Origin of the sequence: Methylobacterium sp. E-046 (genome assembly GCF_022829625.1) — a bacterium.
Taxonomy (GTDB): domain Bacteria; phylum Pseudomonadota; class Alphaproteobacteria; order Rhizobiales; family Beijerinckiaceae; genus Methylobacterium; species Methylobacterium longum.
This window is the reverse complement of the sequence record NZ_JAKSYP010000121.1, coordinates 1-51,560: the sequence shown is the minus strand read 5'-3', so window position 1 is coordinate 51,560 and position 51,560 is coordinate 1. Positions and strand designations below refer to the sequence as shown.

Genomic DNA, 51,560 nt, shown 5'->3' with positions numbered 1-51,560 from the left:
AGGTAGGCGGCCGAGGAGAAGTCGGGCCGCGGGTCCCGGCCCTCGCGCCAGCCGTGGACGAGGTAGTCGCGCACCGGATCGGCCGTGATCCCGTACCAGCTCGCGTAGAAATCCGCGTCGAAGTACGGCGCCAGCGCGGCGGTCTGCTCCTCCGCGCTCACGACGTCGCACGCGGGCGGAAGCCTGTCGCGAGCCATGATCCGGATGAGCGGGTTGAAGCTTGCGCGGGCCCGGGTCTCGCCCGCCCAGCCCCGATAAAGGTCGAATGGCGTCTTCAAAACACCGCTCTCACGTGGCCGTGCGATGATCCCGGACCGGCGCGCCGCTCACGCCGCCGGCTCTCGCGGGACCTGTGACTCGGATGACCATGCGTTCCAGTGGCTGGATCGAAACGGGACCGTCGCACCGGTGAACGGTCGCGCGCCGGACACCGGCCTATCGGAACTCCCGCGTCCGGTAAATATCGACCCTGACCGGTCGAGCCGGGCTTCTGCGCCTCGTCCCCGTGGCGGCGCGCAGAGACCGGGCGCGGGTCAGATCAGATCTGAGCGCCAAGTCACATCCTCGCGGACGATGCGCGCGGGGTTGCCGGCCGCCACGCAATGTGGCGGCACCGTGCCCGTTACGACCGCGTGCGCGCCGATGATGGCGTTGTCGCCGATGACCGAACCCTTGAGCAGCGTGGCATGGTTGGCGATCCAGACGTGATTTCCGACACGGACGGACTTGGCCGGATTCAACCGCGTGCCGCCCGTCCGGCTGATGATCGAATGGAAATCGCTCGTCGTCATCCAGACGCCCGAGGCGATGGAGCAATCGCTCCCGATTTCGATCGCCTTCGTCTCCACCGGGTTGAGATGGACCAATCCGGTGAAGCCGGTTCTGTCGCCGATGCGCAGCACCGATCCGGGTCCGACGTAGATGTTGGCCATCGATAGACGTACGTCGTCGCCAACATCGAACCGGCCGTTCGACTCGATGACGATATGCATGTCCTTATCGGATATGCAGCCTCTGCCGATGCGGATATAATTATTGTCGCCATTAATGTAGATTTTGCCCGCTTGATTGTCTTGATCGCGGGGATCGACGTCGATGACGTTGTTCTCCCCCTTGTCGAAAATGGTCAACGACATAAAGCGCTCTATGAAAAAGGTGTGCCGGACTGACGCGGCGCGGCCGGAATCGAGGACCGGACCGCCGCGTTCCCGGTCCACGAAGTCGAGGCCGCCCCGCCCGGCGGGTACGCGAGGCGTGGGTCGAATATGGAGTCCATCACCGATCGGACACGCCTCCACCGCGATCAAGTTGGGTTGGAGCACGCCGAATGTCCCTAAACGACCAACCCTGTACTCACAACACGGACTGCCCGTCGCTGCACCGGGCCGCGGGGTCCCGCAGAGCTTCGATCAACTGTTGACGTGGTCAAGGTGTCGTGACGTATGGCCTGCGGCACTCGCGATCACGGGCGCGTTCACGGGCGCGATCACAGGGATGGAACAAGCCGGTGGCTGAGGACGATACGCTGACGAAGGCTCTGGTCGACGTGCGGGCGCGTCGGACGGCCCTCCAGAACGACCATGACCGGATCGTCGCGGAACTTGCCAAACTCCGGGCCGCCGAGGCTGCCTTGACCTCGATCGTTGAGGACGTCCCGCTGGACGATGCGGTCGCGCTACACCCCTACGAAGGCGGACGGACCTCCGGTGGTGAGCGCGCTTCGCCCGTGACGGGTGCGCGGCGCGGCGCCCGCGGCCCGCGGGCCAATTCGGCCAAGGGCCGGTTGAAGGCGTTGCTGGGCGGCACGGGACCGCAAGGCTTGTCCCATGCCGAAATCGCCGAGCGGCTGCCCGATGTCGCGCCCAACACCCTGAACACCTATCTCAGCATGATGGTGACGGGCGGCGAGGCGGTCCGGAACGGTGACTTCTTCACCGCCCCTGAGCCGGTCTCGGCAGAGGCCGCCTCCGGCGCGGAGGACGACGCGGCCGAGGAGGCGGACGCGAGCCCCGACGCCTGAGGACGGCGCAACGGTGCGTTCACGGGCGGGCGGAGCACAGTTGCCCGCACACGAACGGTGCAGGAGCCTGAACCATCTCCGGGCTGCTCGGCCGAAACGATGGCACGCAGGGCCGTCCGCCCTGGGATCTGTCGCCTGACGCTGTGTCCTGCCTGGCGCGGTGTGCGAGGCCGGGGACGGATCCGGATTTAGGGCGCGCGACCCGCTGGCTGCGGTCTGGGATCCGGGCGGCCATGACGCGCGGTCGCGTCCGGCGTTCGCCGCGCCGTCGACGCGGCGCGCACAGCGAGTCGGTCAGGCCCGCGCCGACATCCGCCGGATGATCGGGAGCATCAGGGCGCCGGGGGCTGCGGCCGGCACGGGAAAGATCGTGGCGGTCTGATCCGTCCTCACCCGGGGTAACCGCTCAATCACGGTCCTCAGCCTCGGATTCGCCCGCGCCATGGCGGCGGCCAGAGTTTCGCCGGCGGCCTTCGCGGTGACGTATTCGAGCGTGTCGCGCAGAGTCTCGTCGATGGCGGTGCTCGAGGGATAGAAGGCGGCCAGGTGATCGCTCCGTGCCAGACAAAATTGGCTGAGATCATAGAACGCGCAATTGTAGATGCGCATCATCTCGTCGAGCACGGCCGGCTCGAACGGCGCGCGTTTCTGCCGGAAGATGCGCGGCGTCGCGAAATGGTAGAGCTGGTCTGGGCTCATCGCGAGGGCCTGGAGTTGTTCGTCGACCGGGCGCGCCGCGTCGTATCGCAGGACTTGGCAGCGGCCGCCGGAGACCCGGATCTCCCCCGCGATAGCCTCCGCCTCGCGCGCGTCCGAGGCGTAGGTGATGCAGACGTCGCCACCGCCCGCGGCGAGCAGCTTGGCCGTCGCCGCGCCGAGGCCGCGCGAGCCGCCGATGATGAGGGCGGAGACTCCGGAGAACTCGCCGGGGCGCACCGAGGTCGCGAGCGTCCGCAGGCTCTCCTGTTCGACAGGAGGCGGACGCACGAAGCCTTCGACCCGCGCGGTGAGGCCGGGTCCGCGCGCCTCGATCGTCACCGACTGGAGCATCGGCTGGAACCGCCGCACCGCGTAAGCGAGGCTCGAGCCCTCGGCCCCGTCCGCGAACGACACGTCTATCTTGGACAGGATCGAATGCAGTCCGGGCACGAACATCCCCACGAGCGTGGAGAGGCCGCCGAGCGCCGCCACGCGGGCAGGTCCGATGGCGCCGGCGAGCCGCGGCGCCAGCCCGGCGATCGCCGCCGGATCGGGCAGGCCGAACGCCCCTGAAAGTCCGGAGATCCCCGCCGGGTCGACGGCTAGCGGCGCGGCCGGGATCGCCGTCTGCGCGGCTTGGAGCGGCTGGGCTGCGGGCCGCTGCGTCGCGAACGTGGCCTGAATCGTCACCGCGCGCGTTCCATCCACCGTCAGGGACAGGCGCACCTGCTGCGCGCTCGCCTCCTGAACCGTGATCTCGGTGCGATCGCCGACCAGCACGAAGCGCTCGAACCGCATCTGCAAGGCGCTCACCTGCTCGAAGGGTCGCGCACCCGCCCACGCGTCGAGGGCCCACAACGCCGCGTGCACGCCGTGGACGGCCCTGCCGCCGGCGAGCGTACGCCGCGCCGCGCGCGCGTCCATGTGCATGGGGTTCACGTCGCCGGTGGCCGCGGCGAAGGCGGTCTGGTGTGTTTCGGTCCAGATCCGCGACTCCGCGAAGGCCGTGCCCGAGCCGGATCCGTCCATGGCGAAGCTCCTCATCGACTGTACCGCCCCGGGACGATACCGGTCGGAGGACCGGATGCGCACGAACCGGGCCGGGACCGGCCCCTTGCTTTATGGCACGCGATCTCGCAAGAGGGCGGCGCTCGCACGCATTGGAAGGGGCCGGTCAATCGCCGGAGGGCAGGCATCCGCCGGGGTGTCGCAGGGACCGGTATCGAGGATGACCACGACTCGCGCCCTGTCGATCGCCTTCGTCGGAAACATCGTCACTAACCCGTTCGGGAAGGTGGCGGACCGCCTCGCGGACCTCGCCACGGCCTCGTGCGAGCATCTCCCCATCGGACAGATCGAGCAGGTTTTGGCGGGCCCCGCCGCCGCCGACGTCCTGATCGTGCATCTCGACCACCGCTGGTTCTTCGACGTCGCCCCGGACGAGGCGGCCGTCGCCCGCGCGCGCGGGCTCGCCGAGCTAGTCTCGGCGCGGCTCGCCCGGGTGCCGGGCACCATCATCCTCAACACCGTGCCGTTCGTGCCGGTCTCGTCCGTCGAGAGCGACCTCCACGACCAGCTGGAGGCGCTGGCCCGGGTGAACGCGGTGCTGTTCGACCTTGCCCTGTCGCAGGAGCGGGTGAGCGTCGTCGACGCCGCCGGCGCCCTGGCGATGCTCGGCTTCGCCAACGCCTTCCGCGAGCGCAACCGGTACATGTACCAGATGCCCTACGCCCCGGCCGCCGTGGACGCGCTGGTCCAGCGCTACGCCGATGCCGTCGCCGCGCGGCTGCGGGCGCGCCGCAAGGTGGTGGTGGTCGACGCCGACAACACGCTCTGGGGCGGCGTCGTCGGCGAGGACGGGGTGGAGAACCTGGAGGTCGACACCGATTATCCGGGGATCGTCCACACGCAGCTCCAGCGCCAGCTCCTGCGCCTGAAGGGCCTCGGCATCCTGCTCTGCGCGGTGACGAAGAACAACGAGGAGGATTTCCGCGCGGTGTTCGCGCAGCGCGCGATGCCCCTGCGCCTGGATGATTTCGTGGCCTATCGCAGCAACTGGTCGGAGAAGAGCGAGAACATCCGCGATCTCGCGACGGCGCTGAACCTCGGCCTCGACAGCTTCATCTTCCTCGACGACAACCCCTTCGAGATCGAGGAGGTCCGCACCCGGCTCCCCGGCGTCGAGTGCCACCTGTTCGACCGTACGCGCCCCGAGCAGGCGCTCACCCTGCTCGACGGGATCGCTTCCTTGCGCGCCCGCAACGTCACCGCCGAGGATCTGGCCAAGACCGAGCAGTACCGCGGCGAGGCGCAGCGCCAGGAACTGCAGCGCTCCGCCGCCACGATGGACGCGTATCTCGCCTCCCTCGACATCCGCGTGCACGTCGCCCGCAACAATCCGGGCTCCCTGCGGCGGGTCACGCAGCTGATCAACAAGACCAACCAGTTCAACCTGACGACCCGGCGCTACACCGAGGACGAGGTCGCCACCGCCATGCGCGAGGGCGGCGTCTACGCGGCCCGGGTGGTCGACCGGTTCGGCGATATGGGCATCGTCGGGGTCGCCATCGTCCGGGGCGGCGAACTCGAGACCTTCCTCATGAGCTGCCGGGCGCTGGGACGCCGCATCGAGGCCCAAATTCTGCGCCACGTCTGCCGGCAGGAGGGCGATCGGGACCTGAGGGCCCAGTATCGCCCCAGTGCGAAGAACCGCATGGTCGAGAGCTTCCTCGACGAGAACGGCTTCGAACGCCTCAGCGCTGGCCCCGAGGGCAAGACGTACCGACTGACACGAGGACCGGATGACACCCCCTACATCCACATCGTCGCGGAGTGACCGCGGCGCCGTCGAGGCGGCTGCCCGCGCCACCTTCGCGCGGCTCGTCGAGACCTGGGGGCGCCCGGAGCTGAACGATCTCGGCCCCGAGGACGACGTGTACGAGCGGCTCGACTCCTTCGCGGTGGTCGAGCTCCTCCTCGAGACGGAATCCGAGATCGAGCGGACGGTCGGCCGCTACGTGCCCCTCGCCAACGAGAGCATCCTCGACAGCACGAAGTCGCCGCTCCGTCGACTCCAGGGCTGGATCGACTACGTCGCCGAGACGGTCGAGCATGGCTGACCTGCGGTTCTCCCGCGCGAGCCTCGCGGGGCTCGTGACCACGGTCGGCGCGCGCGTCCTCGCCTTCGACGACGAGGCGCCCGGCCTCGGGCTCGCCCCGGAGGAGGCGGAGCGCCTCAAGCGGGCCATGGGCTTCTCGACCCGCCACGTGGTGGCCGATCCCGGCACCACGACGGCGGATCTCTGCCTCCACTCGGCGCGCCAGCTCCTGCGCGGCCTCGACCTGCAGCCCGACGCCGTCGACGGCCTGATTCTGGTCACCCAGACGCCGGATTACAGCTCGCCGTCCACGTCGATCGGGATGCAGCACCGCCTCGGCATGCGGACCGATACGCTCTGCTTCGACATCCGCCTCGGCTGCAGCGGCTTCGTCTACGGCCTGTCGGTCGCCTACAGCCTCGTCGAATCGGGCTTGAACCGCGTCCTCCTGTGCGTCGGTGACGTCGCCAGCCGCATGGTGGCCACGGGGGACCGGTCGATCACCCCGATCATGGGCGATGCCGGCGCCGCCGTGCTGATCGAGCGGCGGGAGAGCGACAGCGTCTTCCAGCTCCACAGCGACGGCTCGGGCGAGAAGGCCCTGTTCATCCCGCACAGCGGCCTGCGGGCCGATGCGGACGACCGGGACAAGCCGGCAACCATGCAGATGGACGGGGCGCAGGTCTTCAACTTCACCCTCAAGCGCGTCCCGCCGCTGATCGAGGGCATCCTGGCCGTGTCGGACACGAGCGCCGCGGACGTCGACTTCCTGGTCCTGCACCAGCCGAACAAGTACATCCTGAAGAACCTCCAGCGCCGCCTGGGCCTCGACGACGGCAAGCTTCCGACCGGCACCCAGTCGGTCTACGGAAATCAGAATTCGGCCTCGATCCCCGGCACGATCTCGGGCTTCCTCGCGGAGGCCTATGCGGGCCGGCGGGTGCGCTCGCTGCTCGCCGGCTTCGGGGTCGGCCTGAGCTGGGGGGCCTGCACGATCACCACCGACCGGATCTTCGCGCCCCCGGTCATGACCTACGAGGAGACCACCCCATGACCGAGGGCGCATTCCTGGACGAGCTCGGCACGATCCTCGATCAGCCGGGACCCCTGGCCCGCGGGCAGAGCCTCGGGGCGATCGAGACCTTCGACTCGCTCGGCATCCTCAACATCATGGCGCTGTACGACACCCTCGGCCTCGAAGTGGATCCGCAGCGGATCGCCGGGGCCGCGACCACCGACGACCTGATCGCGCTGGCCGGCGCGAAGCTGCAGGCCTAGGCGATGTCGGAACCGGGGGGGCACGTTCTCGTCGTCGGGGCCAGCAGCGGCATCGGCCGCGCCGTCGCCGCGCGGCTCGCGAGCGGAGCGCGGATCACCGCGCTGGCCCGGCGGGCGGACCGGCTCGCGGAGCTGGAGGCCCTCGGCATCGCCACGGTCGCGGGCGACGTCACCGATCTTCCCGCGATCGCCGGCATCCTGCAGGCGGCGGTGGCCGAGCGGGGGCTGCTGACCGGGCTGGTCTATTGCGCCGGCGTCCAGGTCATCAAGCCGCTGCGCAGCCTCGGGGTCGAGGAGGTCGAGCGCCTCTACCGCACCAACCTCGTCGCGCCGACCCTGTTCGCGGCGGCCTTCGGGAGCGCCCGCGTCTCGACCCGGGACGCGGTGTTCTGCGCGGTCTCGTCCATCGCGGCGCAGCGGCCCGAGCCCGCGATTGTGCCCTACGCGGCCTCCAAAGCGGGACTCGACGCCCTGATCAAGGGGCTCGCCCGGGAGCTCGCCCCCCGACGCGCCGTCGCCGTCGCCCCCGGCTGGCTCGATACCGAGATGACCCAGGCCCATGCCCGTCTCTACGGAGCGGACTTCAAGGAGGGGCTGGAGAAGCGCAGCCCGGCGGGCGCCGCGACCGTCGACTCGGTGGTCGACGCCATCGCGTTCCTGATGTCCCCCCAGGCCCGGCACGTCACCGGCGAGATCCTGCGGGTCGACGGCGGGGCCATGCTGTGACCGGGCCGGCGCAGCGCCTGGCGCTGATCGGCGGCGGCGGCTTCTCCAAGGAGATCGCCGAGATCGCCCGGGCCCTCGGCCACACGGTCGAGGCGACCTACTCCACCGCTCCGGAGGTCCAGGTCGGCCGCCACCGCGGTTACCTCGATGCGCTGCTCGCTGATCGCTCGGAGTACGACGGCGTCGTCCTGGCGGTGGGCGGCGTGAGCCGCCGCGCGATCCGGGCCCGGGCCGAACTCATCGCCTGGCTCGACCGGCACGCCTTCCCCTGCCCCGCCCTCGTCTCGCCCCGCGCGATCGTGAGCCCGGACGTCGCGGTCGGCGCCGGCGCCTTCGTGGCGCACGGGGTGATCGTCAACGCCGATGCCCGGCTCGGCCGCTTCAGCGTCCTGAATTCGGCGGCGATCATCGGGCACGACACGGTCATCGGCGACAACACCACGATCTCGCCGGGCGCCTTCCTCGGTGGCCGCTGCACGATCGGCGCCGACAGCCTCGTCGGGCCGCTCGCCAAGGTTCTCCAGGGGCTCACGCTCGGACGAGGGGTCACCGTCGGCATGGGCTGCAACGTGCTGCGTGCCCTGCCCGACGACGCGACGCTCTGGCCTCGGCCCGATATCGTGGCCTCGCAACAACGACAGATCTGACCCGCCTCAGCTCTGCCCAACTGCTGGGCCAGATCGAGGAAGCCACCGCATTGGATTTACGATGATCGGCTCCTGGCCCGAGCATCGGCAGGAGTTCTCATGAGCGCGCAACCGCGACCGTTCGAAGAGCCCGTCTACGTCACCCGTCCCATCATTCCGGATCTCGCGGCCTTCACCCGGCATCTCGAGGCGATCTGGGACTGCGCCATCCTCTCGAACGGTGGTCCCCAGCACATCGAGCTGGAGCGGCGTCTCCACGACCATCTCGGCGATGGCCATATCGCCTTGTTCAACAACGGCACCAACGCGCTGATGACGGCCGTCAAAGCGCTCGACCTTACCGGCGAGGTCATCACCACGCCGTTCACGTTCGCCGCCACGCCGCATGTGCTCTCCTGGCACGGGATCGAGCCGGTCTTCGTCGATATCGAGGCGCATTCCATGACCCTCGACCCGACCCGGATCGAGGCCGCCATCACGGAGCGCACCTCGGCCATCCTCGGGGTGCACGTTTACGGCAACCCCTGCGACGTGGATGCGATCGAGCAGATCGCGCGCCGGCACAATCTCCGCGTCCTCTACGACGGGGCACACGCGTTCGGCACCAAGGTCCGCGGGAGGCCGATCGCGAGCTTCGGCGACGCGACCATGTTCAGCTTTCATGCGACGAAACTGTTCCACACCGCCGAGGGCGGTGCCATCGTGACCGAGGATCCGGCGCTCCGGCGCCGCATGGATCTGCTGAAGAATTTCGGGATCACCGACGAGGTGACGGTCCAGGCGGTGGGCATCAACAGCAAGATGAACGAGTTGCAGGCGGCCCTCGGCCTCTGCCTCGTGGACGCCGTCAGGCCCGAGCGCGAGCGGCGCTTCGCGCTGGCCGAGGTCTACGCCGATCGGTTGCGGGATCTGCCGGGCTTCCATGTGCCGGAGACGCCGGACCTGCAGGCCGACAGCCTGCAATATTACTGTCTGAGGATCGACCGGGACGTGTCGCCGGTAAGCCGGGACGCTCTCTACGAAGCGCTGAAGCGGTTCAACATATTCGCTCGCCGATACTTCTACCCGTTGTGCAGCGATTACGTGCCCTACGCGGCGAGGCCCAGCAGCCGGCGGGAGAATCTGCCGGTGGCCAATCGGGTCGCCGACCAGGTCCTGTGTCTGCCGTATTACGGTGCCCTGGGCCGGGACGGCGCCGAGCGGATCTGCGACACGATCAGCGCGATCGTCCGGGATCGAGTGTGAATTTTCACCGGGACCAGATGCCGGCCCCGGATTCCGGGCCGGGCTGACAGCCGCCTGCGCTTCGATGCGGTGCCGGGGGGCTCGTCTCGGTTCTCGATTTCTTGTCCGGCATGGGCTGCCGTGACGCTGAAAAATTCCGGTGGCTACAAATCGCCCCCGTGCAAGATCGCCTGCAACGCAATTGAGCCGAGATGGCGGTCTTCTGCACGGCCCTGATGACCCGATGAGCCGGCAGGTTGTTGACAGCCGCGGGGATCTTGCCGTGAAGGATCAGCTTCTTGGTGTAATGCTTGTGTGCGCTGATCAGGCATCCGTGAGCTCGCGCCAACGTTTGGGGGACCTGTGCGGATGACGCATTTCGTAAAAATTATTATGCGATCTATAAGAAAGATTGAGTCGAAATTCGTATTTGACGAAAAATATTACTTGAAGACTTATGCCGATGTTAGAGACTCTGGCGCGAATCCGGTCAAACATTACGTCAATTTTGGGCACGATCATCCCATCCGGGTTCCAAACGAGTTTTATGCAAGATTGTATGTGTGGATATCTCCGCTGTGCTGCTTGATATTTTCGTCATGGATGAGGCGGCCGCGGCTCGACTGGTATGAAAACAACCGTCACCGTTGGCTGGAGCTGGAGTATCGGCCGGCCAAGTCTGTTTGGACGAGCCTCCAGCAGCGTCTGTCCGAACGCGCATCCTCCGCTTACCTGGCCTTGACGGCGGTGCCGGGCGCGCCCGTCGACGCGGCGACGCCGGAGGCGGTCGGCGACGAATTCGGCGTCGTCGCGCCGGTTGAAACTGGTGACGTCATTGAGCGGGCCGAGGCCGCAGGAGATCCGGATCCTGTCGGGTCCACCGTGCAAGATGATGTCGAAGACCCGTCGAGTCCGCAAGATGCGGAGGTCGTAACGCCGGAGGCAGTGGTCGTCGTGCCGGACGAGCCGAGCGTGTTCGGCGCAGCGACCCGGCCCAATCCGAGTGGGGAACGCGTGCGTGTCGTGAGGGTCGCCGATCGCCTCGGCGCGGATGACGGCGTCACGATGGTCGAGGCGTCGCATCCGTTCGAGACGCGGGATCCGGACATCCTCACGATACGCTTCGACAGGGAGGCGCATTCCTCGCCGACGCCCGCGCTCTGGACGGCTCGGATCGAGGACGCGCAGGTCTTCGGCGCCTCGCAGATCGTATCCCGGTCCCAGTTCTGCATCGTGGAGCCCGCGGCCGATCCGCGCTTCGGCTTCGTGGCCGGGCAGTGGCGGTTCGTGCATGATTACGACGATGCGGACTCGACCTGCCGCGTGCTGATCCCCGCTGCGCCCGACCGGATCCTGGACGAGGCCGTTCTCATCTCCGGCCGATGCGGGTCGAATTATTATCACTTCATGATCGAGTACCTGACCAAAGGGTACATCCTCGAGCGGAGCGACTTCTCCAGAGACACGCCTCTGATCCTCGATGAGGATCTTTACCCTCAGGAACGGGAGGCGGTCGAGATCATCTTCGGGAACCGCCGCATCCTCAGCAGGCCGCCCGCCGCGCGGTACGACGTGAAGATGCTCCATGTGCCAGCGGTGATGACGTTCCTCCCCGACACGATCGAGTTGGATCTCCACGAGACGGCCATCTACAATTTCAACAGCCTGCGCTGGTTGCGGGGCAAGGTGCTCGATCACATCGAACGCGCCGGCATCGCGAGTCGGTTCGGCAAGAAGATCTACCTCACGCGAAGGGCCGGCCGCGGCATCATCAACAACCACGAGATCGAAGGGCTCCTGCGCGGGTTCGGGTTCGAGATCGTCGATCCGGGGGACCTGTCGTTCGTCGAGCAGGTGGCGATGTTCTCCTCGGCGGAGTGGCTCGTCGGGCCCGTCGGGGCGGCCTTCACGAATGTGATCTTCTGCTCCCCAGGGGCCACGATGATCGGTCTCGCCTCTCCGCACGCGGCCGCCCTGCCCGTCTTCCCCAATCTGGCTCAGTTCACCGGGGCTTCCTACAAAGTCTACGCCAACGACTTGGGCAAAAGTAGCCGTCACGAGGTGTATCGGAAGCGCTCGGTCGAGGAGATGCACGAATCGTTTTCGATCGACGTCGATGGTTTGAGGATGATTCTGTTGGCTGAAGGTCTCGCGGAGATCGCGTGACCTTGGGGCGCTAGCGCGAGATCTGAAGGCGCGGTCTCGGACGGCACGATCGACCGCCGCGCTGGCGGTATCCTCGGCCGGCGCGTCGGCGAGCGTGGGATTTTGACTGGGAGATCATCTGACATCGTCTGTGAATATTGTCACAATGTGCATCTGACTTGTCGCAAGGGGGTGCCGAGATGCCGGTATTGTTCCCGGAGTGACATCCTGCTGGCGGCGTGCGTGATAATACCTGCGGATCTTATCAATCTCTATCAAGCATCGTTGCCCTCAACATCGCGGCTGTGGGTGTGAACGAGAAATGGTGATAGATGAATGGAGCGCCTATTGAATTTGAGCACTGGACAAGCGCGCTGTTCCATCACTAAAGATCGTCGCGTCGGGATTGTATGCGTCGTGGTTCGCCCGTTTCGAGAGGGCCCCTGAGCCGCGTTCGGCAGTCGAGTCGGCCGATTGAGTTCTGTAGGAGGCTTGAAGGTCCCCGCCCTCGCCGGTGGGGCTTGTTCCCATGCTTTCACTTGCCGGCGGTTGCCGGTCGAAGCCTGATCTCATGGCACGCCCTTCTTCCTGATCAGCCATCCCGGCCGTCGCGGCGTATGGACACTTCTCTGCCGAAACGCCGTCACCGTCTCATCGAAGCCCAAGGGATGTTGGAAGGGATTGTGGATGACGGATCGAGGCAAGCCGACCCATGTTCTGGGTCTGATGTGTGGCCATGACGCATCCGCATCGGTCCTCCGGGACGGGGCCATCGTCTCCCACGTGCTGCGAGAGAGAATCACGCGCCGACGGCACGACTTCGGTATCGACAAGGACCTGATACAGCACGCCTTGCGCGCGGCTCACATCGACGAGAGCGACGTGGATTTCGTCGCCCTGACGGCGACGCAATCCATGCCGCTCCTGATCAACGACCGCAGCTACATCAATTACGAGAGCTCCGCGCCGACCGGCTCGTTCCTGAACAAAGACCTTCTGGGACGAGAAGATTTCAGGGCGATTTCGCCATCCCCCTACTGGTCAGCCGAGGATGGACGATTGCTGCTGACCCGCTCGTTCGAGTCGGGGCACGTGCCGAATGAGGACTTCGTCAGGCATATGGCGGAGAACTTCATCGCGCACTTGGCGCAGGCTCGGCGCATCCCGCCGGCGGCGCTCAGGGACTGGCAGATCGATCAATATCTTTCACCCTTGATCGGGCCGGGTTGCTGGGCTGAGCCCTGCGGCCTGGCGGACCTGCGGGACCGTGTCGCCCACGGTGCTGCCCTGGACGATACCCATCGCGGCCTGCACCATCCGATCGAGGTTCGTCTAAACGGGCGAGCGATCCCGGGCGCCTTCATCAACCATCACGCCGCGCATGCGGCGTCCAGTTTCTACTCGTCCCCTTTCGGCAAGTCGCTGATCGTCACGCATGATGGCGGCGTCGGGATCGATGGCGGGTTCATTATGCGGGGTGACGGCCATCGGATCCAACCGTTGACGCCGCATCACTTGGCCTGCGGTCAGTTCTACGACACCGTTGCGATCCTGTGCGGCCTCGGCGCGATAGGCGGAGCCGGGAAATTGATGGGGCTGTCGTCGTACAGCGACCGATCGCTGCTCGACGAAGCCCTGATCGGGACCGAGAAGGATTGGTCGAATCCGGCCGCCGAATGGCGTGCGGAATTGATGGCGGCGGGTCGCATCAAGCCCGAGGATGGATCGATCCAGGGCGTGGTCGCCGCGCTGCTTCTGCGCGCCGAGCGCGACGGGTTTTCCCGGGCGGATGTCGGCTCCGAGGATACGCTCCATCCCGCCAACACCGCGATCGCGCATTCGGCGCAGAAGCTGGTGGAGCACACCGTGTTCCGCGTGATCGAGATCGCGCAGGCTGCGCTGGCGGATGGCGGGAACCGGGATCGGAACCTCTGCCTGAGCGGCGGTGTCGCGCTGAACTGCCCGACCAACAGCAAGCTGGCCGGAAGCGGCCTGTTCGACGACGTCTATGTCGAACCCCATTGCGATGATGGCGGCCTGTCGCTGGGAGCCGCGTGGTGGCTCTGGCACAATCTTCTGGATCAGCCGGTCGGGGCGAAGGCGCCGATCACCAGTGCCTGCGCCCTGATCGGAACCAGCTACGACGCTGAGATCGCCGCGACGCTCGAGCGATTTGCCGACGGTATAGAATGGGTGGATTGCGCCGACGAGGCGGCGGAGATCGCGACCGACCTCCTGGACGACCGCGTCGTGGCCGTCTACCGGGGTCGAAGCGAGACCGGTCCGCGTGCGCTCGGCCACAGGTCGATCCTCGCCAACCCCGCCAGAAGCGACAATTGGGGACGCGTGAACCGGATCAAGGGCCGGGAGGCTTGGCGACCGTTCGCGCCGATCGTGCTTGAGAATCGTCTGCGGACGTTTTTCGCGGATGGCCCGGACCAGTCGCCTTTCATGCTGATGACGCATACGGCGAACGCCCATGGGCAGGCCTGCATTCCGGCGGTCATCCATGTCGATCGGACCTCCCGGGTCCAGACGGTGGTCGCCTCCGACGGCTTGATGTTCGAGCTGCTCACCCGATTGGAAGCGCGTGGTGTGCCCCCGGTCGTCCTCAACACGTCATTCAACGGACCCGGTGAGCCCATCGTCGAGAGGCCCGAGGACGCGTTGGCCTTCCTCCTGAAGTCGGATTTGTTGGACGCCGTCTACATGAACGGACGCCGGGTTCGGCGGCGTCAGCCCGCTCAGGCCTAGCCGCCGCGCGGAGGCGGCTCGCGGCGGGCGCGCGGGTCCAGGTTCCGGAACGGTGGGGCGGCGGCTTCTCTCGGCCGGTCGACAGGCTTATACTCCGGGCTGCCTGCCGATCCGCCGTGCCACAGAGAGCCGAGAGGCTGCGATGGCCGCCGCCACCGACGGTCATCATTGGACCCGTGTGTCCAGTGACCGTTCTGTTCCGACTGACTGCGCCAGGTGCCGGAGCGATGCCGGCACGTCGTGCGTGAGAATCTGGAGTTCGTGAATGGTTTCGATCGACGCTCTGTCATGGAGCCGAATCGGACGTGTTTATCGTGCCGACAAGGCCGGGACATGGATGAACTCTCACGCCTTCGTCCCCACTCCCCTGGTCGTCGATGAGCGGACGATCAGGGTGTTCGTGGCGTTCCTGGATCCGGAGAGCAGAGGGCGCGTCGGCTATGTCGACGTCGATGCCGAGGATCCCACGAAGATCCTGCGGGTGAGCGAGCAGCCCGTCCTCGATCTCGGCCCGCCCGGGGCCTTCGACGACAGCGGCGTCACGCCTGTCCAAGTGCTGAGGATCGGGGAGGAGATCTGGCTCTACTATAACGGCTGGCAGCGGAGCGTAGGGGTCCCGTACTTCATCCTGGGCGGCCTGGCGATCAGTCGCGACGGTGGCGAGAGCTTCGAGCGCGTGCAGAACGTCCCGGTTCTCGAGCGGACAAACCAGAACTATCTCGTCCGCTCGACGCCATTCGTCATGCCGCCGGACGACAGGCACGCGCGCTGGCGCATGTGGCTGTCCGCGGGACAGGGCCAGTTTATCCGGCCCAGCGGCGGCGCCTGGGCACCGATTTACGGGATCAGCTACTGCGAGTCCGAGAACGGCATCGATTGGTCGAGAACCGATACGGAAGTCGTTGCTCCGATTACCCCCGACGAGTTCGGGCTCACGCGCCCTCAGATCTTCGGATCGGGCGATGATCTGGTCATGTTGTTCTCGTCGCGGTCGACGAGCAGGATCTATCAGATGGAATGGGCCCGCTCGACCGACGACGGCCGGACGTGGCGGCGGACGGGGACCGTGGCTGGCTTCGATGCGCCGCGCGAACCGTGGGAGAGCGAGATGGTCGCCTTCGGAACGTGTGTGCACACGGCGTCCGGATGGCTGATGTTCTACAATGGAAACGGCTACGGACGGGAGGGTTTCGGCGTCGCGCGTGCGCCGACGGCGTCGTAGGCTTTGGAAAGGGACGCTCGCCCCTAGAGCAGGTCGCGCAGGATCTGCTCCATCTCGCCGATATCGATGGCGTAGTTCCCGTGCGTGACCTCGAGAGACGGTCGTTTGACCGCTCTTTCGCGGTCGAAATCGTCCCGTCGACCGGGCACGGCCACGTACCGGCACCCGGCGAACGTGGCGAGGCTCGCGAAAATCGAGAACTCGATCGCGAACGGGGAAACCAAACCCAGGACGAGGGTACCTGGGGACGCGAAGACCAGATTGGAGAATGCGGACCCGATCGGGCCCGCGATGCAGCGGGCGCTGGCGAACAGCGCCACCTGTTCGGAGAAGCTCAGCTGCCCCGGATTGATGATGTCGAAGCCGTGCCGTGCGAAGACCGCCTCGACCTCCGCGGCGTTGCTGATGTTTCGGCCCGCTGACCGACCGAGGTAGATCCGGCGCGTCGGCTCGTCGCCCGGCCTTCCGAGGGTCCTCATGACCCGCTCGCGCAACCATGACAGGCTCGCTTCATGAACGGCGGCGACCTGCCAGAACGCCACGGTGGGCGAGTCGGGGATGAACGTCATCAGGGAGGGGACATGGAGCTTCTTGACGTCCAGACGGCTGGCATGACGGCGCGCGATCACGGGCCTTTCCGGGAAGACGAGGCGGATGGCCTCCAGCTCTTGAGGGAAGAGGTCGTCGGTGACGACCAGGGGTATTTCGGGTGAAAGGCCGGCTTTCTCTATGATGTAGCCCTTGGTCATGTATTCGATCAAGAAATGGAAATAATTCGCGCTGCATCGCCCGACGAGAAGGATGGCCTCGTCGACCGCCGAGTCGGCCCGGTCCGGAACACGCGCGACGACCCGGTCGGCCGGTGACCTGTAGCAGGTGATGACGAATTCACACTGGCGGCTGGTGTATTGATAGGCCGGGTCGGCCTCGGGTTCATAGACAACGAAGGATGCGTGCGCCACGATCTGTGAGAAGCCGAACACCGCCGCGTCGTCGATGCTTGCCAGCGCGAGTTCGGGGCGCGGGATCGTCCGGTTCATACCGGGGCGGTCGCTGAGCGCGACCGCAGGATCGGTGAAGGTGAAGAGGCCGGCCGGGTCGACGACCTGCCGCTCGACCCATCCGGCACGATCGAGCCCGAGCCTGAAGACGGGATAAGTGGACCCGAGCCCGTCCGCCGAGGTTCGGTCCGGCCGGGACGCGGGCGGCCGTTTCGCGAGGAACCGCGCGATCGCGTGCGCGGCTTTGAGTTGGACGGCGAGCCCGCTGCGCGTCGAGAGCTGATTGATGCGGTAGCGGAAGCAGTCGGTCACGTCCGGCCGGTCATGGCCGAGAAGGCGCAGGGTCAGGACGAGGAGGGGCGACACCGCGTAGTACCAAGCCTCGGCCCGGGCGCTCGGTGCGCGCAGCGGCGCGGCACGCCAGTACCGTGCGAAGTGCTCGACCGGATCCACGCCTGCGGCTGCGACGTCAGCGTTTCGGTCGAGGTAATAATGCTTGTCGACGATGCGCGCCGCGATCCAGAGCCGGATTCGCTCGAAGATCGGGAGGGCGTAGGGGATCGCCATGGGTGCTGCCGGATGTGTCGATCGTGCGTAGACTGTTGGCTATCCGGTCGGATGCCGTCCAACGGACATAGCGGGATCAGCTGTCGACGGCAGCGACCTCCTCCGCCTCGGGGATCTCAGCGGAATGCCGCGTCAGGGTGTGGGCCTGCGCGGCTTTGAATTGCACGTACGCGTCCCGAGAGAAGTGAAAGAAGAAATCCTGCTCGTCCTCGTCCACGATCTTGGCTCCCGACCGGAGGTGGAACGAGACGACGTTCTGGTTGGCGCGGCGAACATCGAAATGGGCGTGCTCGAAATTCAGATGTTCGAAACCGAGCTCGTAGATCGCCAAGGCTGTATAGCTGGCCAGACCGATGACCGGCGGCGGCGCGATGATCCAGCTTCCCCAGCAGAAGGACCGGAGTCCCTCCACCGTTCGGAAATCGTACATGCGAACGGTGCCGCGTTCCTGCATGCCCGACATGATGATGAAGTAATATTGAAGGCCCGCCGCCTCGTCGTCTTTGTACCGCTTCAGCCATGCTGCTTGATCGTGCACGCTCGCCGGCGGAGCGTTGAGGAAGCGATTCAGCTTCGGATCGGACCGCAAGCTGTGAATGAGCGGGGCGTCGGTCTGCTCTGCCAGCCGCAGGTATGAGCGGCGCCGGCTGTTCAGCGGAGGGGTTGCTCGAAGCCGGTCGATAACCATCACTCATCCACGCATGACTTGTCGCGGGCGTCCAGACGCGACAGTGTCCTCATTTCGGGGATTCTTCGCACGATCGACGGATCGAGTCACGTTTCGCGCCCGGTCGCCGCGGGGACCTTCGGACCCGCCGACGCCCGCCAACTGCGCCGCCGCCTTGGCGGGCGGAGCCGGCGGACGGGTCGGTGTTGCCCGGCATCGGTGGCGCTCGACGGTCGACACCCGCGCTGAACGGCGCATCAGCCCTGCAACGCCACCGTGTACGTGTCGTGCATCACGGCGCTGCCACCGAACTCCTCCTTCTGTGTCAGAAGGCCTTGGTTCAGGACCCGGCCACCCTCCTCGGTGGAGATGCCGAAATCGAAGTACCCCTTCGATGGCTGATAGGTCTGTATCAGCCAGTTGAACAGGAGATCCAACGCCCCGACGTCGCGGCCGGATCGGCTGGCCGCGATGTATTGGGCGTGCGCGACGGTAGGGGTTTCGAAGACGACGACGCCCGCCACGACGTCGGCGTCCTGCTGGGCGGTGAAGAGTTTGATGTTGTTGGGAAAACGGGCGGCCAGCATCTCGATCTCGGACAAGGCGTGGACCGGGGCGACGCCGTGGCGCTCTTGGAGCGTCTGCTCGAGGATGCGCCAGAATTCCGGCCAGCGGTCGCTCTGTTGCGCGGTCAAACCAAGCTTCTGAGCCTTGCTGACCCCCCGCCTGCGGCGGGAGGACAGGCTTCCGGGGTTATGGTAATCGATCGTGGTGGTGACGTCCCGCCGCGTGAGCCGGGCCCCGGTGCGAAACAAGCCGTAGAGGTCGGCCTGCGCGAGGCCGCGGTGATATATCGGGGGGGAAGGTTTGTAGACGAGTTCCTTGGCTCCGAGATCCGCGTAGAAGCCGAGGCAGGCTTCGAAGATCGACACGACGACGTCGGTCGGCGTGCGGCCGACGAGGAGGCCGCCGAACGTCAGCCCCTGATGGGAATAGACTGTATCGCCGACGACGTTGGCCGGCATCGTCGCGATCAGGGTGTCCTCACGGAAGACCATGACCGAAGCATCGCGGAAGCGATCGGCATGATACTCCATGAAACCGCGATCGAAGAGGAAATGTCCGTTCAGCGCGCTCTCGTTATGGGTATTCCAGGCGGCCGTCTGGTCGGGCGAGAAGGGGCGAACCGACAAGGACATCGTTAGCGGACTCGACAGAAACGGGTAGCGGAAATCTTGCGCGGCTCGGCTGGATTGCCCTGATAGATCTTGTCCGGCTCGGTGGACTGGGTGATGCTGCAGGCGATGCTGACGAAATTGTCGCTCGCGATGGTGACCCCGTGTCCGATGGCGGCGTTCACGCCGAGGAAGCTGTAGGCCCCGATCCTGCAGAAGCCCGAGATGACGACGTGCGAGCTTACGAAGACGTGATCCTCGATGACGGATCGATGGCCGATATGATTGCCGCTCCACAACGTCACGTCGTTCCCGATCTCGACGAACGGCTGGATCACGTTGTTCTCTAGGATGAAGCAGTTTTCACCGATCTTCGCATTATGCCAGACAAAAGCTTTGCTGCTGATGTAGGAGGCCAGGGTGTAGCCGAGCGCTTTCACGTGTGCGCAGAGTTCGGCGCGGACGCGGTTGAGCTTCGAGTCGCCGATCGCCACGAACGCCGCGCAGGTGTCCGGGGGGAATGTTTCCGCAACGGCCGACAGGCCGATCACGGGCAGTCCATGGAAGGTCGGCTGATCGATGTATTCCTCGGAAATCGAGAAGGCTTTGACCTCGTATTCGCTGTCGTGAGTGAAGTACTCATAGGCCATGCTGGCGATTTCGCCATTGCCGAAAATGATCAAAGGTTTCATGGATCAGGCCCTCGTGATGAGAAGGTCGTCGCGCCGATTCGACATCGGCAGGTCTGACGCTTGAGGTACCAGGTAGGCGTCCGCCCCCGCGGCCTGGGCTCGCTGCATGAGGCCCAGCAGCACAGCATCGTCGATCTTGCCGCGGCTCGGTTCGTTGTATCGCAGATCTGGCTCGGTATCCGTCCCCGTAAATGTCTTGTGGTATTGACGACCGGTTTCTGTTGCGAAGAAGCGGCGACGCTTGGATATATTCGGAATGTCTGCGATCAGGGCTCGGCCGCCGCTGGCAAGAAGCTGAATGACGCTGTCGAGGAAGTCGAACGGATTGCCGTCCGCGAAGATGTAGTGAAACACGCTGTAACAGAGAACGGCGTCCGCTGACGGGACTGCGTCGTGGATGGCGCTCGAGGCCGCCGGGAACGATCCGGCAATCTTGACGGTCACTCCATCCACGTCCGGCAGTTGCTGAAGCATCTCGTGGCTGTCGACCAGGACGAGGCGATGCTGGCGCTGCCGGCAAAGGTCGATGAGCCGATGCGGCAGGCCGGCGCAGCCCGGGCCGATATCGACGATGGTTGCCCGTTCACCGAGCAGCACGGGCAGTTTCGCGACGATGTCGCGGAGGATCGCCTCCTCGAAACCGTCGCGGTACGCGTCGGGAAAGCCGATGCGCTCGTTGGCGGTGAGGTGTGGGTTCTGGGCGAGCGCCCTGAAACCTTCGAAGGTCAGGTCGACCGTCGCGAGGTCGACGCCACGATCGGTCCGGAGGCGTTCGAGAGGGTTCTCAGGAGCCTCGGGAGGAGTTCCGGCGGAAGGGGAGGACGGCGATGTCACGGTGCGCTTCCGTTCTCGTTCGAGGTGGCGATTGTGGTGCCCGGCGGGCGGGGTCGGAGCCGCGCTCCGCGGGCGGCGCTGCGCCGCCCGCGGGATGCGGATGCCGCTCCGGCGATCCGCTGGCGGGGCCGCGGATCGCGATACGACGAACCTCAGGCTATCCCGGCGCGACGGGGCGGGCTCGTCGCCTCACGGCAGGCCGCCACGACGTGCTGAACCTCATCGTCCCGGAGATGCGGGCCGATCGGCAGACTCAGGATCTCGCGCCCCAGCGTGCGTCCAAGCTGGCTGTTCCCGGCGACGGGCGCTCCGGCATACGCCTCGGCATCGGCGGGCGCGATCGGATAGTGGATCTGCGTGGTGACGCCGGCCCGCTCCAGATGGGCGGCAAGCGCGTCGCGCTGCTCGGTTCGGACAACGAACAGGTGCCAGACCGGGCCCGCCCGGGGATCGACTTGCGGAAGAATCAGCCCCGTATCGGCGAGGTCGGCACAATACGTGGCCGCGATCGCCCGCCGACGGGCGTTCCAATCCTCAAGGTGGCGCAGCTTGACGCGGAGGAGCGCGGCCTGCAACTCGTCGAGACGGGAGTTCACCCCCTGCAGGCGGTGCACGTACTTCTCGCGTGAGCCGTAATTGGCCAGTTCACGGACCTGACGGGCGATCACCGTATCGGATGTCGTGACGGCACCGCCGTCGCCGAGGGCGCCCAGGTTCTTGCCGGGATAGAAGCTGAAGGCGGCCGCATCGCCGAGACTGCCGGCTCTGCGCCCCTCGAAGGTCGCGCCGTGGGCCTGCGCCGCATCCTCGATGCAGATCAGGTTGTGCCGTCGTGCCAGTGCGCGGAGCTCCGCCATGTCGGCCGTTTGACCGTAGAGATGGACGGGCATGATCGCCCTGGTGCGGCTGCTGATCGCCCGTGCCGCCCCGAGCGGATCCATGTTGTAGGTCGAGGGATCGGGATCGACGGCGACGGGCGTCGCGCCGACCTGGCTGACCGCGAGCCACGTCGCGATGAAGGTGTTCGACGGGACAAGAACTTCGTCGCCTGCCCCAATATTGTAGGCGCGTAGGATCAATATAAGTCCGTCGAGGCCGTTTGCGACACCGATAGCGTGTTCAGCCTCGCAATACGCGGCGAATTCCGATTCAAAAGCTTCGACCTCCTCGCCCAGGATGTAGCGTGAACGGTTCAGCACGCGGTGCCACGCGAGATCGAGATCGCCGCGAATGGCGTCGTGCGGAAGGCTGAGATCGAGAAACGGAACTTTCATTCCCGGTATCCTTTAAAGAATTCCTTTGGCGCGAAGAAAATCGTTGTAATCTCTATAGTAATCGCTTTCCATATAATGTTCCGAAGCAAGAGAGAGGCAGACTGCCCCGCCCGAAAATTCGTCGATATCGCGCCACATCATCTTCGGAACATAGAGGCCGATGTTCGGTCTGCTGAGCGTGAAGGTCGTCCGTGAGCGGCCGTCGTCCAAGTGGACATTGAAACTGCCCGAGACCGCAATCAGAACCTGTTGCAGTTCCTTGTGGCTGTGGCCCGCCCGCATCGCGCCGCGCGAGACGTCGTAGATGAAGTAGACGCGTCGTATGGCGAACGGCAGGTCCTTTTCGGCCTCGATCGGTGTCAGGGCGCCTCTCTCGTCGAGGATGTGGCGGAACTCGATCAGGTGTGGCTGAGTCATGCTTTCCATGCCGCCCCCGGCGTAATCGCGCGCGACGCTCTTCCGCCGGGCGGTCCAATCATTGAAGCGTGGTTCGCGGCCCGGTTTCAGGCCGTCGTGCGGCACGTCGCACTGATCACCCCAGTGTGATGTGCGTCCTAAGCCGAAGTGCTTAGATCCGCAACGGACCGGGGCCTCCTTTGCGGGCAGCGTGCCACGAATACAACCACAAGCTTAGTCGGCGCCACTTCGCCGAACGCGCGGTAGGGCCTCGATCACGCGTCCGACGAACGTGCGCGGAGCCTGCGCCGCCGCCGGGGGAGCCGGGGTCGGGACCGACCGCGCGAGCAGGCCGCCGAGCGCCGCCACGATCTCGCTCGGAGCGATGCTGTAGCTGGCATGAAAGGCGTGGCCCGCTTCGTTCTCCGTCCGACCCCGAAGAAAGCTGATCCGGGCGCCGCCCGCCTCGATGAAGCTGGTGTAGCCCCGGAAATTGAAGCCCAGATGGGCGTGTATCAGGCCGAGGATGCGGCATTCCGGCCGGCAGAACAAGCCGTTGGTCAGCGCCGAACTCGAGGAGCCCACGATGATGTCGGCGGCGTGGAACGCGTCGACCTGCTCGAGGAAGGTCATCGTCTCCGGGGTGATCACCTCGAAGCCGTGCGGGGCGAGGGCTTCGGCGATCTCGACCTCGTTGACGAGCTGGCGCTGGGTGAAGGCCTTGCGGGAGATGAAGAGCCGTCGGCCGGTCGGGCCGCTGAGTGCGCCCCGTTCCCGGGCCCGCTTCAGAACGCGGGCGCGCAGGTCCACCAGGATATCGGCCGGCCAGATCGTGTCGTAGACGCGCCGGCCCGGCTTCATCTCGAATGGGAAGAAGGCCGGCACTGGCGCGAGGCCGAGCAGGCCGAACGCGACGGGTTTCGGAGGCAGCTTGATGATCGGCCGGTTCCGCTCGTCGAGCAGCCTGACCACCTCCTCGTGCGTGGCCGGCATATGGTCATCGATGCAGAGCGGGATGCCGTCCGGGCAGCGCGCATCGTTGTAGCTGAGCATGCGCGGCACGAACTCGCAGAACCAATGGCCGTAATTGCGGCTCTGCAGTCCGAACATGGACAGTCCGGCCTCGATCGATAAGGTCTCCTCCGGGACCTCGACCAGGGCCCGCGTGGCCCCGAAGGCGGCCATCATGATCTGGTCCGGATTGACGCCGTCCTGAAGCAGGACGTCGCTCCGGCGGCGATGGGCCGCGAGGTCGTAGATGAGCTGATCGCCCTTCACGACGACGTTGCTGCGCGGGAAGGCGTGGCAGGCTTCGATGAGCGCGAGGTATTGGCTCGGCGCCTCGAGATCCCCGGGTTCCGAGGTGAGGGGCGGCGGGGGCTCGGTGAACTTGAGCTGCGGTTCCTGGATCGGGCGCGGCGGTCGCAGCTCCGCGTAGCGCACGCCGGCCCGGCCGGCCACAGCCGCGACGCCGACCATGTCGTAGCACGCCAGGGGCCCGGCGCCGATCAGACGGCGCGTCGTCTCGTGCAGGGCGACGGCGTCCTCGAACGCACCGGCCTCGATCAGCGCGTCGAGCTGGAGCCGCCTCAGGTTCTTGATCTTCCTGGGCAGCGGATCCCCGTCCCGGGAGACGAGGCCGGAGCCGCAGCCGTCGAGTTCGAGCGCGAGCCGATAGCATTGCACGCTCGCCTCGGCCTCGCCGCGCAGTTCGAACGACCAAGCCCGTTCGACGAGGGCATCCACGATCTTGGGCCGCAGCCGGCCCGCATCGGCCGCGCGGAGCCGCGCGATGACGGGATCGGCCTCCGCGAAATGCGCGCGCGCGCAGAGGTCGCGCAGACGCGCCTCCGCGGCCGCCAAAGTCCAGCGGTCGCCGTCCCGTCCCGCCAGGGCGGCGGCCAGCTCGTAGGCCCGGGCCGCCAAGTCGGGCGCGCCGCCGCCGTCCAGCCGGAACGCCAGGGCGTCGAGGTGACGGATCATCGTGCCGGGACTGCTGCCCGACGCGGCGGGATCGGCCACGAGTGCGGCGAGCCGCGCGATCAAGTCGCTCGGTCCGTCGCGATGATCTCTGAGGAGGTCCAGGAACTGAGACATGTCCGTCCGCTCGACCCGCCGCCCCCTGCGCCGACGCGCGCTGCGAAGATTGGCCGGGGCCGGCCCTAGGGGTGGCAGCGCGTCCGTCGTCGCAGCCAGGACCTCCCTTAGCGTCCCGCCAGGGAGATGGTAAATCCCCGTCCCGGGCTGTTCGGCGGGCCGCCGGGCGGCGGCCCGCGGCCGAGCAGAGGGATGAGGAACACCTTCGAATGGTGGAGCCAGGAGGGCCGGAGATCGACCCGCACCGGATCGCAGGGATCCGAACGCTGGCCGCGGGCCGGCGCAACGGCCGTGACGGGATGATGTGCGCCATGGAGGCGGTGGCCCATCTCGCCGGCGAGCCCGCGTCGGATCGGCCCGACTGCGCGTCCCCGACCCTCGCTGCCTTCGTCCGGACCTGGAGTGACGGTCTGCCGCAGGATGAGCGCGACGGCCTGATCCTGCCGCTGCTCCCGCTTCTCGTCGGAACGCGCGGTTCCGAGGCGCTGGAGCGTCGCCGCGGCGGGATGGTGACCGACTGGCTGATCCGCACCCACCTGCCGGCGTGGTTCCACCTCGCCAAGCTGAACGTGGAGGCCGACGTGCTGGCCGGCCTACCCGAAATCCGGGCGGTGAGCGATCTCGCCGCCCTGTGCGACCACCTGAAGCGCGCCCGCACGCGGGCCGCAATCGCCAACCTGACCTTGCGGCAGACCGGCTCCTTCGTGCGCACGGCGGCCTGGGATGCCGCCCACCGGGCCGCCTGGACCGCGATCCAGGATCAGGTGGAAGCGGCCGGCGGAGCGATCCTCGCCGCCCTCTGGGATGCCGCCAACGCGGCGGCCTACGCGGCGGCCCGCGCCTCCGGCAAGGCATCCCTGGAGCCGACCCGGCGCATCCTGCAGGACTCGGCACGCGCCCTGATCGAGCGCCTGATCGCGGCGGGCGACGGCCGGCCGGACGTCAGCGCTCCCCATCCCCGGCCATGAGCGACTGCGCCGGCGAGCCGCCGACCGATCCCGCCGCCCCCGACCGGGCTGCCCCGGATCTCGCGGGGGCCCGCTGCCTCGTGCTCGGCGGCGGCGGTTTCCTCGGCCTCAACCTCTGCAACCGCCTCGCGGCGGCGGGGGCCGACGTCACCTGCTTCAGCCGCAGCCATCCGCAGGCCGCGGTCCTGGACCGGCGTGTCGCCCGGGTGACCGGCCAGTTCGCCGACCGCCTCGCCCTCGCCAACGCGGTGGAGCGCCAGGACGTCGTCTTCCATCTGATCGCCGGGTCGATTCCCGAGAGCTCCAACCGGGACCCCTCCGCGGAACTCTCGGCCGCCCCGATCGCCACCCTGCATCTGCTGGAGATCTGCCGTTCGGCCCGGATCGGAAAGCTCGTGTTCTCGTCCTCCGGAGGCGCGATCTACGGCATCCCGCGCGCCATCCCGATCCCCGAGCAGGCGCCCACCGACCCGATCTCGGCCTACGGGATCAGCAAGCTGATGATCGAGAAGTCCCTGCATCTCTACAGGCATCTGCACGGGATCGACTATCAGATCCTGCGCATCGCGAACCCCTACGGCCGGTTTCAGCTCGGCACCAAGCATCAGGGCCTGATCGGCAGCTACATCCACCGCGTCCTCACGGGTCAGCCGCTCGAGGTCTGGGGGACCGGCGCGGTCGTGCGCGACTTCCTGCACATCGACGACGTGAGCGACGCCTTCCTGAGGGCCGTGCCCTACCGGGGCCCCCACAAGGTGCTGAACGTCGGCAGCGGCCGGGGCCTGAGCGTCAACCAAGTCATCGGCGAACTGAAGGCAGCCTTCGGTCAGGACCACCTGCCCTGCGTGCACCGGGCGAGCCGCGCCGCCGACGTCCCCGCCAACGTGCTCGACACCGCGCTGATCCGGTCCGAGCTGGGCTGGCAGCCGCGCGTCGCCCTGCAGGCGGGGCTCACCGGCACCATCGCGTGGATGCGCGCCCACTTGGCGGCGCGCACCGGGGAACCGGCCCCCCGGGACGCCCGCGCGGGATGAGCCGGCCGTGGCCGCCCCGGAGCGGCCACGTTTGTCGGCGACAGGGCGGCATCGATCCGCGAGGAGACCGCATGTCCTTCCTGCACGATCTGCCGATCGCCGACCTGATCGCGCAGTACGGCTACATCGCCATCTTCGTCATCATCACGCTGGAGAGCGCCGGGCTGCCTCTGCCCGGCGAGACGGTCCTGCTGACCTCCGCGGCCTATGCCGGCAGCACCGGCAACCTCAACATCGCGGTCGTCGTGGCGATCGCGGCGACCGCCGCGATCCTGGGGGACAACGCCGGCTACTGGGTCGGCCGCCGCTGGGGGCTGCCCCTGCTCCTGCGCAAAGGGCACCTGATCGGGCTCGATCACGGCCGGCTCAAGCTCGGCCAGTACCTGTTCCGCCAGCACGGCGGGAAGATCGTGTTCTTCGGCCGGTTCACCGCGATGCTGCGCGCCTACGCGGCCGTGCTCGCGGGCGTGAACAAGCTCGATGCCCGCCGCTTCATGGCCTTCAACGCGCTGGGCGGCGTGGCCTGGGCCGCCATCATGGGGTTCGGCGCCTACCTGTGCGGGCGCTCCATCGAGAACGTCATGGGACCGGTCGGCCTCGGACTCCTGGCCTTCGTCCTGCTGGGCGCCGTCGCGCTGTGGCTGTTCATGCGCCGGCACGAGGCGCGCCTGATGATCGCCGCCGAGGCTGCGATCCCGGGTCCGCTGGTCGATGGCCTGGGCGGCGGGACGGCGGGCGAGCCGGCCGCAACCCCGGCGGCCGCGGATCGGAGCGGGCCGCCCCAGGCCGACTTCCAGAACCAGATCGAAGCGATCCTGGCGCAGCGGGAGCACGCGCGGACCCGTGCCGCCGCGCCGGCTGCCGAACCGGGTCCGCGCGAGCCCTGGCCCCTGTGGTTCAAGGGCGCCGTGCTCCTCGTCGCGGCGGCCTTCGGCATGACCCTGGTGTCGTGGCACGACGGGGTGACCGGCGGCGCCTACGGGCGCGTCGTCGGGCAGGTCGGGATCGTGGGCATCGCCCTGATGCTGCTCGTGCCCGCCGCCCTCCTGGCGGTCCTCGGCCGCCGGCTGCGGCGCCCGAAGGGCGCGATCGGGCTGGCGGCGTGACAGCCCGTGAGCCGGCCGCGCCTGCGCCGCCCTGCGGGGGCAGGGTTGACCGGTCCCGGGGCCGATCGTACAGCCGGCTTCGACCCGACAGGGGCGCCCCGGCGCGCCGGCCTCCGGCCGATCCTGCTGCGCGGCCGCGTGCCCCGCAGCGCCGTCGGGCTTCGGGACTGAGACGGAGCCAACCTTGGGCGAGGACGTAGAGGCGCTGCGGGCCGAGCTCGCCGAGACCCAGGCACGGCTCAAGGAGGCGCAGGGCGAGCTGGCCCGGCTGGTGCGCCTCGCCGAGGCCGATCTCCAGCGTCGCCGGCCCGGCGAACAGTCGAGCGTCGTGGCCTCGTCGGTACGCCGTCCCGCCGCCAAGGAGGTCGCCGCCCGCATCGCTCGGTTCGCTCATCTCTATCGCGAGGCCGCCGAAGCGGTGCCGGACCGGGCCCCCGTCGTTCCCGAGGCGACGATGCTCGGCTGGCTCGAGACCTCCGGCCTGTTCGACCGCCAGTTCTACCTGGCGTGCAACGACGACGTCGCCAACGCCGGCGCCGACCCGATCCTGCACTATTACAATCACGGGTCCGAAGAGGCGCGCCTTCCCTCGACCCTGTAAGCGCCGATCCTCCGCTCCGGGCGGTGCCGGGCGCGACCGATCTCGCAAGTCTTCGCTTTCAATATGACTGGACGCGATAAGTAAAACCACGCGATCAAAGCTGAAATATCGCCCCATTGTCTCTTCCGGGCGCGTTGACCCACTCCGCCCCGTGATCTAGGGAGCGGCCAGCCGAGTGGGGTGCGAGGGGTCAGACCGATGCAGGACGGTGCAGGCGCGCACGCGCCGGGCTCGACCACGGCTCCGCCCGCGCTCGAGCCGTGGCAGGACGACTTCGCCACCATCTACGCCAGCGGCCTGTTCGACCACGTCGAGTACGCGACGCGCTATCCCGACGTCGGCCTGACCGACCTGTCGCCCCTGGAGCACTACGTGAAGTACGGCGCCCGGCTCGGGCGCCGGCCCCGGGCCGACTTCACCGCGCCGCCCGACGAGAGCTTCGACGGCAGCTTCGTCAATCCCTTCGCGGCCTGGATCCGCGCGCAGGCCGAGACCCAGCCCGCGCCGGCCTGGAACCGGCCGGTCGTCTCCGTCCTGTGCATCAGCTACAACCAGGCGTCGTTCATCCGGCAGACCCTGGAGAGCATCCTCGGCCAGGCCACGGATTTCCCCTTCGAGCTCCTCGTCGGCGACGACCGCTCCACGGACGGGACCGCCGAGATCATCGCCGAGTACGCCGCGCGGCATCCCAACCTCGTGGCGGTCCTGCGCACCGAAAATCTCGGCCCGAACAGGAACTTCGCCGACCTCACGCGGCGCGCCCGCGGCGCGTTCGTGGCGATCTGCGAGGGCGACGATTACTGGACCGACCCGCGCAAGCTCCAGCGGCAGGTCGATTTCCTCCGGGCGCGCCCCGAATTCACCCTCTGCTTCCACCGGGTCCGCGTCGTCTACGAGGACATGCCGGGGGTCGAGGAGCTGTACCCGAAGCAGTGCAGCCCGCAGCCGTCGCTCTCCGACCTCGTGGCCCACAACTTCGTCCAGACCAACAGCGTGCTCTATCGCTGGCGCTACCACGGCGCGGAGGCGTTCGCGTTCGACGAGGGCATCGCCCCCGGCGACTGGTACGTCCACCTGATGCACGCCGAGGTCGGGCGCATCGGCTTCCTGCCGGAGGTGATGGCGGTCTACCGCAAGCACGCCGCCGGGATGTGGGCGACCTACGCCACCGAGCTCGCCCGCCACAAGAAGCTCGGCCATTCCGAGATCGCCTTCTTCCGCAAGCTGCGCGGCCATTTCGGCGGCCGCTACGCGGCGGGCTATGAGGCCGCGCAGAAATCGATCTTCCGGCGGCTGGCCGAGGCCTATCTCGACGAGGCGGACGTGCCGAGCCTCGGGCGCCTGATCGAGGCCAATCCCGACATCGCCCGCGCGGCCCTGCGCGACATGGGCCTCGACGCCCCCGATCCCCTCTCCGGCGAGCCCGAGGCGCTGCGCGCCTGGCTGATGGAGCAACTCACGGTCAGCGTCATCGTCACGGCCTACAACCACGCCGCCGAGATCGGCCGCTGCCTCGACGCGGTGCTGGGCCAGCGCGGGCTGTTCCGGATGCAGGTCGTGATCGGCGACGACACGTCCACCGACGGGACGGCCGAGATCGTCGAGCGCTACCGGGCGCGCGATCCGGAGCGGATCGTGGTGCGGCCCCGGCCGCGGAACCTCGGCATGCTGCGCAACATGCAGGATTGCCTCGCCGCCTGCACGGGCCGCTACATCGCCTTCTGCGAGGCCGACGATCACTGGCTGTCGGACCGCAAGATCGCCATGCAGATGCGGATGCTGCGCAACGACCGCAGCCTCGACATGTGCTTCAACTGGGTGCTGCTCCACTACCCGGCCACCGGCTCCTACGTGCCGCACGACGAGCAGGGCCGCTATCCCACCGGCACGATCAGCTTCCCGGTGCTGGCCAATTCGCCGCTCACCGCCAATTTCTCCTGCTGCTTCTACCGCGCCGAGGCCCTGCGCCGGGTGCCGGAGGCGTACTACGAGAATGCGTCGGCGGCCGACTGGCTGATGAACCTCTACGTCGCCGACAAGGGCCGGATCGCCTTCCTGCGGGAGCTGCTCTCGGTCTACACGATCCAGGAAAAGGGGCAGTGGTCGGGCCTGCCGGAGGACATCAAGAACGCGCGGATCGCCCGGTATCAGAAGGAATTCGCCGGCATCTTCGGAGAGGGGCGCGGCTTCGAGAAGTACGAGGTCGGCTGCACCGTGGCCGAGCTCGACGGCGAGCTGCCGGATGCCTTCGCCCGCGCGAACCTGGAGGCTCCCCAGGACCGGGTCTGGGCCGAGATCCAGGACGGGCAGGTGGTGCTGGCCGGTTGGGTCGTCTCGGCGAGCCGCGCCAAGGCGACGCTGATCGTGGAGGCCGACGGCGAGGTCCAGCGCATCCCCGCAGACGTCCACCGGCCGGACGTGATCGCGGCGGTGCTGGGCGACATGCCCACCACGATGGAGGAGGCCCGCTGCGGCTTCCGCTTCACCCTGCCCTACGCCCTTCACCTCGAGGTGCTGCTCTCCATCGAGGTCGAGCACGCGGTCGTGCCCTGGCTCTCGGTCATCTTCACGCACCGGGTGAAGCGCTCGGCCGAGCAGGGCTGACCCCGCCGGCATCGCGCGGGGGGCGACCCCGGCGCTACCCGCCGCCGAGGAGCTGCTTGGCGCGGGCGAACAGCGTGCGGGCCCGGGCCCGCTCCAGGGCGCCGCGAACCTCGCCCGCCAGCCGCGCCGCGACGATCTCGCGGGCGGGATCGTCGTAGTGGACGATGTCGTAGAAGGTCCCCTCCTCCCGCGCGCGGAAGATCCCGCTGAGGTCGAGGGCCGTGAAAGTACGCCGGTAGGGGCGGCGCGCCGCGAGGGCGGCGGTGAAGGCCTCCAGCTTGCCGTACTGGCGGTCGAGATACGCGAGGAACGCCCCGGAGGCGACGCCGCGCTCCACCGCGGTGAGGTGGCGCTTGCGCAGGACCGTCGGCTGCAGGACGCTCACGATCGGCACGGCGTGGTCGTGCGACAGTTTGGCGAGGCGGTGCGCGGCCAACTGGTAGTGGTGGACGATGGCGTCCTCCCAGCCGGGGCTCTGCCAGCCGACCTCCGCGCGCAGCCGCTTCAGCTCCTCGTAGATCAGCGAGACCAGACCCTCGTAGGACAGGCCGTCCTCGCGGGCCCGGGGGTCGTGCGTGTCGAAGAAGTGGTCGTAGAGGCGCTCGGTGATGAAGGCGTTGTAGGGGTGGCCGGGGCGCGGGTCGTAGGTCCAGGGCTGGAACAGGTCAGTGCTGCCGCTGAGCACCACGATGGCGTCGGGGCTGTAGGTCACCAGCCGCGACCAGATCAGGTGCGTCATCTGCGTGAGGCAGCTCGACATCACCCCGAAATTGTAGACCTTCGCGCTGGCGAGCCCGTCCGCCCGCAGGATCCGCTCGATCCGGCCCGGGAGGGTGTTGGCGATGTCGCCGCCGTCGATGGTGGTGGAATCGCCGACCACGAGGATCCGGGTCTCGTCGGCCGGCTTGCGCGCGACGATCGGGGCCGCGTTCAGGAAGCCGTCGGCGTCGAAGGGGACGCCGTAATGGCTCGCCCCCGGCTTGCCGGCGAACTGGATGAAGGGGCTCGGGAAGCGCGTGTTCGAATCGAGATAGCCGAAATGATGGAGGAACTTGCGGCGGCGCGCGGCGTCCTCGCTCTCCGGCGGGGCCCAGATCTGCTCCACGCCCGGCGCGGTCAGGGCCGCCAGCATCGCGCCGCGGAGCGCCGCGTGGCCGGCGGCGTTGAGCCGGACGCCATCGTCGCTGAGCGCCGGCCTCAACGCGCCCGTCTCGGTGGCCAGCACGGCGTCGTAGTCGATGAACGCCGCCCCGTACGCCTCCACGTGGTCGCGCAGCCACGCGTTGACCTGCCCGATGAGCGCGACCGGCACCCCGGCCGCGCCCGGCGCGCCCGGATCCACCGGCGGGATCGAGCCGATCCAGGTCCGTACGTGGAGGTCGCGTGCATCCTGCAGCATCGCCGCGATATCGGTCGCGATGCGGTCGAATGACGGCGCGCGATCGCGGCCGAGGATGTCGTCGCGACCGCCGATCACGTGGAGGCCCCGGGCGCCGTAGAGCGCGATGTCGGAGCGCAGCCGCCGCGCCATGTCCCGGGTCGACTGCCCGGGTATCCCCCGCGCCACCGTCTGGGGGCCCGAGAACAGCGCCGGCGTCTCGGCCGTCAGCGCCGCCGTCACCGAATCGCCGAAGAACAGGATCGGTCCGAGGGGGAACAGCGGCGTGTCGTGTGCCGGCGCGCTCATGCGGTTCCGCTCGCCCTGCCGTCTCAGCGCGCCGCGAAGATCTCGACGCCGTCGAGGTGCAGATGCTGCTCCTCGTCGAGATCGACCTTCAGGTAGCGGAACCGCGCGTTGTCGAAGCGCAGGTGCAGGGGCAAGCCGGGATGGCAATGGGCATCGACGGCGTCGAAGACGAGGCGGTACTCGTCCTCGGTCTCGCCCAGCCAGACCCGCATCAGCTGCGCCCGTTCGCTGAGCTGCCCCCAGCGGTTGTAGATCCGGATCTCGGAGACCCGCTCGACCGCCCCGAGATCGAGGACGAACCACGGGTTCCGCTCGAGGGCCGTGTGGAAGAAGAAGGACGGGTCGCCGGTGGTGCGCTCGCCGTAGGTGCCGGTCGTCCCCGACCAGGGGGAGGCGGAACTCGCCGTCCAGGTCCTGCCGAGGGCGATGTTCTCGGAGGGACGGGTCGTCACCAGGGTATCGGTCTCCAGTTCCTCGATCAGGGTCTGGATCTGCTTGGACGGCTGCCGCAGGGGCGGGATCTCGAGGTCGAGCTTGTAGATCAGGTTCGACAGGATGCTCTGGTCGAAGCGGTGGTCGATGAAGCCGTCGAAATCCGGGAGCCCCAGCTGGTTGGGGAGGTCGGTGACGACCCGCGGATCGCCCGCGTAGCGCAGCCATTCGGCGACCAGGTGGCGCGTGGCCGGGCTCACCATGAAGGCGATCCACGAGGCCTGGATCTGGTCCGCGTTCCAGTACCGCTCCGAATCGCAGCCCATGAGCACGAAGCAGTCGCGCTTGGTCCAGAGCCGCTGCGGCCGTCCGTGCAGCACCCCCACCGCCACCCGGCTGCCCGAACCGGCGAGCCAGGTCAGGAGCGGCGCCACCGGCGGCAGCGGATCGTCGCCGACCGCCTGCATCCCCGTGTCGCTGAAGACGATGAAGTCGCCGTCGCGGCGCTTCTCCAGCGCCTCGGCGATGATGTAGGGCTTCCACGCCCAGTTCCCCGCGCCCCGGGATCGGTCGAGGATCTCCCGGTGTTCCCGGTAGAACGGCGTCTCGCGCAGCCGGTCGGGGGACCAGCTCTCGATCGTGTCGAAATCGCCCGTGGCGGCGGCCGCGGCGACCAGCCGGCGCTGGCTCTCGACGTAATGGTACTTGGCGGCGAAACTGACCAGGCTGGTGTGGCGCGGCCGGAGCCGGCGCCGCTGCATCATCAGCACCTCGGCCCGGTGCATCGCGAAGGCGTTGACGCGCAGGGCCTCCGATGGCTGGTCAGCGCTGGCCAAATCTGTCCTCCGGTGGAATGGCTGGGCGCTTGTCACCGGTTTTTCCACCGTCGGCAAGGCGACGCGGCCCGGCCGGGATCAGGCGTCGTCGAAGGCGAGGCTCTCGGCGGGGTAGTCGAGCATCAGGGCACGCCGCTCGGGCGAGTTGTCCCACTCGCCGACCTTCGTGTAGGCGCCGGCCACGTCCAGAACCTCGACGACCCGGTCGATGGTGGGGATGCTCTTAAAGTGCTGCGGCCAGCCGGAGGCGAAGTAGAAGACCTGCTCGACCCGATCCGAGAGCTGGCACACCCCCGGCCCGAAGGTGCCGAGCCCGAACACGAGGTAGCGCCCGTTCATCAGCGCCACCACGTCGTCGATCAGGGTCCCGCTCTGGGTCGACAGCGGGATACCGCGCTCCGCGATCCAGGCCTCGAGCGCCGGGATCACCGGGTTGAGCCGGTTCTCGAAGACGAGCTTGATCCGGGTGATGCGGCCCTCCGACAGGAGCCGCCGGATGACCATCTGGTAGAAGGCGAGCGGAGGCTGCGGGTAGGTCGGTGCCACCCAGGTGCTGAAGATGTCGCCCGAGCGGATGTGGATCAGCAACTCGTCGTCGGGCTTCCCCGGGATGTGCTGCGGCAACCGGCTGAACAGCGGCCGGATGCAGGTCTTCACGATGTCCCGGGTTTCGTCGCGGCCGAGCGCGCCGGCGAGCTGCTGGATCCCGAGGTCGAAATACATTCCCGACAGGAAGCTGCCGTCCTCCGGCAGGGGCGCGGAGCCGGGGATGAAGGTGATCCCCCCGCAGGTCAGCGGGCCGGTCAATCCGATCACCTCGCTGCGGTCGGCCGCCGGCAGCTTGATGTATTTCAGGTTCAGGTTGCGGGCGATGCCGATGGCGAGGAGCAGCTGGATCAGACAATTGCCGAACGCGCCGCATTCGTAGAGCGCGAGGCCCACGAGGGTGCGCGACCGTGGTCGGTCGGCACTGACCAGGCGATAGGCGACGTAGGGGTTTGCCCCGGGCCGCTCGTCGACGATGTCGAAGGCGACGCTCAGCATGTGCCGCAGGGCGATGAGGTCGAAGTCGGACTGCGCGCACTGGACCCGCACGGTCGGCGGGCTGCCGGCCGGCGCGGCCAGCGCCACGCGGACGTGGCGCGCCCAGGCTCCCTCCCCGGGCGCCACCGTCAGGGAGACGACGCCCGCACCATCGGGGTTCGCGTCGAGGGCGAGCGCGCGCCAGTCCTGCCCGTCATCGGACACGGTCAGGCGCGGTCGGGCGCCGGTCCCGGTCTCGACGCTGACGGCCCGGATCGGAAACCGGAGGCCGAGATCGACCTGGACGCCGACGGGGACGGCCGGCGCGTCGCCCTCCCGCGCCGTCTCCGCGGCGTGCCAGGGCCGGCCGAACGCCACGTCGACCAGGTCGCCGTTCGTCCCATCGGTCGCGCCTGCGGGCATCGCTTCCTCCTCACCTTGGCCGCTGGGGCGATTCCGGGCGTCGAGCGCGCCGCTCAGGCGTCGAGCCCGAGCATCAGGCCGAGGTTCTGCACCGCCGCACCCGAGGCGCCCTTGCCGAGGTTGTCGAGGCGCGCCACCAGCACCGCCTGCCCGTGGTCGGACGAGCCGAACACCCGCAGCTCCAGCCGGTCGGTGTCGTTGAGGTCCTCCGGTTCGATCTTCTCCCGGTGCGCGCCGGTGGCGCCCGGCACCACCTGCACCAGCGGCTCCCCGGCGTACCAGTCGCGCAGCGCCGCCTCCAGGTCGCCCGCCGCGGGCTTGCCCGGCAGGGTGTCGAGGTGGAGCGGCACGCTCACCAGCATGCCCTGCCGGAAATTCCCCACGGACGGCACGAAGATCGGCCGCCGCGTCAGCCCGCTGTAGCGCTGCAGCTCGGGCACATGCTTGTGGGCGAAGCCGAGGCCGTAGAGCTGGAACGGCGGCGCCGTGCCCTGCTCGTAGGCCTCGATCATGCTCTTGCCGCCGCCGCTGTAGCCGCTGACCGCGTTGACGCTGATCGGGTGATCGGCCGGGATCAGGCCGCCCGCCACGAGCGGGCGCAGGAGCGCGATGCCACCGGTCGGGTAGCAGCCGGGATTGGCCACGCGCCGGGCGCGGGCGACCGCGGGCCCCTGTTCCCGGGTCATCTCCGGGAAGCCGTAGGTCCAGCCCTCCGCGATCCGGTGGGCGGTGCTGGCGTCGAGGACGCGCGGGCCGCCGCCGGGCAGTCCGTCGGCGAGCGCCACCGTCTCCCGGGCGGCTTCGTCCGGCAGGCAGAGTACGACGAGGTCGACCGCGGCGAGCAGCGCGCGCTTGGCCTCCGGATCCTTCCTGTGCGCGGGTGCGATGCTGCGCAGGGCGACCCGGCCGTCGCGCTCCAGGCGCTCGCGGATGCCGAGGCCGGTGGTGCCGGCCTCGCCGTCGATGAACACGGTGGGCTTTGTCGCGCCTTCGCCAGCCATGATCCGCCCGTCCTTCCGATTCGACCTGTCGCCCGAGTCCGGCACCGCGCGCGCCGATCACGTGAGCGCGGTGCACCATGCTGTCAACGGCCGCGCGGCAGCCGGAAACGCGAAAGGGCGGCCCCGCAGGAGCCGCCCTCTCCGTGACACCGGTGTGACCGGGTGTCTTAACGCTTGGAGAACTGGAAGCTGCGGCGGGCCTTCTTGCGGCCGTACTTCTTGCGCTCGACCACGCGGGCGTCGCGGGTCAGGAAGCCTTCGCGCTTCAGGGGCGCGCGCAGCTCCGGCTCGTAGTAAGTCAGCGCCTTCGAGAGCCCATGCCGCACGGCGCCGGCCTGGCCGGAGAGGCCGCCGCCCGCCACCGTGACGTTGATGTCGTACTGGTCGATGCGGCCGGCGATCTCCAGCGGCTGGCGCAGGATCATGCGCAGCACCGGCCGGGCGAAGTAGACCTCCACGGGGCGCTTGTTGATCGTGACCGTGCCGTTGCCGGGCTTGATCCAGACGCGGGCGACCGCGTCCTTGCGCTTGCCGGTGGCGTAGGCGCGCCCTTGAGCGTCCAGCTTCTGGACGTGCACGGGGGCCTCGTTGGCCGGATCGACCGCGCCGGTGTTCGACCGGTTGAGGTCGGCGAGGGACTGCAGGGTCGCCATGATCAAGCGCTCACGTTCTTGCGGTTGAGGGCGCCGACGTCGAGCGCCTGCGGCTGCTGGGCCTCGTGCGGGTGCTCGGTGCCCTTGTAGACGCGGAGGTTGCCGAGGATCTGACGGAAGAGCGGGCCGCGGGGCAGCATGCGCTCGACGGCCTTCTCGACCACGCGCTCGGGGAACCGGCCTTCGAGGATGAATTTGGCCGTCCGCTCCTTGATGCCGCCCGGATAGCCGGTGTGGTAGAAGTAGCTCTTCTGGCTGTACTTACGCCCGGTGAACTTCACCTTCTCGGCGTTGATGACGATGACGTTGTCGCCGCAATCGACGTGGGGCGTGTAGGCGGCCTTGTGCTTGCCGCGCAGGCGCATCGCCACGATCGAGGCGAGACGGCCCACCACGAGGCCCTCCGCGTCGATCACGATCCACTTCTTGTCGACCTCGGCGGGCTTCAGCGAGGTGGTCTTCATAGCCAAATCCCAGGGGTTCCGACGGATCCGGCCCCGACGGGTCGGGGCATTCAGGCATCGGGGTGCCGAAAAACGAGCCGCCGCGTGGAATGCACGCGGCGGCGGTGCCGGGTGGATAGCCGGACCGGGAGGGCGGGTCAACAGAGAAAATCGAAAACGCAAAAAGCCGAGCGCTGAGAATGACTTCCAATCTGCGGTATCAGGATACCGCAGGTCAGTCGCTCCGCCGGCCGCGCTCGGCGATGGTGAGCCTCTGGACGCCCCGGCCGGCGAGCACGGGCTTCCTCGCGCTGAGGATGCGGGAGTTGACCCCGGTCCAGCCGATCTCGCCCGACAGGCGCCCGTACTCGATCTTGGGACAGCGGTTCATGATCACCGTGAGCCCGCGCGCCTCGGCCCGTCCGGCCGCCGCGTCGTCGCGCACGCCGAGCTGCATCCAGATCACCGTCGGCAACGGGTCGAGGGCCAGCGCCTCGTCCACCAGCGGGCCCGCCGCGGCGGAGTTGCGGAAGATCTCGACCATGTCGATCGGCTGCCCGGCGAGGGACGCCTGCACCTCCGCGAGGGAGGCGGCGACCCGGCGCCCGAGCAGGTCCTGGCCGGCGAGGCCCGGATTGACCGGCGTCACCGCGTAGCCCCGGTCGAGGAGATACTTCAGCACGATCCAGCTCGGGCGGGCCGGGTTCGCCGAGGCGCCCACCAGGGCGATCGTGCGCGCGGCGTTGAGGATCGCGCGGATCCGCGCATCGGGGTAGCGGGCGTGCCGGGCGGCGATCTCCGCGGCGGGCTCGGACCCGTCGGTCGTCTCGTGCATGGCGTGCCTCCATCCTTGTTCCGGCCGGCCTTACAGCCGCCAGACCTCGTAGCCCAGCCGCGTGAAGGTTGCCCGGTCGTGGAGCGACTTCACGTCGACGACCAGCCCCCCGGGCTTCAGCCGCGCGGTGATCTCGTCCGGCGCCATCAGGGCATAGTCCCGGTGCGGCACCGCGATCACGACGGCGTCCGCGTCCCCCGGCAGGTCGTCCCAGTCGACCAGGGCGAGGCCGTGCTCGGCCTCCGCCTCCGCAGCGCTGGCCCGGGGATCGTGGACCGAGACGGCGCAGCCGAACGCGGCCAGTTCCCGGACGAGGTCGGCGACCTTCGAGTTGCGCAGGTCCGCGCAGTTCTCCTTGAAGGTCAGGCCCAGCACGACGACCCGCGCGTTTCCGGCGCCGCCGCGGCGGACGATCCGCTTCACCGTCCCGCGGGCGACGTGGGCGGCCATGCTGTCGTTGATCCGCCGCCCCGCCAGGATCACCTGCGGGTGGTAGCCGATCATCGCGGCCTTGTGGGTCAGGTAGTAGGGATCGACCCCGATGCAGTGGCCGCCGACGAGCCCGGGCCGGAACGGCAGGAAGTTCCACTTGGTCCCGGCCGCCTCGAGCACCTCCAGGGTATCGAGGTCGAGCTTGTCGAAGATCAGCGACAGCTCGTTCATGAGCGCGATGTTCAGGTCGCGCTGGGTGTTCTCGATGACCTTGGCGGCCTCCGCGACCCGGATCGAGGCGGCGGCGTGGAGGCCCGCATCGACGATCGTCCCGTAGAGGTCCTTGAGCCGCGCCAGGGTCTCGGGGGTGTCGCCGGAGATGACCTTCACCACCTTGCCGAGGCTGTGCTCCACGTCGCCCGGATTGATCCGTTCGGGGGAGTAGCCGACGGAGAAGTCCCTCTTCCAGCGCAGGCCCGAATGCCGCTCCAGTTCGGGGACGCAGATCTCCTCGGTGGCGCCGGGATAGACGGTGGACTCGAACACCACGGTCGTGCCGGGACGCATGTGCCGCCCGACCAGCGCCGAGGCCGTGACCAGCAGGTCGAAATCCGGGCACTGCGCCGCGTCGACCGGGGTCGGGACCGTGACGATGATGACGTCCGCCTCCCCCAGCCGGGCCGGATCGTCGGTGACCGTCAGGTGGCCGGCGGCCCGGAACGCCTCCGCGCTGATCTCGCCGGCCGGGTCGACGCCGTCGCGGTAGGCCGCGACCTTGGCGGCGGAGCGCTCGAAGCCGATCGTCGGCCGGGTCCGGCCGAAGGCCAGGGCGAGGGGGAGCCCGACATAGCCCAGGCCGACGATTGCCACGCTCTCCGCCACGCTCTCCGCCATGCCGGATCCCTCCGCGGACCGGGGCACGCCGGTGACGGCCTCTTCCGCCGGCGGCGTATAGGGGCGGCCCGGGCCCGCGTCGAGCCGTCGCCCGGGGCGGTTCAGGTCAGCGACATGCGTAGGGGCGGCTCCACCTCCGGCGGCAGCGGCGAGACGTAGCCGGCGGCACCGACCCGGCGGGCGAGGTCCGCCCTGGCGGCGTCGCGCAGGGCCGCGTCGGTCAGCGCACGGGTGCCGGTGGCGGCCATCGCCTTGGCGACCTGCACCATCGCCTTGTGGGCCGCCGGGGTCCGCCCCTGCGCCACCACCTGCCAGGTGTGGAACGGCGTGCCGATCGCCACCGTGGGTGCGTGGGCCTGGACGGTCGGCACCACCCAGCTCACGTCGCCGACATCGGTGGAGCCCACCGCCGGATTGCGCGGCGCGTCGAGGGGCACGAGGAAATCCGCGAGCGGTGCCTCTGTCCGCGGCATCCCGATGGCGCGAAACACGGCATCGATGTCGCCGTCGGTCAGGGTCGCCCGGATCTCGTCGGCGAAGGCCCGGTCGGCGGCATCGAAATGGGGCGGCCCGAGCTCCTCCATCACCCCGTGGAGCGCCCGCTCCAGGGGATCGTTGCCCACGAGGTTCGACACCGCGCTGACGATCCGGACCTCCACCGCGGTCTCGGTCATCAGGGCGGCGCCTTGCGCGATCTTCTTCACCCGCTCGACCAGCGCCAGCATGCCCGGCAGGTCGCGAGCCCGGATCGAGTAGCGCACCGTCGCGCCGGCCTGGACGACGTTCGGGGCGATGCCGCCGGCGTCGAGATAGGCGTAGTGGACCCGCGCGTCGGACGGCATGTGCTCGCGCATGTAGTTCACGCCGGCGCTCATCAGCTCGACGGCGTCGAGGGCCGAGCGCCCGAGATGGGGCGCGGCCGCCGCGTGGGCGGTGCGCCCGGTGAAGACGAAGTCCGCCCGGGTGTTGGCGAGCGCCACCGGCGGCGCCACCTCCCAGAAGCTGCCCGGATGCCAGGAGATCGCGATGTCGGCCTCCGCGAAGGCGCCGGCGCGGACCATGAAGGCCTTGGCGGCGCCGCCCTCCTCCGCCGGACAGCCGTAGTAGCGCACGCGGCCGGGCGTGCCGGTCTCGGCGAGCCAGTCCTTCACGGCGGTGGCGGCGAGCAAAGCCGCCGCCCCGAGGAGGTTGTGGCCGCAGCCGTGGCCGTGGCCCCCCGCCTCGACCGGCCGGTGCTCGGCGACGCCCGCCTCCTGCGACAGGCCGGGAAGCGCGTCGTACTCGCCGAGGAAGGCGATGACCGGCCCGCCCGCCCCGGCCTCGCCCATCACGGCGGTGGGGATTCCGGCGACCGCTTCCGTGACCCGGAAACCCTGGTGGCGCAGCTCGGCGACGTGCTCGGCGCAGGAGCGGGCTTCGGTGTAGCAGACCTCCGGCAGGCTCCAGACCCGCTCGGACAGGGCGATCAGCCGCTCCGCCTGCCCGTCGACGTGGCGCCACACGGCGTTGCGGTTGTCCATGGGAAGAGCCTCCGAAAGGGCGCGTCGGCGGTCCTGTTGCAGGGTCGGGGCCAGGAAACCATGGGGATCGGGGGCTTGGCGACACGTTTCGGTCGAAGCGTCACTGGCCCGCCCCTTGCCAAGGCCGCCACCAGAATGATGCTGTGCCCGTCACGGCGGCAACCAGGAAATCAAATGGACGAACGGGATCTGCGCGGCCTCATCGGGCGGGTGAAGGACGGCCGCCTGTCGCGGCGCGCCTTCGTGCAGCGCATGGTGGCGGTCGGCCTCAGCGCGCCGATGGCCGGTCTGATGCTCGCCGGCAACGGCGTGGCGATGGCGGCCGACATGCGGGCCGGCTACAAGCCCGCCAAGGCCGGCGGCGGCGGCGCGCTCAAGCTGCTCTGGTGGCAGGCACCGACGCTGATCAACCCGCATTTCGCCATCGGCACCAAGGACCAGGACGCCTCGCGGATCTTCTACGAGCCGCTCGCCGCCTGGGACCCGGACGGCAACCTCGCGCCGGTGCTGGCCGCCACGATCCCGTCCAAGGAGAACGGGGCGCTCGCCGCGGACGGCCGCTCGGTGGTCTGGACCTTGAAGCCCGGCGTGACGTGGCACGACGGCAAGCCGCTCACCGCCGACGATCTCGTCTTCACCTGGGAGTACGCCCGCGACCCCGCCACCGCGGCGGTGTCGGCCGGCTCCTACAAGGATTGCAAGGTCGAGAAGATCGACGACCTCAGCGTCCGGGTCCTGTTCGACAAGCCGACGCCCTACTGGTGCGACGCCTTCGTGGGCATCGTCGGGATGGTGCTGCCCAAGCACCTGTTCGGGCCCTACAGCGGCGCCAAGTCCCGGGACGCGCCCCAGAACCTCGCCCCCGTGGGCACCGGCCCGTACCGGTTCGTGGAGTTCCGGCCCGGCGACATCGTCCGCGGGGAGCGCAACCCCGCTTATCACCTGCCGAACCGGCCCTACTTCGACACCATCGAGATGAAGGGCGGCGGCGACGCGGTCTCGGCCGCCCGCGCGGTGCTCCAGACCGGCGAGTACGACTACGCCTGGAACATGCTGATCGAGGACGAGGTCCTGAAGCGCCTGGAGACCGGCGGCAAGGGCCGGGTCGACGTGGTCTACGGCGGCAAGCTCGAGTTCCTGCTGCTCAACGCCACCGATCCGAACGTCGAGGTCGACGGCGAGCGCGCCTCGATCACCACCAAGCACCCCGCCTTCTCCGACCCGAAGGTGGCCCAGGCGATCAACCTGCTCGTCGACCGCAAGTCGATCCAGACCTACATCTACGGCCGCACCGGCAAGCCCACCGCCAACACGGTGAACGGCCCGGAGCGCTTCGTCTCCAGGGACACGAAGTTCGCCTTCGACCCGGCCAAGGCCAACGCGCTCCTGGACGAGGCCGGCTGGAGGAAGGGCCCGGACGGCATCCGCGCCAAGGACGGCAAGAGGCTCAAGCTGCTGTTCCAGACCTCGATCAACGCCCCGCGCCAGAAGACTCAGGCGATCATCAAGCAGGCCGCCGCGAAGGCCGGCATCGAGATCGAGCTGAAATCGGTGACCGGCTCGGTGTTCTTCTCCTCCGACCCGGCCAATCCCGACACCTGCACGCACTTCTACGCCGACATGGAGATGTACGCCTACAGCATGACGCAGGCCGATCCGGCGATCTGGCTGCTCATGTACGCCTCCTGGGAGGTGGCCCAGAAGGCCAACAAGTGGCAGGGCCGCAACGTCGTGCGCTGGCGCAGCGACGCCTACGACGCGGCCTACAACGCCGCCCAGAGCGAGCTCGACCCGGTCAAGCGCGCCGCGCTCCTGATCAAATGCAACGACCTCGCGGTCTCCGAGAACGTGCTGCCGCTGATCCACCGCGCCGAGGTCTCGGCGGTGGGCGCCACGCTCACGGCGCCCCGCAGCGGCTGGGACAACGACCTGTCGTTCCTGCCCGAATGGTACAGGGAGGCCTGAGCGGGAGGCGAGCGCCGAGAATCGAGGCACAACAATGGGCGCCTACATCCTGCGTCGTCTCCTGATCGCGATCCCGAGCCTGCTGGGCATCAGCCTGATCCTGTTCACCGTCCTGGCGCTGGCGCCGGGCGACCCGTTCGGCGAGCTCGCCAGCAACCCGAACGTGCCGCCCGAGGTGCGGGCGGCGCTCCGCGTCAAGTTCGGCCTCGATGATCCGATCTTCACCCGCTACCTGCACTGGCTGACCGCCATGCTGCAGGGGGACTGGGGCTTCTCCTTCGCCAGCCGGGTGAACGTCGATGCCCTGATCCTCCAGCGGCTGCCGACGACCCTGTTCGTGGTCGGCTCCTCGCAGGTGCTGGCGCTGCTGATCGCGGTGCCGGTGGGCCTCACCGCCGCCCGCCGGCCCTACTCGCTGGCCGACCAGGTCGCCAACACGCTGGCCTTCGTGGGCTTCTCCCTGCCGACCTTCTTCACCGGCCTGCTGTTCATCCTGCTGTTCTCGATCAAGCTCGGCTGGCTGCCCTTCGTCTACCAGGCCGACCTGCCGGGGACCGGCCTGCCCTGGATCTGGGCGAATGTCCGGCAGGCGATCATGCCGGTGGCGGTGCTGGGCTTCTTCCAGGCCGCCTCCTATACCCGCTACGTCCGCGCCTCGGCGCTGGACGTCGCCCGCCTCGACTACGTCACCACGGCCCGCGCCAAGGGCCTGACCGAGGGCACGGTCACCCGCCGGCACATCGCCCGCAACGCCCTGATCCCGGTGGTGACGCTCGTCGCCCTCCAGATCCCCGCGGTGTTCGGCGGCGCCATCGTCACCGAGCAGATCTTCCGGATCCCCGGCATCGGCTCGCTGCTGATCGACGCCATGCTGGCCAACGACACGCCGGTGGTGATGGCCGTGACCTTCGTGTTCGCCGGCCTCGTCATCCTGTTCAACCTCGTCGCGGACCTGCTCTATGGCTGGCTCGACCCTCGCATCGCCCTCCGATGAGGCGCCTGCCCTCGCCCGCCCGCCGGCCTCGCCCGGGCGGGAGACGTGGCGGCGCTTCCGGCGGCACCGGCTGGCGCTGGCGAGCGTCGGCGTGCTGGCGCTGCTCGTCGGCGGCGTGGTGTTCGGCGGCCTGCTCTGGCCGGTCGCCATCGACGACATCGACTTCGCCGCCCAACTCCAGGGCCCGTCCTGGGACCACCCGTTCGGGACCGACGATCTCGGCCAGGACCTGCTCGCCCGGATGATCTACGGCGGCCGGATCTCCCTGGCGGTCGGCTTCGCCGCCATGGCGGTGGCGAGCCTGATCGGAGTGCTGGTCGGGGCGCTGGCCGGCATGTCGCGTCGCCTCCTCGACCCGGTGCTGATGTGGCTGACCGACCTGTTCCTGTCCCTGCCGCAGCTGCCGCTGCTGCTCCTCGTGATCTACCTGTTCCGCGACAGCCTGAAGGCCGTGTTCGGCACCCAGGGCGGGGTGTTCCTGATGATCGTCGCGGTGATCGGGGGCCTGCGCTGGATGCCGGTCGCCCGGCTGGTGCGGGCGCAGTTCCTGTCTCTGCGCGAGAAGGAGTTCGTGGAGGCCGCCCGCTCGCAGGGGGCCACCACCGCGCATCTCGTCCGGCGCCACATCCTGCCGAACGCGCTGGGGCCGGTGATCGTGGCGGCCAGCATCGAAGTCTCGGCGGCGATCATCGCGGAATCGACGCTGTCCTTCCTCGGCCTCGGCTTCCCCCCCGACATCCCGACCTGGGGGCGGCTGCTGTTCGACGCCAAGGACCATCTCGACGTCGCGCCGCACTGGGCGCTGTTCCCGGGGGGCGCGATCTTCCTCACGGTGCTGTCGATCAACTTCATCGGCGACGGCCTGCGCGACGCCCTCGACCCGCGGCGGGTTCTCTAGCGATGGCAGATCCGGTGGACCCGATCCTCTCGGTCTCCGACCTCACCGTGTCCTTCCGCTCGGACGGGCGCTGGCGCGAGGTCGTGCACGGCGTCTCCTTCGACGTGGGCCCGCGCGAGACCGTGGCGCTGGTGGGCGAATCCGGCTCGGGCAAGAGCGTCAGCGCCCTGTCGATCCTGCGCCTTCTGCCGCGGGACGCCAGCCGCATCGGCGGCCGCGTGCGCTTCGCGGGCCGCGAACTGCTCGCCGCCCCCGAGGCCGAGATGCGGCGGGTGCGCGGCGATGCCATCGCCATGATCTTCCAGGAGCCGATGACCTCCCTGAACCCGGTCCTGACCATCGGCTTCCAGATCGCCGAGGCGCTGATCCGGCACCGGGGCCTGTCGCGGTCCGCCGCCGAGGCGGAGGCGCTCCGGCTCCTCGACAAGGTCCGGATCCCGGCCGCCCGGTCGCGCCTGCACGAGTACCCGCACCGCTTCTCCGGCGGCATGCGCCAGCGGGTCATGATCGCCATGGCGCTCGCCTGCCGGCCGAAGCTCCTCATCGCCGACGAGCCGACCACCGCGCTGGACGTCACGATCCAGGCCCAGATCCTCGACCTCATCAAGAGCCTGCAGGACGAGGAGGGGATGTCGGTCCTGTTCATCACCCACGACATGGGCGTGGTCGCCGAGATCGCCGACCGCACCGTGGTGATGTACCGGGGCCGCGCCGTGGAGGCCGGGCCGACCGCGCGGATCTTCGAGGCCCCCACCGAGCCCTACACGCGGTCGCTCCTCGCCGCGGTCCCGCGCCTCGGGACGATGGCGGGCCGGGCCCGCCCGATGCGCTTCCCGGTGGTCGACCGGACGACCGGCCTGGCGGCGCCGACGCCCGAGACCCCCGACACCGTCCAGGCCGCCGAGCGCCCGGTGCTGGAGGTGCGCGACCTGACCACCCGGTTCGACATCCGCTCCGGCCTCCTCGGCCGCGTGACCGGCCGCGTCCACGCGGTGGAGGGGGTCTCGTTCAGCCTCGCGGCCGGCGAGACCCTGGCGCTCGTCGGCGAGTCCGGCTGCGGCAAATCCACCACCGGCCGCGCGATCCTGCGCCTCGTCGAGCCGCTCTCGGGCTCGGTCCTGCTCGACGGCGAGGACATCATCGGCCTCGATCCGAAGGCCCTGCGCGCCCGCCGCCAGCGCATGCAGATGATCTTCCAGGACCCGTTCGCCAGCCTCGACCCACGCATGAGCGTCGGTGCCGCGGTGGCGGAGCCGCTGCTGATCAACCGCCTCGCGGCGCCCCGCGAGGCAAGGCGGCGCGCCGAGGACCTGCTGGCCCGGGTCGGCCTCGGCCCCGAGACGGCCGGGCGCTTCCCGCACGAGTTCTCCGGCGGCCAGCGGCAGCGCATCTGCATCGCCCGGGCCCTCGCCCTGAACCCCCGGCTGATCGTCGCCGACGAGGCGGTCTCGGCGCTGGACGTCTCGGTGAAGGCGCAGGTCGTGAACCTGATGCTCGACCTCCAGGCGGAACTCGGCCTCGCCTACCTGTTCATCTCGCACGACATGGCGGTGGTCGAGCGGGTGAGCCACCGGGTCGCCGTGATGTATCTCGGCGAGATCGTGGAGATCGGCCCCCGGGCCGCGGTCTTCGGCGATCCGCAGCACCCCTACACGAGGAAGCTGCTGGCCGCCGTGCCCGTCCCGGATCCGGCCCGGCGGGGCGAGCGCCACGCCCTGCCGGACGACGAGATCCGCAGCCCGATCCGGGCGCCGGACTACGTCCCGCCGGAGCGGCTCTACCGGGAGGTTTCCCCGGGCCACGTCGTGCAGGATCGGGGTGCCGGCTGGACCGGGTCCGCGGCGGGGGAGGCGGCCGCGTGAGCGTTCGGGATCCGATGCGGATTGAGTGTCGTGCGCGGACGGGGCATGCCCGTGATGTCGCGGGACCCGCGTTCACCGTGACGCATCCGGGGCGTGACGATGCCTGATCTCCGCTGGACCGCCGGTCCCGTCCACTGCAGCGACCTCGTCGACGCGACCGGCAAGGTCTTCGGCTACGTCGGACCGCGGGCGGGCGGCGTGCGCGGCTACCTCGTCCAGGCCGGCTCGGAATGGCCGCCGCGACCCGCCGCCTTCACCGATCATCCCTCGGCCGAGGCCGCCCGCGGATGGGTCGAGGGCGCGGTCGCCGCGCGCGCAGTCAGGCCCGTGCGCATCGTCCGGGACGCGCGCCCGCCCGCCTGACGCCCGCCGCCTCACCGGCGCCGCGCCCGAACGCCCGGGGCGTGGTCCGCCTCAGCGCTCCCTCTCGGCGGGATCGTCCCACTCGACGCGGCGCGGCCGGACGGCCGGCACGGCCACCGCGAGGCCGAGCCGGATCGCGGTTCCGACGATCGCGATCAGGGCAGAGACGAGGAGCAGGGAGTCGAGCACGGCGCGGCCCTCACAGCGGTGGGCGGACGGCGCGGGTATGCCGTGCGGCGCGCTGCCGGGCGCGCGCGTTGTGCTGGCGTCGCATCTGCTCCTGGAGCAGTTCGTCGGCCTGCGGCGGGTGGATCGCCGTCGATGGGATCGGCGATTCCAGACGATCCTGGTCCTGCGGATGGACTGATTTCATGGGCGCCCTCCTCCGTAGTACTTACGCAGGAGCTTAGCCGTTTGGAAATCTATTGCAACCTCGCTCCCGCGGAGGTCCCGGGGTTCGCGCCGGGGCCTTACTTGCCGAACCGCCCGAGCAGGTTGGGGGCGTAGGCGAGGCAGAGCGCCTGGGCGAGGTAGGCGCCCTGGAACGTCGCGTTCATCTCGAAGCAGCGCTTCAGGACCTTCGCGAAGGGCCGGGCATGGACGGCGCCCTCGATTCCCACGGCCACGGCCAGGATCATCGCGATCGCGACGACGCTGTACCAGTTGAGCCAGCGGGCCGTGACCAGTCCTATGGCCGCGATCAAGATGAAAACCATATCCCTCCCCCGTCGCCGCTTTTGATTTGTTTCCGACTTGTTACTTACGCAGTTTGATAGGATCTGGGAAGAGGCAAGGGCCCGTGCTGCATGTTGTGCCGCAGCCGCTCCCTCGATTATTGCAGTGCATCATTCAGCTCAGGGGCAGCAGAGAGCCGCAGTGCGAGAATGATGTTGGCAACGAAGAACTAAGTAAGGTGGCGCTGATACGGACGAACAGGGTGGAAGGCGGTGACGATGCTGTGAGGCATCGCAGCGCGCTGCGACGTAATATAAATCCACTCTGCGGCGCGGAGGAATCCTTCGCGACGGTGGCACAACATACGTGACGAGCGCGGACCGGGCGGTTTGCTTTGCCGGGAAGCAGTGCCTCCGTCGAACTTGCCGCCCGATGCCGGGATGAATGCGGCCCCCCATGCGCGATGATCTGGTTCTGGATCGACGATCGTGCCGGATCGGATATCCATCCGCCGCGCTCTCGGCGCGCAAACCTGATGCGGCCGTCGCAGCGACTTCGGGGCGGCCCGCCGAGAAGTCTTCTTCCGTGCGGGGATTGGTTTGCCGCATTGCGGTGCCCCGGGTCCGATGACGTTGTCGTCGGGGCTGGACCAGACAGCTTGATCACCCGACGGTCGGTCGTGGCGGTGACTGTCCGAACGCCGATCCACGCGGGCGCGTTACACCGGGCGCCGCCGCGTCGTCCTCCGGCGGGCGAAGGGCCGGAAGGCGCTTCGGGCCCGGCTCCGAGTCATGGTGGGAACAAGGGGGGAGCGCTCCCCGCAGCCGCGGCTCACGCGTATTGATAGCCTCGTCCGATCGTGCGAGGGCATCCCATGCCCATGACGTCCGTCCCCTGCGCCCCCCGCACCCGGGAACTGGAACCCGCCGAGGCGACCCGGGTCGCCTCGGGGTGCCGCACGGGAGCCAGCGGCCCCGTCGGCCCGACCCCGGGCCGCGGGTGGGATCGCCGGGGGCTCGGAACGCGGGCGGCCGCGGAAGGACCGGTGACCGCGCGCGGTCCGGTCTAGCGGGTCATGACCCCGATCCTGACCCCTGACGCCGTCGCCGATCCGGGCCGGCTCGCCGCCCTCGCCGCGCACGACATCCTGGACAGCGGGTCCGAGGACACCTTCGACGACATCGTGCGCCTGGCCACGCGCCTGTGCGCCGCGCCCATCGCCCTCATCAGCCTCGTGGCGGCCGACCGGCAATGGTTCAAGGCGCGGATCGGGTTCCCACCACGCGAGACGGATCTCGGCGCCTCGGTCTGCAGGTTCGTGCTGACCGAGCCCGACCTCCTCGTCATCCCGGACCTCGCCGCCGACCCCCGGACCGCGGCGAACCCGCTGGTCGCGCAGGCGCAGGGCCTGCGCTTCTACGCCGGCGTGCCGCTGCGGACGCTGGAGGGCGCGGTCCTCGGCTCCCTCTGCGTGATCGACCGCGTGCCCCGTCCCGAAGGGCTCACGGCCGGGCAGGCGGACGACCTGCGGGCGCTCGGTCGGCAGGTCTGCACCCTCCTGGGGATGCGGCGGACCCGCGCCGGGGAGCACGGGGCCGCCAAGGCCCTGGCGAATGCCGAGGGGCGCCTGCGCCAGGCCCAGGAGGCCGGCGGCGTCGGGCTGTTCACCATCGACCTCGCCGACAACGTGCTCACGCCGACCCCGGAATTCTGCCGCCTCTACGGGCTCCCGGAGGCGCAGGCCTATGCCTCGACGGCCTTCGAAGGGCTGATCATCCCCGAGGACCGGCACCTGATCTCCACGGCCGAGACCCGGCGCCGGGGCGATCCGCCCCGGGACGTCGAGTATCGCATCCGCCGTCCGGATACCGGCGCCCTGCGCTGGATCGCCCGCAAGGGCGAGATCGAGCGCGACCCCTCGGGCCGGCCGGTGCGGTTCTCCGGGGTGGCGCGCGACGTCACCGAACAGCGCCGGACCCGCGACGCCCTCGCGCGCAGCGACGAGCGCTTCCGGACGATCCTGGAGACCATCGAGGCGGCCTTCGCCATCGTCGAGGTCAAGTTCGACGCCGACGACCGGCCGGTCGACTACCGCTTCCTCGAGGCCAATCCCGCCTTCGAGCGCGAGGCCGGCGTCAACCTGCGGGGCAAGTGGGTCACCGAGTTCGCCCCCGACCTGGAGCCCTTCTGGTTCGAGACCTACGGGCGCGTCGCCAAGACCCGGGAGCCCGCCACCTTCGAGAGCTACGCGAAGGCGTTCGCGCGCTGGTTCGACGTCCGGGCCGTCCCCGTCGGCGACCCGGCCGAGCGGCAGATCGCCATCATCTTCAACGACGTCACCGGGCGGCGGACCGCGGAGGAGCGCCTGCGGGTGAGCGAGGCGCTGGCGCGCGCCAACGTGGAGCGGGTTCAGCTCGCCCTGGCGGCCGGCGCGATCATCGGCACCTGGCACTGGGACCTGCCGACCGACCGCTTCTCCGTGGACGAGGCCTTCGCCCGCGCCTTCGACCTCGACCCGACCCTCGGCCGGGACGGCATCCCGCTGGCCCAGATCGTCGCGACCGTGCATCCCGACGACCAGGGGGGGCTGGCCAGCGCCATCGCCGAGGCCATCGCCCGGGGCGGCGCCTACGCCCACCAGTACCGGACGCGGCGCGCGGACGGGAAGTACTACTGGCTGGAGGCGAACGGCCGGGTCGACCACGGTCCGGACGGCACGCCCCTGCGCTTCCCCGGCGTCCTCATCGACGTCGAGGAACGGCGCGCCATCGCGGCCGAGCGCGACCGGGCGGCCGCGGAGCTGCGCGCCCTCAACGAGACCCTGGAGCAGCGCGTCGCCGCCCGGACGGCGGAGCTGATGCAGGCCGAGGAGGCCCTGCGCCAGGCGCAGAAGATGGAGGCGGTGGGCCAGCTCACCGGCGGGCTCGCCCACGACTTCAACAACCTGCTCGCCGGCATCTCCGGGAGCCTGGAGCTGATGCAGGCCCGGATGGCGCAGGGCCGTCTCGGCGACCTCGACCGCTACATGACGGTGGCCCAGGGCGCGGCCAAGCGCGCCGCCGCGCTCACCCACCGCCTGCTCGCTTTCTCGCGCCGCCAGACGCTCGATCCCAAGCCCACCAACGTCAACCGCCTCGTGGTGGACATGGAGGAGCTGATCCGGCGCACCATCGGTCCGGCGATCGCGCTGGAGGTGGTCGGCGCCGCCGGCCTGTGGCCCGCTCTGATCGATCCGGGCCAGCTCGAGAACGCGCTGCTCAACCTCTGCATCAACGCCCGCGACGCCATGCCGGACGGCGGCCGCATCACGATCGAGACGGCCAACACGTGGCTCGACCGCCCGGCCGCGATCAAGCACGAGGTCCCCGAGGGCCAGTACCTCTCGCTCTGCGTGACCGACACCGGCACCGGCATGCCCCCCGAGGTGGTCGCCCGGGTGTTCGAGCCGTTCTTCACCACCAAGCCGATCGGTCAGGGCACCGGCCTCGGCCTCTCGATGATCTACGGCTTCGCCCGGCAGTCGGGCGGGCAGGTGCGGATCTACTCGGAGGTCGGCCAGGGCACGACCGTCTGCCTCTACCTGCCGCGCCACGACGGCGAGAGCGACCCGGACGACCCCGTGGGCACGCTCACCGAGGCGGCGCGCGCCGTGCAGGGCGAGACGGTCCTGATCGTGGACGACGAGCCGTCCGTGCGGATGCTGGTCACCGAGGTGCTGGAGGATCTCGGCTACACGGCGATCGAGGCCGCCGACAGCGTCGCCGGGCTGAAGGTGCTGCAATCGGACGTGCGCAT

General features: G+C 69.0%; 44 protein-coding genes and 1 pseudogene. 22 read left to right on the top strand and 23 right to left on the bottom strand.

Annotation, left to right across the window (positions count from 1 at the left end; translation table 11 throughout):
* Both MKK82_RS11340 and MKK82_RS34185 read right to left on the bottom strand, forming a co-directional pair.
* The coding region (locus MKK82_RS11340) for a hypothetical protein (protein WP_243985751.1) at positions 1-278 on the bottom strand (278 nt) is incomplete at its 3' end.
* Between the two features lie 255 nt (positions 279-533).
* Positions 534-1,322 carry an acyltransferase gene (locus MKK82_RS34185; protein ID WP_243985750.1) on the bottom strand — a complete coding sequence of 263 codons (789 nt, stop codon included), beginning with the start codon at positions 1,320-1,322 and terminating at the stop codon, positions 534-536.
* Positions 1,323-1,507: 185 nt separating this feature from the next.
* Between MKK82_RS34185 and MKK82_RS11330 the strand changes: the two genes are divergently transcribed.
* Positions 1,508-2,020: a hypothetical protein gene (locus MKK82_RS11330; RefSeq protein WP_243985749.1), complete on the top strand. Its 513-nt coding sequence runs from the start codon at positions 1,508-1,510 to the stop codon at positions 2,018-2,020.
* A 294-nt stretch (positions 2,021-2,314) separates the two neighbouring features.
* Here the strand turns inward: MKK82_RS11330 and MKK82_RS11325 are convergent, their stop codons facing one another.
* Positions 2,315-3,748, bottom strand: coding sequence for an SDR family NAD(P)-dependent oxidoreductase (locus MKK82_RS11325; protein ID WP_243985748.1), 1,434 nt, complete (start codon positions 3,746-3,748; stop codon positions 2,315-2,317).
* A 199-nt stretch (positions 3,749-3,947) separates the two neighbouring features.
* On the opposite strand from MKK82_RS11325, the gene MKK82_RS11320 reads away from it, so the two are divergent.
* From MKK82_RS11320 to MKK82_RS11275, 10 genes are all read left to right on the top strand, one after another.
* Positions 3,948-5,555: an HAD-IIIC family phosphatase gene (locus tag MKK82_RS11320; protein WP_243985747.1), complete on the top strand. Its 1,608-nt coding sequence runs from the start codon at positions 3,948-3,950 to the stop codon at positions 5,553-5,555.
* Positions 5,521-5,838 (top strand): hypothetical protein, encoded by a 318-nt coding sequence (locus MKK82_RS11315; RefSeq protein WP_243985746.1) that lies wholly within the window; start codon positions 5,521-5,523, stop codon positions 5,836-5,838. The genes MKK82_RS11320 and MKK82_RS11315 overlap by 35 nt, the downstream gene beginning before the upstream one ends.
* On the top strand, positions 5,831-6,871 hold the full coding sequence (locus tag MKK82_RS11310) for a 3-oxoacyl-ACP synthase III family protein (protein WP_243985745.1): 1,041 nt from the start codon (positions 5,831-5,833) through the stop codon (positions 6,869-6,871). Before MKK82_RS11315 ends, MKK82_RS11310 begins: the two co-directional genes overlap by 8 nt.
* The gene (locus tag MKK82_RS11305; protein ID WP_012318193.1) at positions 6,868-7,095 is read left to right on the top strand and encodes a hypothetical protein; all 228 of its coding nucleotides are present in this window, start codon (positions 6,868-6,870) and stop codon (positions 7,093-7,095) included. The genes MKK82_RS11310 and MKK82_RS11305 overlap by 4 nt, the downstream gene beginning before the upstream one ends.
* 3 nt (positions 7,096-7,098) lie before the next feature.
* Positions 7,099-7,821, top strand: a complete 723-nt coding sequence (locus MKK82_RS11300) for an SDR family NAD(P)-dependent oxidoreductase (protein WP_243985744.1) — start codon at positions 7,099-7,101, stop codon at positions 7,819-7,821.
* Complete coding sequence (locus tag MKK82_RS11295; RefSeq protein WP_243985743.1) at positions 7,818-8,468, top strand: acetyltransferase; 651 nt, start codon at positions 7,818-7,820, stop codon at positions 8,466-8,468. Before MKK82_RS11300 ends, MKK82_RS11295 begins: the two co-directional genes overlap by 4 nt.
* Positions 8,469-8,567: 99 nt before the next feature.
* Entirely contained in the window at positions 8,568-9,713 is a 1,146-nt protein-coding gene (locus MKK82_RS11290) for a DegT/DnrJ/EryC1/StrS family aminotransferase (RefSeq protein WP_243985741.1), read from the top strand.
* A gap of 348 nt (positions 9,714-10,061) precedes the next feature.
* Positions 10,062-11,858 (top strand): glycosyltransferase family 61 protein, encoded by a 1,797-nt coding sequence (locus MKK82_RS11285; RefSeq protein WP_243985740.1) that lies wholly within the window; start codon positions 10,062-10,064, stop codon positions 11,856-11,858.
* A 666-nt stretch (positions 11,859-12,524) separates the two neighbouring features.
* A complete protein-coding gene (locus tag MKK82_RS11280; RefSeq protein ID WP_279602935.1) occupies positions 12,525-14,591 on the top strand; it encodes a carbamoyltransferase C-terminal domain-containing protein in 2,067 nt (688 codons plus the stop codon).
* Between the two features lie 265 nt (positions 14,592-14,856).
* The gene (locus MKK82_RS11275) at positions 14,857-15,813 is read left to right on the top strand and encodes an exo-alpha-sialidase (protein WP_243985736.1); all 957 of its coding nucleotides are present in this window, start codon (positions 14,857-14,859) and stop codon (positions 15,811-15,813) included.
* Between the two features lie 23 nt (positions 15,814-15,836).
* Here the strand turns inward: MKK82_RS11275 and MKK82_RS11270 are convergent, their stop codons facing one another.
* The 8 genes from MKK82_RS11270 to MKK82_RS11235 all read right to left on the bottom strand — a co-directional run bounded on the left by MKK82_RS11270 (position 15,837) and on the right by MKK82_RS11235 (position 24,516).
* A complete protein-coding gene (locus MKK82_RS11270) occupies positions 15,837-17,381 on the bottom strand; it encodes a glycosyltransferase family 61 protein (RefSeq protein WP_243985734.1) in 1,545 nt (514 codons plus the stop codon).
* Between the two features lie 76 nt (positions 17,382-17,457).
* Positions 17,458-18,069, bottom strand: a complete 612-nt coding sequence (locus MKK82_RS11265) for a GNAT family N-acetyltransferase (RefSeq protein WP_243985732.1) — start codon at positions 18,067-18,069, stop codon at positions 17,458-17,460.
* Positions 18,070-18,305: 236 nt separating this feature from the next.
* Positions 18,306-19,247 (bottom strand): GNAT family N-acetyltransferase, encoded by a 942-nt coding sequence (locus MKK82_RS11260; protein ID WP_243985730.1) that lies wholly within the window; start codon positions 19,245-19,247, stop codon positions 18,306-18,308.
* 2 nt (positions 19,248-19,249) lie between these two features.
* Positions 19,250-19,915, bottom strand: coding sequence for an acetyltransferase (locus tag MKK82_RS11255; RefSeq protein WP_243985729.1), 666 nt, complete (start codon positions 19,913-19,915; stop codon positions 19,250-19,252).
* A gap of 3 nt (positions 19,916-19,918) precedes the next feature.
* Complete coding sequence (locus tag MKK82_RS11250; protein ID WP_243985727.1) at positions 19,919-20,749, bottom strand: class I SAM-dependent methyltransferase; 831 nt, start codon at positions 20,747-20,749, stop codon at positions 19,919-19,921.
* 152 nt (positions 20,750-20,901) lie between these two features.
* Complete coding sequence (locus MKK82_RS11245; protein ID WP_243985725.1) at positions 20,902-22,023, bottom strand: DegT/DnrJ/EryC1/StrS family aminotransferase; 1,122 nt, start codon at positions 22,021-22,023, stop codon at positions 20,902-20,904.
* Between the two features lie 12 nt (positions 22,024-22,035).
* Complete coding sequence (locus MKK82_RS11240; RefSeq protein WP_243985724.1) at positions 22,036-22,545, bottom strand: sugar 3,4-ketoisomerase; 510 nt, start codon at positions 22,543-22,545, stop codon at positions 22,036-22,038.
* A gap of 108 nt (positions 22,546-22,653) precedes the next feature.
* A complete protein-coding gene (locus tag MKK82_RS11235) occupies positions 22,654-24,516 on the bottom strand; it encodes a glycosyltransferase family 61 protein (protein ID WP_243985722.1) in 1,863 nt (620 codons plus the stop codon).
* A gap of 209 nt (positions 24,517-24,725) precedes the next feature.
* Between MKK82_RS11235 and MKK82_RS11230 the strand changes: the two genes are divergently transcribed.
* The 5 genes and pseudogenes from MKK82_RS11230 to MKK82_RS11210 all read left to right on the top strand — a co-directional run bounded on the left by MKK82_RS11230 (position 24,726) and on the right by MKK82_RS11210 (position 30,829).
* Positions 24,726-25,484: a hypothetical protein gene (locus MKK82_RS11230; protein ID WP_243985720.1), complete on the top strand. Its 759-nt coding sequence runs from the start codon at positions 24,726-24,728 to the stop codon at positions 25,482-25,484.
* Positions 25,481-26,518 (top strand): NAD-dependent epimerase/dehydratase family protein, encoded by a 1,038-nt coding sequence (locus MKK82_RS11225; protein WP_243985718.1) that lies wholly within the window; start codon positions 25,481-25,483, stop codon positions 26,516-26,518. The genes MKK82_RS11230 and MKK82_RS11225 overlap by 4 nt, the downstream gene beginning before the upstream one ends.
* Before the next feature lie 71 nt (positions 26,519-26,589).
* Positions 26,590-27,225 (top strand): annotated as a pseudogene (locus MKK82_RS34180) (DedA family protein); the annotation flags it as partial.
* A 583-nt stretch (positions 27,226-27,808) separates the two neighbouring features.
* On the top strand, positions 27,809-28,225 hold the full coding sequence (locus MKK82_RS11215) for a hypothetical protein (RefSeq protein WP_243985714.1): 417 nt from the start codon (positions 27,809-27,811) through the stop codon (positions 28,223-28,225).
* 198 nt (positions 28,226-28,423) lie between these two features.
* Positions 28,424-30,829 (top strand): glycosyltransferase family 2 protein, encoded by a 2,406-nt coding sequence (locus tag MKK82_RS11210; RefSeq protein ID WP_243985712.1) that lies wholly within the window; start codon positions 28,424-28,426, stop codon positions 30,827-30,829.
* A 34-nt stretch (positions 30,830-30,863) separates the two neighbouring features.
* Here the strand turns inward: MKK82_RS11210 and MKK82_RS11205 are convergent, their stop codons facing one another.
* From MKK82_RS11205 to MKK82_RS11165, 9 genes are all read right to left on the bottom strand, one after another.
* Positions 30,864-32,516: a GDSL-type esterase/lipase family protein gene (locus MKK82_RS11205; protein ID WP_243985710.1), complete on the bottom strand. Its 1,653-nt coding sequence runs from the start codon at positions 32,514-32,516 to the stop codon at positions 30,864-30,866.
* Positions 32,517-32,539: 23 nt separating this feature from the next.
* Positions 32,540-33,784: a hypothetical protein gene (locus MKK82_RS11200; protein ID WP_243985708.1), complete on the bottom strand. Its 1,245-nt coding sequence runs from the start codon at positions 33,782-33,784 to the stop codon at positions 32,540-32,542.
* Between the two features lie 78 nt (positions 33,785-33,862).
* A complete protein-coding gene (locus tag MKK82_RS11195) occupies positions 33,863-35,230 on the bottom strand; it encodes a coagulation factor 5 8 type domain-containing protein (protein ID WP_243985706.1) in 1,368 nt (455 codons plus the stop codon).
* Between the two features lie 53 nt (positions 35,231-35,283).
* Complete coding sequence (argC, locus tag MKK82_RS11190) at positions 35,284-36,231, bottom strand: N-acetyl-gamma-glutamyl-phosphate reductase (RefSeq protein WP_243985704.1); 948 nt, start codon at positions 36,229-36,231, stop codon at positions 35,284-35,286.
* A 167-nt stretch (positions 36,232-36,398) separates the two neighbouring features.
* Entirely contained in the window at positions 36,399-36,884 is a 486-nt protein-coding gene (rpsI, locus tag MKK82_RS11185; protein ID WP_238290187.1) for a 30S ribosomal protein S9, read from the bottom strand.
* A 2-nt stretch (positions 36,885-36,886) separates the two neighbouring features.
* Positions 36,887-37,348: a 50S ribosomal protein L13 gene (gene rplM, locus MKK82_RS11180; protein ID WP_243985702.1), complete on the bottom strand. Its 462-nt coding sequence runs from the start codon at positions 37,346-37,348 to the stop codon at positions 36,887-36,889.
* Between the two features lie 214 nt (positions 37,349-37,562).
* The gene (locus MKK82_RS11175) at positions 37,563-38,162 is read right to left on the bottom strand and encodes a CoA-binding protein (RefSeq protein WP_243985690.1); all 600 of its coding nucleotides are present in this window, start codon (positions 38,160-38,162) and stop codon (positions 37,563-37,565) included.
* 30 nt (positions 38,163-38,192) lie between these two features.
* Positions 38,193-39,488, bottom strand: coding sequence for a nucleotide sugar dehydrogenase (locus MKK82_RS11170; protein ID WP_243985688.1), 1,296 nt, complete (start codon positions 39,486-39,488; stop codon positions 38,193-38,195).
* A 101-nt stretch (positions 39,489-39,589) separates the two neighbouring features.
* The gene (locus MKK82_RS11165) at positions 39,590-41,008 is read right to left on the bottom strand and encodes an amidohydrolase (protein ID WP_243985680.1); all 1,419 of its coding nucleotides are present in this window, start codon (positions 41,006-41,008) and stop codon (positions 39,590-39,592) included.
* Between the two features lie 174 nt (positions 41,009-41,182).
* Here MKK82_RS11165 and MKK82_RS11160 point away from each other — a divergent pair, with 174 nt between their 5' ends.
* The 5 genes from MKK82_RS11160 to MKK82_RS11140 all read left to right on the top strand — a co-directional run bounded on the left by MKK82_RS11160 (position 41,183) and on the right by MKK82_RS11140 (position 47,090).
* A complete protein-coding gene (locus MKK82_RS11160) occupies positions 41,183-42,973 on the top strand; it encodes a peptide ABC transporter substrate-binding protein (protein WP_243985679.1) in 1,791 nt (596 codons plus the stop codon).
* Positions 42,974-43,007: 34 nt separating this feature from the next.
* Entirely contained in the window at positions 43,008-43,967 is a 960-nt protein-coding gene (locus tag MKK82_RS11155) for an ABC transporter permease (RefSeq protein ID WP_243985678.1), read from the top strand.
* On the top strand, positions 43,933-44,865 hold the full coding sequence (locus tag MKK82_RS11150; RefSeq protein ID WP_243985677.1) for an ABC transporter permease: 933 nt from the start codon (positions 43,933-43,935) through the stop codon (positions 44,863-44,865). The genes MKK82_RS11155 and MKK82_RS11150 overlap by 35 nt, the downstream gene beginning before the upstream one ends.
* Before the next feature lie 2 nt (positions 44,866-44,867).
* Complete coding sequence (locus tag MKK82_RS11145; protein WP_243985676.1) at positions 44,868-46,727, top strand: ABC transporter ATP-binding protein; 1,860 nt, start codon at positions 44,868-44,870, stop codon at positions 46,725-46,727.
* A gap of 99 nt (positions 46,728-46,826) precedes the next feature.
* The gene (locus MKK82_RS11140) at positions 46,827-47,090 is read left to right on the top strand and encodes a hypothetical protein (protein ID WP_238290196.1); all 264 of its coding nucleotides are present in this window, start codon (positions 46,827-46,829) and stop codon (positions 47,088-47,090) included.
* Between the two features lie 51 nt (positions 47,091-47,141).
* Here MKK82_RS11140 and MKK82_RS11135 read toward each other — a convergent pair whose 3' ends face one another.
* From MKK82_RS11135 to MKK82_RS11125, 3 genes are all read right to left on the bottom strand, one after another.
* A complete protein-coding gene (locus MKK82_RS11135; protein ID WP_243985675.1) occupies positions 47,142-47,279 on the bottom strand; it encodes a hypothetical protein in 138 nt (45 codons plus the stop codon).
* A 10-nt stretch (positions 47,280-47,289) separates the two neighbouring features.
* Positions 47,290-47,463, bottom strand: coding sequence for a hypothetical protein (locus MKK82_RS11130; RefSeq protein WP_243985674.1), 174 nt, complete (start codon positions 47,461-47,463; stop codon positions 47,290-47,292).
* Between the two features lie 97 nt (positions 47,464-47,560).
* Positions 47,561-47,806, bottom strand: coding sequence for a hypothetical protein (locus MKK82_RS11125; protein WP_238290201.1), 246 nt, complete (start codon positions 47,804-47,806; stop codon positions 47,561-47,563).
* Between the two features lie 1,034 nt (positions 47,807-48,840).
* On the opposite strand from MKK82_RS11125, the gene MKK82_RS11120 reads away from it, so the two are divergent.
* Positions 48,841-51,560, top strand: a 2,720-nt coding sequence (locus MKK82_RS11120) for a PAS domain-containing protein (RefSeq protein WP_243985673.1), incomplete at its 3' end; no start/stop codon positions are given.

What these genes read in the sequence shown, in the direction of transcription:
- rpsI (WP_238290187.1), bottom strand. Translation starts at nt 36,884, where the DNA reads ATGGCGACCCTGCAGTCCCTCGCCGACCTCAACCGGTCGAACACCGGC.
- MKK82_RS11310 (WP_243985745.1), top strand. Translation starts at nt 5,831, where the DNA reads ATGGCTGACCTGCGGTTCTCCCGCGCGAGCCTCGCGGGGCTCGTGACC.
- MKK82_RS11225 (WP_243985718.1), top strand. Translation starts at nt 25,481, where the DNA reads ATGAGCGACTGCGCCGGCGAGCCGCCGACCGATCCCGCCGCCCCCGAC.
- MKK82_RS11315 (WP_243985746.1), top strand. Translation starts at nt 5,521, where the DNA reads ATGACACCCCCTACATCCACATCGTCGCGGAGTGACCGCGGCGCCGTC.
- MKK82_RS11160 (WP_243985679.1), top strand. Translation starts at nt 41,183, where the DNA reads ATGGACGAACGGGATCTGCGCGGCCTCATCGGGCGGGTGAAGGACGGC.
- MKK82_RS11140 (WP_238290196.1), top strand. Translation starts at nt 46,827, where the DNA reads ATGCCTGATCTCCGCTGGACCGCCGGTCCCGTCCACTGCAGCGACCTC.
- MKK82_RS11270 (WP_243985734.1), bottom strand. Translation starts at nt 17,381, where the DNA reads ATGGCGATCCCCTACGCCCTCCCGATCTTCGAGCGAATCCGGCTCTGG.
- MKK82_RS11275 (WP_243985736.1), top strand. Translation starts at nt 14,857, where the DNA reads ATGGTTTCGATCGACGCTCTGTCATGGAGCCGAATCGGACGTGTTTAT.
- MKK82_RS11205 (WP_243985710.1), bottom strand. Translation starts at nt 32,516, where the DNA reads ATGAGCGCGCCGGCACACGACACGCCGCTGTTCCCCCTCGGACCGATC.
- MKK82_RS11305 (WP_012318193.1), top strand. Translation starts at nt 6,868, where the DNA reads ATGACCGAGGGCGCATTCCTGGACGAGCTCGGCACGATCCTCGATCAG.
- MKK82_RS11280 (WP_279602935.1), top strand. Translation starts at nt 12,525, where the DNA reads ATGACGGATCGAGGCAAGCCGACCCATGTTCTGGGTCTGATGTGTGGC.
- MKK82_RS11175 (WP_243985690.1), bottom strand. Translation starts at nt 38,162, where the DNA reads ATGCACGAGACGACCGACGGGTCCGAGCCCGCCGCGGAGATCGCCGCC.
- MKK82_RS11255 (WP_243985729.1), bottom strand. Translation starts at nt 19,915, where the DNA reads ATGAAACCTTTGATCATTTTCGGCAATGGCGAAATCGCCAGCATGGCC.
- MKK82_RS11210 (WP_243985712.1), top strand. Translation starts at nt 28,424, where the DNA reads ATGCAGGACGGTGCAGGCGCGCACGCGCCGGGCTCGACCACGGCTCCG.
- MKK82_RS11230 (WP_243985720.1), top strand. Translation starts at nt 24,726, where the DNA reads ATGGTGGAGCCAGGAGGGCCGGAGATCGACCCGCACCGGATCGCAGGG.
- MKK82_RS11195 (WP_243985706.1), bottom strand. Translation starts at nt 35,230, where the DNA reads ATGCCCGCAGGCGCGACCGATGGGACGAACGGCGACCTGGTCGACGTG.
- MKK82_RS11155 (WP_243985678.1), top strand. Translation starts at nt 43,008, where the DNA reads ATGGGCGCCTACATCCTGCGTCGTCTCCTGATCGCGATCCCGAGCCTG.
- MKK82_RS11260 (WP_243985730.1), bottom strand. Translation starts at nt 19,247, where the DNA reads ATGTCCTTGTCGGTTCGCCCCTTCTCGCCCGACCAGACGGCCGCCTGG.
- MKK82_RS11145 (WP_243985676.1), top strand. Translation starts at nt 44,868, where the DNA reads ATGGCAGATCCGGTGGACCCGATCCTCTCGGTCTCCGACCTCACCGTG.
- MKK82_RS11320 (WP_243985747.1), top strand. Translation starts at nt 3,948, where the DNA reads ATGACCACGACTCGCGCCCTGTCGATCGCCTTCGTCGGAAACATCGTC.
- MKK82_RS11285 (WP_243985740.1), top strand. Translation starts at nt 10,062, where the DNA reads ATGACGCATTTCGTAAAAATTATTATGCGATCTATAAGAAAGATTGAG.
- rplM (WP_243985702.1), bottom strand. Translation starts at nt 37,348, where the DNA reads ATGAAGACCACCTCGCTGAAGCCCGCCGAGGTCGACAAGAAGTGGATC.
- MKK82_RS11300 (WP_243985744.1), top strand. Translation starts at nt 7,099, where the DNA reads ATGTCGGAACCGGGGGGGCACGTTCTCGTCGTCGGGGCCAGCAGCGGC.
- MKK82_RS11170 (WP_243985688.1), bottom strand. Translation starts at nt 39,488, where the DNA reads ATGGCGGAGAGCGTGGCGGAGAGCGTGGCAATCGTCGGCCTGGGCTAT.
- MKK82_RS11130 (WP_243985674.1), bottom strand. Translation starts at nt 47,463, where the DNA reads ATGAAATCAGTCCATCCGCAGGACCAGGATCGTCTGGAATCGCCGATC.
- MKK82_RS11325 (WP_243985748.1), bottom strand. Translation starts at nt 3,748, where the DNA reads ATGGACGGATCCGGCTCGGGCACGGCCTTCGCGGAGTCGCGGATCTGG.
- MKK82_RS11150 (WP_243985677.1), top strand. Translation starts at nt 43,933, where the DNA reads ATGGCTGGCTCGACCCTCGCATCGCCCTCCGATGAGGCGCCTGCCCTC.
- MKK82_RS11125 (WP_238290201.1), bottom strand. Translation starts at nt 47,806, where the DNA reads ATGGTTTTCATCTTGATCGCGGCCATAGGACTGGTCACGGCCCGCTGG.
- MKK82_RS11290 (WP_243985741.1), top strand. Translation starts at nt 8,568, where the DNA reads ATGAGCGCGCAACCGCGACCGTTCGAAGAGCCCGTCTACGTCACCCGT.
- MKK82_RS11245 (WP_243985725.1), bottom strand. Translation starts at nt 22,023, where the DNA reads ATGAAAGTTCCGTTTCTCGATCTCAGCCTTCCGCACGACGCCATTCGC.
- MKK82_RS11265 (WP_243985732.1), bottom strand. Translation starts at nt 18,069, where the DNA reads ATGGTTATCGACCGGCTTCGAGCAACCCCTCCGCTGAACAGCCGGCGC.
- argC (WP_243985704.1), bottom strand. Translation starts at nt 36,231, where the DNA reads ATGGCTGGCGAAGGCGCGACAAAGCCCACCGTGTTCATCGACGGCGAG.
- MKK82_RS11235 (WP_243985722.1), bottom strand. Translation starts at nt 24,516, where the DNA reads ATGTCTCAGTTCCTGGACCTCCTCAGAGATCATCGCGACGGACCGAGC.
- MKK82_RS11165 (WP_243985680.1), bottom strand. Translation starts at nt 41,008, where the DNA reads ATGGACAACCGCAACGCCGTGTGGCGCCACGTCGACGGGCAGGCGGAG.